Origin of the sequence: Aequorivita sp. KMM 9714 (assembly GCF_011065475.1) — a bacterium.
GTDB classification, from domain to species: domain Bacteria; phylum Bacteroidota; class Bacteroidia; order Flavobacteriales; family Flavobacteriaceae; genus Aequorivita; species Aequorivita sinensis.
The window spans coordinates 519,044-576,714 of the sequence record NZ_JAAGRO010000001.1 but is presented as its reverse complement, the minus strand read 5'-3'; the positions used below and the strand labels follow the sequence as shown (position 1 = coordinate 576,714).

The 57,671-nt window shown below is 35.7% G+C and carries 43 protein-coding genes (2 of these 43 running past the window's edge); 24 read left to right on the top strand and 19 right to left on the bottom strand.

The annotated features are described in order from the left end of the window. A protein-coding gene (locus tag G3A46_RS02585) for a ribonucleoside-diphosphate reductase subunit alpha (RefSeq protein WP_165145838.1) crosses the window boundary here: on the top strand, positions 1 to 1,604 show its 3' portion. It extends 184 nt beyond the left edge of the window; 1,604 of the gene's 1,788 nt are visible here — the last part of the coding sequence; its start codon lies off the left edge, out of view; it ends in the stop codon at positions 1,602 to 1,604. 103 nt (positions 1,605 to 1,707) lie between these two features. Here G3A46_RS02585 and G3A46_RS02580 read toward each other — a convergent pair whose 3' ends face one another. Continuing rightward, positions 1,708 to 2,655 carry an NAD-dependent epimerase/dehydratase family protein gene (locus tag G3A46_RS02580; protein WP_165145836.1) on the bottom strand — a complete coding sequence of 316 codons (948 nt, stop codon included), beginning with the start codon at positions 2,653 to 2,655 and terminating at the stop codon, positions 1,708 to 1,710. A gap of 117 nt (positions 2,656 to 2,772) precedes the next feature. Between G3A46_RS02580 and G3A46_RS02575 the strand changes: the two genes are divergently transcribed. Both G3A46_RS02575 and G3A46_RS02570 read left to right on the top strand, forming a co-directional pair. Continuing rightward, complete coding sequence (locus tag G3A46_RS02575) at positions 2,773 to 3,354, top strand: hypothetical protein (protein ID WP_165145834.1); 582 nt, start codon at positions 2,773 to 2,775, stop codon at positions 3,352 to 3,354. Positions 3,355 to 3,505: 151 nt separating this feature from the next. Continuing rightward, complete coding sequence (locus G3A46_RS02570) at positions 3,506 to 5,572, top strand: M13 family metallopeptidase (protein WP_165145832.1); 2,067 nt, start codon at positions 3,506 to 3,508, stop codon at positions 5,570 to 5,572. A 72-nt stretch (positions 5,573 to 5,644) separates the two neighbouring features. Here the strand turns inward: G3A46_RS02570 and G3A46_RS02565 are convergent, their stop codons facing one another. Together G3A46_RS02565 and G3A46_RS02560 are read right to left on the bottom strand one after the other, a co-directional pair. Continuing rightward, entirely contained in the window at positions 5,645 to 6,451 is an 807-nt protein-coding gene (locus G3A46_RS02565) for an NAD(P)H-binding protein (RefSeq protein WP_165145830.1), read from the bottom strand. Next, positions 6,444 to 8,813, bottom strand: a complete 2,370-nt coding sequence (locus G3A46_RS02560; protein WP_165145828.1) for a M20/M25/M40 family metallo-hydrolase — start codon at positions 8,811 to 8,813, stop codon at positions 6,444 to 6,446. The genes G3A46_RS02565 and G3A46_RS02560 overlap by 8 nt, the downstream gene beginning before the upstream one ends. A 117-nt stretch (positions 8,814 to 8,930) precedes the next feature. Here G3A46_RS02560 and G3A46_RS02555 point away from each other — a divergent pair, with 117 nt between their 5' ends. After that, positions 8,931 to 9,389 carry a CBS domain-containing protein gene (locus G3A46_RS02555; RefSeq protein ID WP_165145826.1) on the top strand — a complete coding sequence of 153 codons (459 nt, stop codon included), beginning with the start codon at positions 8,931 to 8,933 and terminating at the stop codon, positions 9,387 to 9,389. Between the two features lie 75 nt (positions 9,390 to 9,464). Here the strand turns inward: G3A46_RS02555 and G3A46_RS02550 are convergent, their stop codons facing one another. Next, positions 9,465 to 11,129 carry a T9SS type A sorting domain-containing protein gene (locus tag G3A46_RS02550; protein ID WP_165145823.1) on the bottom strand — a complete coding sequence of 555 codons (1,665 nt, stop codon included), beginning with the start codon at positions 11,127 to 11,129 and terminating at the stop codon, positions 9,465 to 9,467. Positions 11,130 to 11,571: 442 nt separating this feature from the next. On the opposite strand from G3A46_RS02550, the gene ssb reads away from it, so the two are divergent. The 3 genes from ssb to recQ all read left to right on the top strand — a co-directional run bounded on the left by ssb (position 11,572) and on the right by recQ (position 14,572). After that, entirely contained in the window at positions 11,572 to 11,904 is a 333-nt protein-coding gene (gene ssb, locus G3A46_RS02545; protein WP_139854325.1) for a single-stranded DNA-binding protein, read from the top strand. 100 nt (positions 11,905 to 12,004) lie between these two features. Next, on the top strand, positions 12,005 to 12,349 hold the full coding sequence (locus G3A46_RS02540) for a GIY-YIG nuclease family protein (protein ID WP_206735943.1): 345 nt from the start codon (positions 12,005 to 12,007) through the stop codon (positions 12,347 to 12,349). Positions 12,350 to 12,484: 135 nt separating this feature from the next. Then, positions 12,485 to 14,572, top strand: a complete 2,088-nt coding sequence (gene recQ, locus G3A46_RS02535) for a DNA helicase RecQ (protein ID WP_165145820.1) — start codon at positions 12,485 to 12,487, stop codon at positions 14,570 to 14,572. A gap of 10 nt (positions 14,573 to 14,582) precedes the next feature. On the opposite strand, the gene G3A46_RS02530 is transcribed toward recQ, so the two are convergent. From G3A46_RS02530 to metG, 4 genes are all read right to left on the bottom strand, one after another. Beyond that, entirely contained in the window at positions 14,583 to 15,485 is a 903-nt protein-coding gene (locus G3A46_RS02530) for a histone deacetylase (RefSeq protein WP_165145817.1), read from the bottom strand. 28 nt (positions 15,486 to 15,513) lie between these two features. Continuing rightward, positions 15,514 to 16,407 carry a DMT family transporter gene (locus tag G3A46_RS02525; protein ID WP_165145814.1) on the bottom strand — a complete coding sequence of 298 codons (894 nt, stop codon included), beginning with the start codon at positions 16,405 to 16,407 and terminating at the stop codon, positions 15,514 to 15,516. A gap of 104 nt (positions 16,408 to 16,511) precedes the next feature. Next, positions 16,512 to 18,650: a Tex family protein gene (locus G3A46_RS02520; protein WP_165145811.1), complete on the bottom strand. Its 2,139-nt coding sequence runs from the start codon at positions 18,648 to 18,650 to the stop codon at positions 16,512 to 16,514. A 76-nt stretch (positions 18,651 to 18,726) separates the two neighbouring features. Beyond that, positions 18,727 to 20,823 (bottom strand): methionine--tRNA ligase, encoded by a 2,097-nt coding sequence (gene metG / locus G3A46_RS02515; RefSeq protein WP_165145808.1) that lies wholly within the window; start codon positions 20,821 to 20,823, stop codon positions 18,727 to 18,729. 62 nt (positions 20,824 to 20,885) lie between these two features. Here metG and G3A46_RS02510 point away from each other — a divergent pair, with 62 nt between their 5' ends. From G3A46_RS02510 to G3A46_RS02500, 3 genes are all read left to right on the top strand, one after another. Further along, complete coding sequence (locus tag G3A46_RS02510) at positions 20,886 to 21,800, top strand: LD-carboxypeptidase (protein WP_165145805.1); 915 nt, start codon at positions 20,886 to 20,888, stop codon at positions 21,798 to 21,800. Between the two features lie 407 nt (positions 21,801 to 22,207). Beyond that, on the top strand, positions 22,208 to 22,837 hold the full coding sequence (locus G3A46_RS02505; protein WP_165145802.1) for a hypothetical protein: 630 nt from the start codon (positions 22,208 to 22,210) through the stop codon (positions 22,835 to 22,837). Between the two features lie 123 nt (positions 22,838 to 22,960). After that, positions 22,961 to 23,323 carry a YraN family protein gene (locus G3A46_RS02500; RefSeq protein WP_165145799.1) on the top strand — a complete coding sequence of 121 codons (363 nt, stop codon included), beginning with the start codon at positions 22,961 to 22,963 and terminating at the stop codon, positions 23,321 to 23,323. A gap of 57 nt (positions 23,324 to 23,380) precedes the next feature. On the opposite strand, the gene G3A46_RS02495 is transcribed toward G3A46_RS02500, so the two are convergent. Next, positions 23,381 to 24,709: a TlpA disulfide reductase family protein gene (locus tag G3A46_RS02495; protein ID WP_165145796.1), complete on the bottom strand. Its 1,329-nt coding sequence runs from the start codon at positions 24,707 to 24,709 to the stop codon at positions 23,381 to 23,383. A gap of 143 nt (positions 24,710 to 24,852) precedes the next feature. Between G3A46_RS02495 and epsC the strand changes: the two genes are divergently transcribed. Beyond that, positions 24,853 to 25,641 (top strand): serine O-acetyltransferase EpsC, encoded by a 789-nt coding sequence (epsC, locus tag G3A46_RS02490; RefSeq protein WP_139854302.1) that lies wholly within the window; start codon positions 24,853 to 24,855, stop codon positions 25,639 to 25,641. Further along, positions 25,634 to 26,518, top strand: coding sequence for a cysteine synthase CysM (cysM, locus tag G3A46_RS02485; protein ID WP_165145793.1), 885 nt, complete (start codon positions 25,634 to 25,636; stop codon positions 26,516 to 26,518). The genes epsC and cysM overlap by 8 nt, the downstream gene beginning before the upstream one ends. A 55-nt stretch (positions 26,519 to 26,573) precedes the next feature. Here the strand turns inward: cysM and mfd are convergent, their stop codons facing one another. Further along, positions 26,574 to 29,951 (bottom strand): transcription-repair coupling factor, encoded by a 3,378-nt coding sequence (gene mfd / locus G3A46_RS02480; protein WP_165145790.1) that lies wholly within the window; start codon positions 29,949 to 29,951, stop codon positions 26,574 to 26,576. A 168-nt stretch (positions 29,952 to 30,119) separates the two neighbouring features. Here mfd and G3A46_RS02475 point away from each other — a divergent pair, with 168 nt between their 5' ends. From G3A46_RS02475 to tsf, 7 genes are all read left to right on the top strand, one after another. Beyond that, entirely contained in the window at positions 30,120 to 31,472 is a 1,353-nt protein-coding gene (locus G3A46_RS02475; RefSeq protein ID WP_165145787.1) for an NAD(P)/FAD-dependent oxidoreductase, read from the top strand. A 114-nt stretch (positions 31,473 to 31,586) separates the two neighbouring features. Continuing rightward, entirely contained in the window at positions 31,587 to 32,681 is a 1,095-nt protein-coding gene (locus G3A46_RS02470) for a hypothetical protein (RefSeq protein ID WP_165145784.1), read from the top strand. 150 nt (positions 32,682 to 32,831) lie between these two features. Beyond that, positions 32,832 to 36,284, top strand: a complete 3,453-nt coding sequence (locus tag G3A46_RS02465) for a pyruvate carboxylase (protein ID WP_165145781.1) — start codon at positions 32,832 to 32,834, stop codon at positions 36,282 to 36,284. 478 nt (positions 36,285 to 36,762) lie between these two features. Further along, on the top strand, positions 36,763 to 37,218 hold the full coding sequence (gene rplM / locus G3A46_RS02460; RefSeq protein WP_139854295.1) for a 50S ribosomal protein L13: 456 nt from the start codon (positions 36,763 to 36,765) through the stop codon (positions 37,216 to 37,218). Then, entirely contained in the window at positions 37,218 to 37,604 is a 387-nt protein-coding gene (rpsI, locus tag G3A46_RS02455) for a 30S ribosomal protein S9 (RefSeq protein ID WP_139854294.1), read from the top strand. Before rplM ends, rpsI begins: the two co-directional genes overlap by 1 nt. A gap of 251 nt (positions 37,605 to 37,855) precedes the next feature. After that, complete coding sequence (rpsB, locus tag G3A46_RS02450; protein ID WP_165145778.1) at positions 37,856 to 38,731, top strand: 30S ribosomal protein S2; 876 nt, start codon at positions 37,856 to 37,858, stop codon at positions 38,729 to 38,731. Positions 38,732 to 38,828: 97 nt separating this feature from the next. Continuing rightward, positions 38,829 to 39,794, top strand: coding sequence for a translation elongation factor Ts (gene tsf / locus G3A46_RS02445; RefSeq protein WP_139854292.1), 966 nt, complete (start codon positions 38,829 to 38,831; stop codon positions 39,792 to 39,794). A gap of 234 nt (positions 39,795 to 40,028) precedes the next feature. On the opposite strand, the gene G3A46_RS02440 is transcribed toward tsf, so the two are convergent. After that, positions 40,029 to 40,742 (bottom strand): T9SS type A sorting domain-containing protein, encoded by a 714-nt coding sequence (locus tag G3A46_RS02440; protein WP_165145775.1) that lies wholly within the window; start codon positions 40,740 to 40,742, stop codon positions 40,029 to 40,031. A gap of 281 nt (positions 40,743 to 41,023) precedes the next feature. Between G3A46_RS02440 and polA the strand changes: the two genes are divergently transcribed. After that, entirely contained in the window at positions 41,024 to 43,903 is a 2,880-nt protein-coding gene (gene polA, locus G3A46_RS02435) for a DNA polymerase I (RefSeq protein WP_241836852.1), read from the top strand. Positions 43,904 to 43,997: 94 nt separating this feature from the next. On the opposite strand, the gene G3A46_RS02430 is transcribed toward polA, so the two are convergent. Beyond that, positions 43,998 to 44,465 (bottom strand): lipocalin family protein, encoded by a 468-nt coding sequence (locus tag G3A46_RS02430; RefSeq protein WP_165145772.1) that lies wholly within the window; start codon positions 44,463 to 44,465, stop codon positions 43,998 to 44,000. A gap of 131 nt (positions 44,466 to 44,596) precedes the next feature. Here G3A46_RS02430 and G3A46_RS02425 point away from each other — a divergent pair, with 131 nt between their 5' ends. After that, complete coding sequence (locus G3A46_RS02425; RefSeq protein WP_165145769.1) at positions 44,597 to 46,285, top strand: ABC transporter ATP-binding protein; 1,689 nt, start codon at positions 44,597 to 44,599, stop codon at positions 46,283 to 46,285. Positions 46,286 to 46,353: 68 nt separating this feature from the next. On the opposite strand, the gene G3A46_RS02420 is transcribed toward G3A46_RS02425, so the two are convergent. The 6 genes from G3A46_RS02420 to G3A46_RS02395 all read right to left on the bottom strand — a co-directional run bounded on the left by G3A46_RS02420 (position 46,354) and on the right by G3A46_RS02395 (position 53,458). Then, positions 46,354 to 47,007, bottom strand: coding sequence for a CoA transferase subunit B (locus tag G3A46_RS02420; protein ID WP_165147569.1), 654 nt, complete (start codon positions 47,005 to 47,007; stop codon positions 46,354 to 46,356). A 150-nt stretch (positions 47,008 to 47,157) separates the two neighbouring features. Beyond that, on the bottom strand, positions 47,158 to 47,856 hold the full coding sequence (locus G3A46_RS02415) for a CoA transferase subunit A (protein WP_139854286.1): 699 nt from the start codon (positions 47,854 to 47,856) through the stop codon (positions 47,158 to 47,160). 158 nt (positions 47,857 to 48,014) lie between these two features. After that, positions 48,015 to 50,324, bottom strand: a complete 2,310-nt coding sequence (locus G3A46_RS02410) for a PBP1A family penicillin-binding protein (protein ID WP_165145766.1) — start codon at positions 50,322 to 50,324, stop codon at positions 48,015 to 48,017. Positions 50,325 to 50,334: 10 nt separating this feature from the next. Beyond that, on the bottom strand, positions 50,335 to 50,814 hold the full coding sequence (locus G3A46_RS02405) for a gliding motility lipoprotein GldH (RefSeq protein WP_165145763.1): 480 nt from the start codon (positions 50,812 to 50,814) through the stop codon (positions 50,335 to 50,337). After that, complete coding sequence (gene ricT, locus G3A46_RS02400) at positions 50,807 to 52,165, bottom strand: regulatory iron-sulfur-containing complex subunit RicT (RefSeq protein WP_165145760.1); 1,359 nt, start codon at positions 52,163 to 52,165, stop codon at positions 50,807 to 50,809. Before ricT ends, G3A46_RS02405 begins: the two co-directional genes overlap by 8 nt. Before the next feature lie 261 nt (positions 52,166 to 52,426). Next, positions 52,427 to 53,458 (bottom strand): rhodanese-related sulfurtransferase, encoded by a 1,032-nt coding sequence (locus G3A46_RS02395; protein WP_165145757.1) that lies wholly within the window; start codon positions 53,456 to 53,458, stop codon positions 52,427 to 52,429. Between the two features lie 442 nt (positions 53,459 to 53,900). Between G3A46_RS02395 and recA the strand changes: the two genes are divergently transcribed. From recA to G3A46_RS02380, 3 genes are all read left to right on the top strand, one after another. After that, complete coding sequence (recA, locus tag G3A46_RS02390) at positions 53,901 to 54,908, top strand: recombinase RecA (RefSeq protein WP_139854281.1); 1,008 nt, start codon at positions 53,901 to 53,903, stop codon at positions 54,906 to 54,908. 130 nt (positions 54,909 to 55,038) lie between these two features. Beyond that, the gene (locus G3A46_RS02385; RefSeq protein ID WP_165145754.1) at positions 55,039 to 55,578 is read left to right on the top strand and encodes a sigma-70 family RNA polymerase sigma factor; all 540 of its coding nucleotides are present in this window, start codon (positions 55,039 to 55,041) and stop codon (positions 55,576 to 55,578) included. A 111-nt stretch (positions 55,579 to 55,689) separates the two neighbouring features. Then, the gene (locus G3A46_RS02380; RefSeq protein WP_165145751.1) at positions 55,690 to 57,261 is read left to right on the top strand and encodes an outer membrane beta-barrel protein; all 1,572 of its coding nucleotides are present in this window, start codon (positions 55,690 to 55,692) and stop codon (positions 57,259 to 57,261) included. 97 nt (positions 57,262 to 57,358) lie between these two features. On the opposite strand, the gene G3A46_RS02375 is transcribed toward G3A46_RS02380, so the two are convergent. After that, on the bottom strand, positions 57,359 to 57,671 hold the end of the coding sequence (locus tag G3A46_RS02375; RefSeq protein WP_165145748.1) for a 1-acyl-sn-glycerol-3-phosphate acyltransferase. It continues 428 nt past the right edge of the window; the window shows 313 of its 741 coding nt (coding positions 429-741); the start codon falls outside the window, past its right edge; it ends in the stop codon at positions 57,359 to 57,361.

Below are 57,671 nucleotides of genomic sequence, written 5' to 3'. Positions count from 1 at the left end.
CAGAAGAAAGGATTAGAGAAATTGCAGATAGAGCTGAACAAATTCTAGACATCCCAGGTTATGCCGATAAATTTTATCACTATATGTCTGAAGGGTTTTTCTCTTTAGCATCACCGGTTTGGTCTAACTTTGGAAAAGAACGAGGACTTCCAATCAGCTGTTTTGGATCGCACATTAGCGATGATATGGGGAATATACTTTACACCCAATCTGAAGTTGGTATGATGTCTAAACTTGGAGGTGGAACTTCAGGGTATTTTGGGAAAATTCGTCATCGTGGAGCTGAAGTAAAAAATAATGGCCAGGCTTCTGGTGCTGTACATATTATGCAGCTTTTTGAATCTATGGTTGATGTTGTAAGCCAAGGTTCGGTTAGAAGAGGACGTTTTTCGCCATACCTACCAGTTGAGCATCCAGACATTATGGAGTTCTTAGAAATTGGTACTGAAGGGAATCCTATACAAGAATTAACGCACGGTGTTACTGTAACCAACCAATGGATGCAGGAAATGATTGATGGAGACGAAGCTAAGCGTACTATTTGGGCAAAAGTATTACAAAGAAGAGGTGAAATGGGCTACCCTTATATCTTCTTTAAAGACAACGCAAACAATTCGGCTGCAGATGTTTATAAAGATAAGAACCTACCTATTTACGCTAGTAATTTATGTACTGAAATAATGCTACCATCTAACGATAATTGGTCGTTTGTATGTGTACTATCTTCAGTAAACTTATTACACTACGACAAGTGGAAAGATACCGATGCTGTTGAAACTATGGTATATTTCTTAGATGCTGTAATTACTGAATTCATTGAAAAACTAGAAGTTTATCGTGACTCTGATAGCCGTGAGGACAAACAAACCTTCCTATTTATGGAGCGCGCTTATAACTTCGCTAAGGATAACCGCTCTTTAGGACTTGGAGTTTTAGGTTGGCACTCGTTATTACAATCTAAAATGCTTCCTTTAAATAGCCAAGAAGCTTATAACTTAAACAGTGAGATATTTAGAGTTATTAAAGAGAAGTCGTACAAAGCTTCAGAAGAATTAGCTGAAAAATTTGGGGAACCAGAAGTACTTAAAGGTTACGGAAGACGTAATGCTACTTTAAATGCTATTGCACCAACAACTTCATCTGCCTTTATTTTAGGACAAGTGTCACAAGGTATCGAACCTATTTGGTCTAATATTTATGTGAAAGATATCGCCAAGATAAAAACTACAATTAAAAATCCATTCTTAGAAAAATTACTTGAAGAGAAAGGTATGAATACTCTTGAAGTTTGGAGAAATATTCGCGATTACGACGGTTCTGTACAACACTTAGACTTTTTAACCGATGAAGAAAAAGATGTATTCAAAACTTATTCTGAAATCGATCAAATGGATTTAATTTATCAAGCTGCTAACCGTCAAAACCACATTGACCAAGGTCAGTCTGTAAACATTATTATTCATCCAGAAATGCCAGTTAAGGAGATAAACAAAATTCACGTAACTGCTTGGAAACTTGGTTTGAAATCACTGTACTACCAACACAGTATGAATGCTGCACAAAAGTTTGCTCAGAAAAAAGATTGCGCAAGTTGTGAAGCGTAAACTTCTTGATTAGCCAACTATTTTATATAAAAAAACAGGTTCAATTAATTTTGAACCTGTTTTTGTTTTTATTGATAATTTCAGCAAATGCCGATTAAAGGCATTAGTACTTATCCTTCAAATTTGTAAGCATAATCTCTGTCATTTCATCCAATGAAATTTTGCTTTCCCAACCCCAATCTTTTCTAGCTTCGCTATCGTCTATACTCTGTGGCCAACTATCGGCTATATCTTGTCTAAAATCTGGCTCGTAAGAGATTTCGAATTCTGGAATGTGTTTTTTGATACTTGCAGTAACATCTTCAGGATCAAAACTCATCCCAGCAAGATTATACGAACTTCTAATTTTAATATCTTCCTTATCGGCTTCCATAATGTTCACTGTTGCGCGAATAGCGTCATCCATAAACATCATTGGTAAAGTTGTTTCAGCATTTAAAAAGCAAACATACTGTTTGTGCTTAAGTGCCTTGTGGTAAATATCTACTGCATAATCGGTAGTACCACCACCAGGTAAGGTTTTGTAGCTAATTAAACCAGGGTAACGGATACTTCTTACATCTACCCCATAACGCTTATGGTAATATTCGCACCAGCGTTCGCCAGTTTGTTTACTAATTCCATAAACCGTACTTGGCTCCATAATTGTGTGCTGTGGGGTATCATTTTTTGGAGTTGTAGGTCCAAAAACAGCAATACTAGATGGCCAAAATACTTTTTCTACTTTTTTATCTTTAGCTAAGTTTAAAACGTGAAAAAGTGAATCCATATTTAAGTTCCAGCCACGCATAGGGAACTTCTCTGCAGTAGCCGAAAGCATAGCTGCCATTAAATAAACTTCAGTTATTTCGTAACGAATTACAACCTCTTGTATAGCTTCATAATTGGTAGCGTCCAATATTTCGAAAGGACCACTACTCATAAGTTCTTCATCACCTTCACGGATATCACTTGCAATTACTTTATGTGACCCAAATTTCTGTCTTAAATACATTGTTAGCTCTGTTCCTATTTGTCCACAGGCCCCAATAATCAGAATCCTCTTTTTCATCAATTTTCTTTTTATCAAAATGAGGTGCAAATATACGGATAATCAACTCTTTCCCTTTAAAAAAATTAACGTGTCATTTCGTTAATAACCAGTATATTTGTGGTTCTTTAATTTTTTATGAAGTTTATAATTCCTATTTTAATAGCTATTAGTTTCTTTTTTTCCTGTGGAAATAATTCTGAAGAACAAAAAGCAGAATTGCCGAACACCAATATGTCTATAGTTTTTGGCGATACAACCTATATATATCCTCAACTTTCAGAACCTGCAAAAGAACAAGCTGTAAAATGGGGTGTTTTGGAAGATCTTATCCAAGAAGCAAAAAGCACTAACGGAAGTAACTACCGCGACTTACGTGAACACGCAGTACGGCTAAGAGAAATTTCAGATTCTCTATTCAAAAAAATTCCAGATACGCTTAATACAAATCCTATAAACAGCAGGTTGTTAGTTCTAAAAACTAGATCAGAATTATTATACCAAACATCACATCAAGACAATATAGACTCTTTAAATATCCAAGAATCTGTAAAAGAACTAAACATTGCAGTGGAGAATTTAATCACTCACTTAAATGAGAAGTTTTTAAAAGACAAAATTGATTATCAAAGAAAAGAAGACGAAGAGAATGAATTAAAAAAGCAAGAGCGTTTTCGAGATTCTATATTTGAACTAGAGTTACAAGATAAAAAAAACTAGAAGTGTAACAATAATTCCGAATGAGCAACTTATTGCTTAGAAAACATAAAATAGCCCAATACTAATAATTTCAATTGAAGATGAAAACAATGGGCAGTTCTTGCTTAACAAGCAAGTAAGCATCTTCCGCTAAAAACAAAAATCAATATAAATGAAAACAAAATTTTTAAAACCCGTTGTAGCTTTCGCGGTAATCGCAGCTGCTACAACCGCTTGTAAAGAAAAAACCGAAGTGGCGGTAACTGATACTGAGCCACACGGAATCATCTTGGCAAACATGGACACTACCGTGAACCCAAAAGATGATTTTTACAACTACGTGAACGGAAACTGGATGAAGAACAACGAAATTCCAGACGATGAAACTAGTTGGGCTGGATTTACGATTCTTCGTAAAAAGACAAGTAAAGACATGCTTAACATCTTGGAAAAGGCAAGAAAGAGCGGGAAATATGCTCCAGAAACCGACCAAGCAAAAGCCTTGATGATTTACGAGACAAAGCTTGACACTGTAGCAAGAGACAAAGCTGGAATTGAACCATTAAAACCGGCACTTGAAAAAATTGCTGCTATAAATACTATTGAAGACTTTCAAAGAGTAATGAGTGAAAATGCTGTTGAAGTTTCACAGCCATTTTTAGGACTTGCTGCTTTTTCAAATCCAAGTAACAGTTCGATGAACTCAGCATATATCACTCCAGGTAGTTTAGGACTTCCAGATCGTGATTTCTATACCAATACCGATCCTGCTTCTGTAAAAATTAGAGAGCAGTATGTAGATCATATTACAAGAATGCTTCAGTTTTTAGGTGATTCGGAAGAATCTGCCCGTAAACAAGCCGAAACTATTCTTGCTTTTGAAACAAAACTTGCTACGCCAAGATTGGATAAAGTTGCAAGCCGTGATTTTAGAAATTTCAACAATCCACGTAGTATAGACGAACTTCAAAAAATGCTTCCGCAGCTTCAGTGGAAAGAAGCCTTTAAAGGAATGGGTATTACTAAGGATATGGATACTGTTATCGTAATGCAACCAAAGTATATGGAAACATTGAAACAAATGTTTGCTAAACCAGACTTTGATACTTGGAAAACGGTAATGCGTTGGTCTACTTTAAACAACGCTACAGGAATGTTAACCACAGAAATTGAAAAAGCTAACTTCGATTTCTATGCTACTACTTTAAACGGAACTAAAACACAAAAGCCAGCAGATGAACGTGCACTTTCAACTGTAAATGGAAGTGTTGGAGAAGCTTTAGGAAAGCTTTACGTAGATGAAATGTTTCCACCGGAAGCTAAAGAGAAAGCTGAAAAAATGATTGCAAATGTAATTGCAGCGTATAAAGATCGTATTAATGCTTTAATTTGGATGAGCGATAGCACTAAGGTAAAAGCAAACGAAAAGCTTGACAAATTCACTGTAAAAGTTGGATATCCAGACAAATGGAAGGATTATTCAGACATGCAAGTAAAAGAAGGCAATACCTATTACGACAATATGATTGCTGTACAAGCTTGGGGATTAAAAGATAATCTTTCTAAAATTGACGAGCCTGTAGATCGCACCGAATGGGGAATGAGCCCACAAACTGTAAATGCGTATTTCAATCCATTTAACAACGAAATCGTTTTCCCAGCTGCAATCCTTCAGCCACCTTTCTACGATTACAAGGCAGACGAAGCTGTTAATTACGGTGGAATTGGTGCCGTAATTGGTCACGAAATTTCGCACGCTTTTGACGATAGCGGATCGCGATTTGATGCTAATGGAAACTTAGCAAACTGGTGGACAGAAACAGATCTTAAAAACTTTACCGAGCGCGGCGATAAACTTGCTGAGCAGTACAGTAAAATTGAAGTTCTAGACAGTGTTTACATCAACGGAAAATTTACTTTAGGCGAGAACATTGGGGATCTAGGTGGTGTGTTAGGTGCTTACGACGGATTACAGCGTTTCTTAAAAGAAAATGGACGTCCTGATAATATCGACGGATTTACTCCAGAACAACGTTTCTTTATGAGTTGGGCTACTGTTTGGCGCACCATGTCTCGAGACGAGGCGCTACGCAACCAAGTAAAAACAGATCCACACTCTCCAGGAATGGTAAGAGCTACACAACCTTTATTAAATATCGATGCTTTTTACGAAGCCTTTGATATTAAAGAAGGAGATGGCATGTACCTTGCGCCAGAAGATAGAGTGCGTATTTGGTAGGTAATCAACTGTCTCATTGAGCGCAGTCGAAATGTTTTGAATTGAAAAAAGGAGCCTTAATGGCTCCTTTTTTTATATGGAAGTTTTAAAAACATAATCCAAAACCTTTTTCAAATTCTCAGAATCAACCTGTTTAAATTTTTCATCCACATTGCTTTCGGCAAATGTAGGTGGCTCCAAACTTAGCTCTTTTGCTTTCTGTATATAATATTCAGATTTTTTGGGATGGTATGGATTTACAGCGTTAAAAACAGTTCCAAAAGCGTCTTGCTTAATAATATTAACTAAGATATTAATACAGTCGTCACGATGAATTAAATTAACCGGAGCATCTCCATCATTCAAATCTTTACGACCTGCCAGATATTTTGCGGGCTGTCTACTACCACCTATCAAACCACCAAAACGAACAATAGTAGTTTTTAGTCCCTTAGAATTTGCAAATAATTGCTCCACCTGTCTTAATTGCTTGCCCGATATAGTTTCTGGTTGTGGCTCGTCCTTTTCAGTTACTTTTCCTTGACTATCATCATAAACCGAAGTACTACTCACCAAGATTAATTTTTCAACCTCAGCTTGTTTTATCTCTTCTAGAAAATGCACCATTTTAAGCACATAGTCGGCGCCAGTGTTGCGTCTTAATCCAGGAGGTATCATAATTATTAAATAATCGGAACTCTTCAGTAATGCTTTAACTGACCCCTGCACTCCTCTATCTGTAATTTCAACAGGATAGGCTTCTACTCCATTTTTCTGTAACAAAGTAGCTTTTTCCATAGTTGTAACAGAGCCTTTCACCTTATAGCCTAATAAGTTTAAACGATAAGCTAAAGGCTGACCTAACCAACCAAGACCCGCTATGGCAATTGTTTTACTCATTATTTAAAATAATTTCAGGATTTACAAAAAGCGAATCTACAGTTTTCTTTTTTAATGAATCTACATTAAAAGTTCGCTTTACCACAACCGCATCTGTAATCACGAAGGGTTTAGGCATAGCATAATCAGGACGTTTAGTTATGTCGAATTCTGGGTTATCCATTAAATCGAATGAATATTCCATTACTTTAAAACCAACAGAAACATCTTTTTCAACAGAAAATTCAACTTTCAATGAATCGTTTGGAGAAACATAGTAATTGATAAGGGCAGGGTTTTTAGTTCCTCTATAGTCTTTTGATAAACTAGATACAGGCATTTCTTTTCCATTAAATTTTAGTGAATTAAATGATGTATATTCTTCACTATACAAATCTATTTTATTCACATTTCGTTTAGGGACAATTACGAGCGTAACATTTCTAAGATTATTTATTAAAGTGTCATTTTCTAAAACAATCTCAAAATCTGCAATATTTTTCTTTGGAGCTTCAGCTGCGTAACTGTAATTAAAACCATATTTACTATAGGGAACCTCAGCTAAATTTAAAGTATTTTTACTAGGATTTTTACCAAGATATTGTTCAGTCCATTCGTCAATTTCTTTGTCGTAAGTAAGCCAGAAAGTTTTTTCATTATCTGCATCCTTATAGTAAACGAGACTGGTTGGCTTTCTCCTTTCTTCAGTAAAATCACTTTTTGAATGCGCAACGATAAAGAAAGAAATAGCTAGTATAAAGCACAGTGCCGATACTATGTTCTTCCATTTGTAATACGCAAAAACAGGAAGCATCAACCCGAAGAGTAATACAGTGAACACACAACTAATAACAAGCATTTTTAAGCCTAAACCAACTGGAAAAAATTGTATAAGGGGTGCGAAAATAAAGATAGCAGGCACCGCTAGAAATGCCATTGCTAAAAGATTTGGTCGTTCTTGACGTATCATTACAAAAAACGAAAGAAGTCCGAAAAAAACAGGAATAATAAAAAATGCGGCTCCCTTTAAAATGATAAAAACCGCCAAATTAATCAAAAGCCAGAAAAATAAAGGGGCTACATAAATGGAAGGTTCGTTGAACTTAGTAATATACTTTTTATAGACTGAAAATACGATTGCCAATGACAGCAATACAAAAAATGCAATATACCAATGCCCGTTATATGTAAATCCTTGTTGAATTTCGGCATATTGTGGATAGAGCGCTAGTATTAATTTCCATCCAAAAAACCCAATGAGGCCGCAACTAATTAATGATACCAAAAAGGGAACAAATCCTTTGGCAATTGCTCTTCCTGAAATTCTTCCCCTTTTAACACCATAAAAATTTAAGAATACAAATATCAAAGAAGCTAAAATTAGCATCGGTAATATCCAAGAAAATGGATAACTAATCATTTTTCCCAAAGGGAAATTTAAGTAAACATCATCCGTTTCAGACTTTATATTTGAAAGATCGGCATCGGCGAAATAATGGATTAACGGCAGTAAATAACTACCTTGATGCATCAAACTATTCCAATCTAGGTGATACATATTATCGTTTGCGGTGTGATAGTTAAAGTGGCTATCTATAAAAGCAAAAAAGAAACTATCAATATCCCCATCTTCCCTAAAAATGGTAGAGTCGGTATCATTTGGCAACATTTTATAAACGCTATACATCAAGGAAGAGGCAACAGGAAACTCTGGATTTGCTTTGATGAATTCTTTCACGAGTTGTGAATTTCCTCCATTTGTTTCTAAAATCATATTACTCGGGCCACTAGTTCCACGAGCTTCAAAATTCAATATTAAACCTACATTTTTAGCCCAGGGATGTTCGTTTACAAAGAGTTTGGCACCGTCCAAACCAATTTCTTCAGCATCTGTAAAAAGAATAATTATATCATTTTTTGGTTTTTTTCCAGAAGCAAGGTAAGCGCGTACGCTCTCTAAGATAGCAACTACACCCGTACCAGCATCGCTAGCGCCAAATGAGGGCACAAGAGCGCTGTCGTAATGCGAAAGCAGCAAAAGTGCCTTGCCGTTTTCAGCACCTTTAATACGTGCAGCAATATTAGTAGGCTTATTAAGCGTTTTTGATTGTGGATTTAAACTAAATCCTTCTTGAATATGAGGTTCCAACCCCAACTTACGTAATTCAGACAATAAAAACTTTCGAACGTCTGCGTGACCTTGTGAACCTAAATAATGAGGGGTTTTAGCAATTTTTTCAAGAGGTATCAGCGCTCTATCTACTGAAAATTCGGTAGCCGATTTTACTTCATCTTCATCATACTTCGGCATTAATCCATAAAAACTGTAAAAAACCAATGCTGTGATAAGAAGCAAGGATAAAAAAGCATTGAAATGTTTCATAGAAATTTTATTTGAAGTGTTAAAAATACAATTTTAATCCGAAGGAATTTTTCCGATAATTCATCCTGCTAAAAACATAATTTTCACTATATTACAAAGTCGCAAAAAATTGATACTATGGGAATTAAAAGTTTTACAGGGAAAAGAGCAAAGCCTCAGAGCTCTTCGGAAAAAATTAAAGTGTCCGATTATATGACACGAAACCTGATAACATTCAAACCTGAGCAATCGATAATAGAAGTAATTGAAGTACTTGTAAAGAAAGGAATTTCAGGTGGTCCTGTTATTAACAACAACAATGAGTTGGTAGGAATTATATCTGAAGGTGACTGTTTAAAAGAACTTAGTGACGCTAGATATCACAACCATCCTATGGAAGATGTAAAGGTAGAACTGCATATGATTAAAAATGTAGAAACTATTGATGGCGAAATGAATGTACTTGATGCCGCCAATAAGTTTTTGGAATCAAAACACCGCAGATTTCCAATTTTAGAAAATGGAAAGCTAGCTGGGCAAATAAGTCAAAGTGATATTTTAAGAGCTGCACTGGAACTCAAAGGGCAAACTTGGTAAACTCTTTATAGCAAATTAAATAGGAAAGCCATTCTCGATTGAGAATGGCTTTCTTTTTAACATTAAACAATCGATTTACTGCTTAATAATCTTTTGTGTATTCACTTGTCCTTCAATAGTGGTTTGTAGGATATAAGTTCCAACTTGAAGATTTGATATATTTAATTCTGCAGAAGTATTGTTTATTTCTTTAGACAATAACTTTTGCCCTAATAGATTAAACAAGGTAACAGATTCAATATTCTGAGCAGATTCTAAGTTTAGAATATTATTGGCAGGGTTTGGATAAACACTAAATTGAGTAAACTCATTGTCATCAACACCTAAAACAGGGCTACAGTCACCATACCAAGTGTAAAGTCCATCGTAATCATTGTTCCAAATACCCCAAACCCCATTATCATTTTGAGCTGCTGGATTACCAACTGAATTACCTGAAGTTACACCCCAATAAACTTGGGTATTACTTGAACTTTTTGCGGATAACCCAATCCAATATTTTTTTGAATTATTTAAATCACCAGTAAATTCAAATGCATCAACTGTCATATCAACTTTATAAACATTGTGAATAGATATATGAGAAGATCCTACTGCGTTAACATGGTTAAGAGTTATTGCGTTTTCTGATCCAATTACATTACCTGGAAAACCATTATTGTCTTCATAATAAGTTACATCTACTTCACTAATTGGCCACTCTGAAAACATATAAGCGGTTAAATGCCTAAGTGTAAAACTTTCGTTTGCTTCTAAGGTTAAGTCATTGGCTACAGTGTAGGCACCACCTGAAGTCATGTTTAAAGCCTCTTCAAACAACCAATCGTATGGTGGGTTAAGCTCCGCACAACTCCCTTGAAGATTTATCGTACCATAAATCTGAACTGGCAGTCCTTGTGGTTCATTTACCCCAGAATCAATAACCGCTTGCCACGAACCAGATATATTTTGAAGTGCATTTCCCGTAATTGTTTCTCCTAACACGGAAATTGGAGGTGCCCATGGCCCAGAACTACCTGATCCTTTCAAACTGTATTCAACCCAGTACGTGCCAGCCGCTAGCGTCAAACCGTTAGTATTAGCAGTTGCCTTTGAAATCTTTCTATCAGTATTCGCTTGATCATCTTCTAAAACTCTATATACGCCAGAATCTACGACAGTCTCTAAAACATTTGTAGATAAATCTCCCCAAACTACTGAACCTCCACCACTTGGATCTCCATCCCAAATTTGAACATACATTGCCGTTATAGAAGGAGGTAAGGTTCCTGTTTGATATGCATAAACATCAATTTTAGAAATATCAAAACCATCGTGTAACACAAAACTTTCCGCTAAACTTTGGCTGTTGTTATAATTAACCCCAAATCCAAATAAATCCATGCCATTAGTTACATTCTCCAAAATACTTAAGTCTGGAGCATCATTTATAAATGGACCACTAGTGTAGATAAGGTTTTCACCAAATTCCTCAGTTCCATCAGGTCTAGCGGCTGGACCGTAAGAACCAAAATTGGCGATTTTGGTGTTTTGTAAATCAATAGAAATACTAGAATTTTCAACTCCTCTTGGGGATTCACCGATTGGAGAAGTAGAAGTTTCATAATAAGCAGCGGGTAACACTGCAGACTGCTGTGATTGATTCGTCTTTAGGGACGAACTTTTTAAATTACTTTGTGCATTCATAATGCCGAAACTGGCAATGAAACACATCGTTAATGGTAAAATAATTTTTCTCATAATTGTTAATTTTGGTTTAATTAAGGCCGAAAAGTATAGGTTAAATCACTAGAAATCAATGTTAAATGAGTATACTGTTGTTCTCAATGAGTATTCTGTAAATTGAAACTAGCAGTAATTATGAAATCTTTTTTGTTAAAGACATTAAATCCAAATTTTAAAAATCCTTTGTAATCAAACTTACTTCTAGTAAGACTCTTCCATTGTAAACACTTGTTACACAAGGATTCTCATCATTTCTTCACACAAAAACAAAAACATTTTAAATATCAAATACCCATTTACAAATACTTGTAAGCAACTATAAACGATAGTAAGTGTGTAAATACCGACTAGCATTTGAATGTCGATATATGTTTGTACTGTCGAATTAGATGATGTTCGATAGTATCAATTGTTTAACTCGCCTGTAATTTACCTCAGGCAAAAAAAATTAGAAATCATGAACGCACTTAGAAACAAAGTACAGTTGATTGGAAGATTGGGGCAAGACCCAGAAATTGTAACATTTGCCGATGGCAATAAAATGGCTAAATTTTCAATGGCCACAGATGACAGTTACAAAGACAAAGATGGTAACAAGGTGGAACGCGCTTACTGGCATAACATCGTTGTAAGAGGAGGACTCGTTAACGTAGTTGAGAACTATGTAACAAAAGGCCAAGAAATCGCTATAGAAGGTAAACTTACCAACCGATCTTGGGAAGACAAAGAAGGAAACAAACACTACATTACAGAAGTTATGTGTAATGAGTTGCTGATGTTGAGTAAGTAATAAGTAAATCCTCCGCTCCACTCGGACACCAGAATATATTCACTGTCGACGAGCGGAGCAGAGGATTGTTTTATTTTATAATTTCAAATTATTTATAATCATGGCAATTGGATATATGTATATACTGAAATGTAGTGATGATACCTACTACACAGGAAGCACAGTCAATTTGAAGAAAAGAATTTTAGAGCATCAAGCCGATCTTGGAGCTAATTATACCCTTAAAAGACTACCAATAGAATTACATTATTTTGAAAAGTTTACTAGAATTGATTTGGCATTTCAACGAGAGAAACAAATACAAAATTGGAGTCGTAAGAAGAAAGAAACTCTCTTAATGAAAAATTATGAGAAGCTGCATAGATTAGCTATTTGTCAAAATAATTCTCACCATTCTTTCCTCAAAAATCGGTCCCCCAGCGGAGCGGAGGGGAAAGATGGTTAAATTTAGTGTTTTCTTCTCAAAACTAATTCCAAAAAAGAGGTCCCTGAGTGGTCCCGATAAATTGCTTTTAAGCATTTTATCGGGATTGTATCGAAGGGCCGGGATTAACGCAAAATTATTATTAGTTTTACCATCATGCATTCCACTACAGATTCCCAGCAAACCCATATACTATCCTTATTAAAATCTCATTTTGGATACGATGAATTTCTTCCCAATCAGGAGAAAATCATCAATAGTGTTTTAAACCAAAACGATACTATTGCTATTATGCCTACTGGGGGAGGTAAATCACTATGTTATCAACTTCCAGCTTTAGCAATTGAAGGAACTGCAATTGTAATTTCACCTTTAATCGCTTTAATGAAAGATCAGGTTGATTCTCTAAGAGCGAATGGGATTTCGGCCAATGTCTTTAATAGCTCTCAGCCTCAGGAAGAGCAGCAAGAGGTTTTAAAAGATTTACAAAACGGAGCATTAAAGCTGTTATACGTAGCACCAGAAAGTTTACCCTTACTCAACTATATATTAAGTTCAATAAAAATTAGCCTTTTTGCTGTAGACGAAGCGCATTGTATTTCAAGTTGGGGTCACGATTTCCGACCTGCGTATACCCGGCTCAAAAGTTTAAAACAACAGTTTCCGGAGGTTCCTCTAATTGCATTAACTGCAACAGCCGATAGACCTACACAAGTAGATATTGCAACACAACTCGCTATTCCTAATGCCAATAAATTTATCGCGTCTTTTGACAGACCTAACCTTTACATTGACGTACGTCCAGGGCAAAACAGAAATAAACAGATTTTTAATTTTCTTGCCAAAAGAGGTAAGCAGAGTGGTATAATTTATTGTTTAAGTAGAAAAAGTACAGAAAAACTAGCTGCAACGCTTAAAGCAAAGGGTTATAAAGCTGAAGCTTACCATGCAGGGCTCAGTACGGAAGAACGCAACAGCGTTCAAGACAACTTTTTAAATGATCGCTCCCCTATAATTGTTGCAACTATTGCTTTTGGGATGGGAATAGACAAAAGTAATGTACGTTGGGTTATTCACTATAATATGCCTAAAAACATTGAAGGCTATTACCAGGAGATAGGACGAAGTGGTCGCGACGGATTAGCAGCACACACCCTACTTTTTTACAGTTTTGCCGATGTTATTATGCTTCGAAAATTTGCTGAAGGCACCGAAACCGAAGCTTATCAACTAGCAAAATTAGAACGAATGCAGCAATTTGCTGAAGCTTTAAGTTGCAGAAGAAAAGCACTTTTAGGGTATTTTGGAGAGCATATCATTGAAGATTGTGGAAATTGCGATATCTGTAAAACCCCACCAAAGTACTTTGACGGGACCTTAATTGCACAAAAAATATGCTCTGCAGTAGCACGTTTAAAAGAACAAGAAGCTATGGGGATGGTTCTAGATGTACTGCGTGGCGCACAAAATGCTCAAGTTTATGATAAAGGGTATCAAAACATCAAAACCTTTGGTGTGGCAAAAGATATCGCGTGGAGAGACTTGCAGCAATATACCATACAACTATTAAATCAAGGAATACTTCAAATTCACTTTCACGAAAACGGCAGACTGTTGCTAACTCCGCTTGCTAAGCAAGTTCTTTTTGAAGGGAAACAGGTACGATTAGCAAATGTTGTTAAAGAAGTAGAAAAAGTAAAAGCAGAAAAAACAACAAGGATAAGAGCCGATCTTTTTGAGAAACTGAAAACACTTCGTTCTAAATTGGCACAAGAAGCAAAGATGCCTGCATATATAATTTTTAGCGATGCCAGTTTAGAAGATATGGAGCATAAGAAACCGAGAAATCGAGAAGAATTTGCCGAAGTATCAGGTGTTGGAGAAGCTAAACTTGAGAAATATGCAGATGAATTTCTTAAAGTTATTAATCGGCATTTAGATAGTTTAGAAAGTAAATTACCAACTCACGAACGCAGCTATAAAATGTTTGTAGAAGCGAATCTTTCTCCTTCAGAAATCGCGAGTAGACGCGGACTTTCTGAAGATTCTGTTTATGGTCACTTTATCAAATCACACGAATCTGGTGCAGACATTGACCTTTCTCAATTCATTTCTTCAGAAGAAATCCAGAAAATTAAAAAAGCAAAAGATGAACTTGAAAATCCTGATGCTTTAAAACCTTATTTCGAATACTTTGAAGAGAAAATACCTTATTGGAAAATAAAAATGGGATTGTATTTATAATGTTTTCACATTAGATATAAATCTCTTGTGCTAATCTAAAAGTATTTGCGTGAGCCTCAATTATCGTTTTTATATCAGGAGAATATCCACCTCCCATACTTACTTGTAAAGGTATTTTTAAATCTTTACATATCTGTAAAACATAACGATCTCTTTCTTTACAGCCGTTAATAGTGCAATTTAACCTTCCTAATTTATCCGATTCTAAAATATCTACACCACTTAAATAAAAAATAAAATCAGGACGCTGTTCATCAATCAATCTTGGTAAAGTGTTTTTCAAAATTCCAAGATAAACCTCATCACCACTTCCATCAGCCACGGCGATATCTAAATCACTTTTTTCCTTTTTAAATGGATAATTTCCAGCTCCGTGCATAGAAAAAGTAAATACCGAATCATCATTCTGAAAAATTTCAGCAGTACCATTTCCTTGATGTACATCCAAATCTACAATCAATATTTTTTTTGCTAATCCTTTTTTCTGAAGATATCTAGCTGCAATAGCTTGATCGTGCAGCATACAAAACCCTTCCCCGTGATCGGTATATGCGTGATGGGTTCCGCCAGCAATACTTAATGAAATTCCGTATTTTAAAGCGTATTCACTGCCGTCAATAGTTCCTTGTGCTATTAGTTGCTCTCGTTTAATAAAATCTTCAGATAAAGGGAAACCTATTTTTCTAGCAGCCCTTCTGTCGAGGGATAGGTTTATCAAGCTATTATAATATTCTTCAGTATGAACGGCTAGTATATCCTCTTTAGAAGGCATTGATGGCTCAAAAAAGTCTTCAGCTTTACAAGTTCCTTCGTGAAGTAATTGTTTCGGCAGAAGCTCATATTTTTCCATCGGAAATCGATGCCCCTTTGGCAAGGGATAGCTAAATAAGGGATGAAATGCAATTTTCATCATTGAATAATATTTTGTCTAAAACGCTATTTTAGATAGTTTCAGGGTTTTTTATTTCTTTACCAATGATAGGAATCTTCTTAGTATAGAATGTTATACGTATTCCGAAAAGAAGAATTATTCCACCAATAATCATTTGAAAAGTAATTTCTTCATTAATAAACATCCACGCAAAAAGTGTCGTTAATACAGCCTGACCTAATAAACTTACAGATACTCTTGTAGCACGCATGTGTTTGGTGGCATAGCCTAAAAGTAGCCACGCTGCTAATTGACAAATTAAACCTTGAGCCAAAAGCGATAGCCATCCCATTTCGGTAAATCCGGTAAAAGGTTCATTCATTATAAAGCTTAGTATTCCTAGAAACACAGCAGAACTAAGTGTGCTTATGGTAATAAATGGAACAACTTCTACTTCATAAAGTACAAATTTGCTCACCAACATATATACGGCATAAAATACACCTGAAAGTATGGCAAACACAAAAGCAAGATCGAAGTCTAAATTCACAAAAAAGTGAAATCCTACTAAGGTTATCATACCCAAAATGGCAATTAAAGTGCCTATCCAGAAATTACGAGTCGGCTTATTCTTCAAAAAGAAAAACGCACCTATCCCTACCCAAACTGGGGAGAGATTTGTAAGCAACGTTGCTTGTGTAGCTGTAGATTGCTGTATCGCGATATTCCAAACAGTAACGTCAAGTGCAAATATAAATCCGCAAAGCATGGTTAATAGCACCATTTTCACCGAAGAAACTTTTAACTTCCCTGAAAATATTGCAAATGGGACTAATACAGATGCTGCAATTGCCATTCTATAAAAAGCAGAGATTATAGGAGGCGACAATTTAAGCTTCACCAAAATTGGGAAAATAGAAATACAAATGATTCCTATGACAAGGGCAATCCTAGGCTTTGTCATAAAAGTAAAGTTGAAGGTATTAATAAAGCCGGCAAAATTAGTCTATATAAACCGATAAAAGTCTGTTTATAAGTTGAAGAATTTAAAATTTAACGTAAAATTAATTACTTGTGAAGTTTAAGCTGAATTCGCTTTCTTTCTACATCTACATCAAGCACTTTTACAATAATTTGTTGATGTAAATGAACATACTCACTAACGTCGGAAACAAATGTATCTGCCAGGTTTGAAACGTGAATTAAACCACTTTCTTTGATTCCTATATCTACAAAGCAACCGAAATTTGTAATATTATTTACGATTCCCGGCAACAACTGCCCTTCTTGTAAATCGGTGATGGACTTTATATTTTGATTAAAAGTAAACACTTTCGCTTCTTCGCGAATGTCTAATCCCGGTTTTTCTAATTCTTTAATAATATCTTTTAAAGTAGGAAGACCAACTTTATCGGTGACGTATTTTTCTAGTTTTATTTTCTGAAGAAGGGATTTATTTCCTATCAAATCTGAAATATTTATTCCTTCATCCTTAGCCATTTTTGAAACTACCGAATAACTTTCAGGATGCACAGAAGAATCGTCTAATGGATTATCACCATTTTTAATTCGAAGAAATCCCGCTGCTTGTTCAAAAGCTTTTCCTCCTAACCGAGGGACTTTCATTATATCTTTACGAGATGTAAAAGCACCGTTTTCTTCGCGATAATTCACAACATTCTCAGCCAATTTCGGACCGATTCCTGAAACGTAGCTCAACAAAGGAACACTAGCAGTATTTATATTGACACCTACCGCATTTACACATAATTCCACAGTAGTATCTAATGAGCTTTTCAGTTTCGTTTGATCTACATCGTGCTGATACTGACCTACTCCGATAGATTTTGCATCAATTTTTACAAGTTCAGCAAGTGGATCTTGCAAGCGTCGCCCGATAGAAACCGCACCACGAACGGTTACGTCGTAATTAGGAAATTCATCACGAGCTATTTTGGAAGCTGAATAGATAGAAGCTCCTGCTTCACTCACTACAAAAACCTGCATTGGATTTTTAAACTGAATGCGCTTAATAAATTGCTCTGTCTCTCGCGAAGCTGTTCCGTTTCCAATTGCAATTGCTTCAACTTTATGAGCATCGGCAAGGGAACTAATTTTTTTCATTGCTCCTTTTATGTCGTTTTTTGGAGCGTGTGGATAAATGGTTTCATTGTGCTGTAATCCACCTTGTGCGTCGAGGCATACAACTTTACAACCCGTTCTAAATCCAGGGTCAATAGCTAAAACACGTTTTTCACCTAAAGGCGAACCAAGTAATAATTGCTTTAAATTTTTAGCGAAAACGTTGATTGCAGTTTCATCAGCTTTTTCTTTTGCGGCAGATAATGCTTCATTAGAAAGCGCTGGAAACAATAGGCGTTTATAACTATCTTCAATCGCCAATTTTATTTGTTTTGAAGCCGCGTCATTCGATTTTACTATTCGACTTTCAATTTTTGAAAGAGCAATTTCATCGTCGATTTCAACCTTATTTCGAATAAATCCTTCCGAAGTTGCGCGTAGAATTGCTAGTAATCTATGCGATGGAATTCGATTTAAAGGTTCGTTCCAATCAAAATAATCGCGGAATTTCTGCGCCTTTTCATCATCTTCAAACTTTTTCACAACTTTTGTTGAAATCGCCGCGTAGCGCTCCAATTGATTACGAAGCATATTCCGGATATCGGTACGCTCGTTAATCCATTCAGCAATAATATGGCGCGCGCCTTCCAAAGCGTCATCTTCAGAATTTACTTCGCCTTTTACATATTTTGAAGCAAGCGAAGAAATTTCTGAGCTTGATATACTTCGAGTTTGCGCCATTATAATTTTTGCCAATGGTTCTAAGCCATTTTCGCGAGCTGTATCTGCCTTGGTTTTGCGCTTCTTTTTGTACGGCAAATACAAATCTTCTAAAGCAATTAAATCTGTAGCCTCTTCGATTTTTTTCTGAAGTTCAGCCGTAAGAACGTCCTGCTCTTCCAAAGTTTTTAGGATAGCAGATTTTCGTTTTTCAAGGGCCTCAAATTGTTCTTTAAACCTTACAATATCACCAATCTGAACCTCATCAAGATTACCCGTCAATTCTTTTCGGTAACGCGAAATGAAGGGAATAGTACAGTCTTCATTCAAAAGCTTGATGGTGTTCTCTACGCTCTTACGAGGAAGTTGGGTTTGGGAGGTAATGAAATTTAAAATTGTTGCCATTTCAGAAAAAATTAAATCCTCCGAGAGACTAAATATTCCAGTTTCATCGAAGGATTTATTATAGTATAAAAATAAATTAGTTTATCGTCGCCCCATTTTCAACTCCATCAGTATCAGGATTCATAAAAACTAACTTTCCATCGGCGTCTTCTGTCATCAAAATCATTCCTTGACTTTCCACTCCGCGAAGTTTTCTTGGTGCTAGATTTACTAAAACAGTAACTTTTTTACCAATAATCTCTTCCGCATTAAAGCTTTGAGCAATACCTGAAACAATTGTGCGAACATCAATTCCTGTATCAACTTTTAAAACCAAAAGTTTATCTGCTTTCGGCATTTTTTCAGCTTCGATGATTGTACCCACTCGCATATCGAGTTTCATAAAATCTTCAAATTGAATTGTTTCCTTTTGCGGTTCTACTTTTTTGATTTCTGTATCTTTTTCTGAAATTGTCGATTCATTCATCTTTTTACTGGCTTGTAATTTGTCTAATTGTTGCTGAATTTGTTCGTCTTCAATTTTGCTGAATAGCAATTCGGCCTTATTTATTTTATGACCAGGTTTTATAAGTTCTGATTTTGTTGAAACGTCGTTCCATTTAATAGACCCTTCGACTGCGCTTAGGGTGACATTCAACATGTTTTTCAATTTATCTGAGGTAAACGGCAAAAACGGCTCACTTAAAACAGCCAAAGCAGAAGCTATCTGCAATGCAACATACATTACTGTTTTGGTGCGATCTTCATCAGTTTTGAACGTCTTCCAAGGTTCTTCGTCGGCTAAATACTTATTTCCTAAGCGAGCTAAATTCATCATCTCCGCTTGAGCTTCACGGAAACGGTAACGCTCCAACGAACTTGCAATTACAGCAGGATATGCTTTTAATTCATTTAACGTCTGCTCATCAATCTCAGAAAAAGTTGATGGTTCTGGAACTATTCCTCCGTAATATTTATCGGTTAAAACCACTACTCGGTTAATGAAGTTTCCGAAAATGGCAACCAATTCACTGTTATTACGAGTTTGGAAATCTGCCCAAGTAAAATCGTTATCTTTTGTCTCAGGTGCGTTTGCTGTTAAAGTGTAACGCAAAACGTCTTGCTGATTTGGAAAATCTTCTAAATACTCGTGTAACCAAACTGCCCAGTTTTTACTAGTTGAAATTTTATTTCCTTCAAGGTTTAAAAATTCGTTTGCTGGAACATTCTCAGGAAGAATGTAACTTCCTTCCGCTTTTAACATCGCTGGAAAAATAATACAGTGGAAAACGATATTGTCCTTCCCGATAAAGTGAAGCATTTTGGTTTTATCGTCCTTCCAATAATCTTCCCAATTTTTGTTTTCGCGTGCTGCCCATTCTTTGGTTGCTGAAATATAGCCGATAGGCGCATCAAACCAAACGTAAAGTACTTTTCCGTCTGCTCCTTCTACTGGCACAGGAATTCCCCAATCCAAATCACGAGTAACCGCGCGAGGACGTAAGCCATCGTCTATCCAACTTTTACACTGTCCGTAAACGTTAGTTTTCCAATCTTTTTTATGGTCTACTAGAATCCACTGTTTCAAGAAATCTTCGTATTCATTCAACGGTAAAAACCAGTGCTTTGTCTCTTTTAATACAGGCACATTTCCTGAAATTGCACTTTTCGGATTGATTAAATCTGTAGCGTTTAAACTAGAGCCACATTTTTCACATTGATCGCCATAGGCTTCCTCATTCCCACATTTAGGGCAAGTTCCTGTAATATATCTGTCTGCAAGAAACTGATTAGCTTCTTCATCGTATAATTGCTCGGTAACTTCTTCGGTGAATTTGCCGTCTTCATATAGTTTTTTGAAAAAATCTGAAGCGGTTTTATGGTGAATTTCAGCAGAAGTACGCGAATAGTTATCAAAGGAAATCCCGAATTCCTCAAAGCTTTTTTTGATGATTCCGTGGTATTTATCCACTACTTGTTGAGGCGTAATTCCTTCTTTTTTTGCTTTTATTGTAATTGGCACTCCGTGTTCATCACTACCACAAATAAATGCGACGTCTTTGTTTTGAAGTCTTTGGTAGCGTGCATAAATATCAGCTGGCACATAAACACCTGCTAAATGGCCGATATGAACGGGACCGTTTGTGTATGGTAAGGCTGCGGTAATTGTATACCTATTTGGGTTTTGTTCCATAATTTTTTTTGAAAGTACAAAAGTACATATAAATGTAGTAATTTGTGGTTTTAAATCGATTCATGATAACACCAAATACACTTCAAAAAGGTGATACAATTGCGATAGTATCTACCGCTCGAAAACTTAAAAAAGAAGAATTACAACCAGCACTTAAAATTTTAGAAAGCTGGGGATTAAAAGCTGTTTTAGGAAAAACTATTGGAGCCGAAGAAAATCAATTTGCTGGGAATGAAGAATTAAGAGCCGAAGATTTTCAGCAAATGCTCGACAATCCAAACATCAAAGCTATTTGGTGTGCCAGAGGTGGTTATGGTACTGTTAAAATGATTGATATGTTAGATTTTTCTGCATTTCAAAAAAATCCAAAATGGATTATTGGCTATAGTGATGTTACCGTATTACACTCGCACATTCACAATTTAGGAATTGAAACCTTACACGCACAAATGTGCTTAGATATCGAAAATAAAACTGAGGAAACAAGAGAATCAATTCGGAAGGTTTTATTTGGGCAAGAGTATTCAATCGCTTTTAATGATAATACTTACAATAAAACATTTCAACAAAAACAGCAGCTAAGCTCGATTCAAGGCAAAATAGTTGGCGGAAATCTTTCTGTGCTTTATTCGCTCTGCGGAAGTAGTTCTGAAATAAATACTGATGGCAAAATTCTTTTTATTGAAGACTTAGATGAATACCTATATCACATTGATAGAATGATGATGAATTTGAAAAGAAATGGAGTATTTAAAAATTTGAAAGCATTGATTGTTGGCGGAATGACAGATATGCACGATAACACAATTCCTTTCGGAAAAAATGCTGAAGAGATAATATTAGAAGCAGTGAAGGACTATACATATCCTGTATTTTTCAACTTTCCCGCTGGGCATATTAAGGATAACCAAGCGTTGATTTTTGGGAGGAAAGTAAAATTGATCTCTGAAAACGACCAGGTGATTTTGAACTTTTAAAAAATTCAAGTCAGTTGTCAGGTTGAGCGCAGTCGAAACCTTTTTATAATCAAGATTTTCAAGTTCTCGACTGCCCTCGAACGGACATCACTATTTATTACTCAAAATTTCAATGCTTTAATGTTTAATAAAAATGAGATACTTGAGTTTATAAATATTAATTTAAAGACACATAGACTATGTTAATTGGTATTCAAATTCAATTGCAAATTTTCTAATTTGGCCAGATTCTAACTCAAAAGCGTCTTACACTCATCAAAACCCACCAAACTCCATAAACCTCTGACATTCCGCTAAATAGTTTTGTAATTTTAAAACAACTTAAAAATCCATAGTATTTTATATGCCATGAAAATATTCTTTTAAGTGTTTGATTTAAAAATTACTAACCAATATAGGAAACAGTTATGAAAACTAAATTATTATTTCTAGCTACGCTATTATGTTTACTTGTGGCTACACCACTTTATTCGCAAATAACCAAGAGATCAAAAACAAAAGATGCTACAAACCAGAAAATTGCCGCTCCTTCCAATAAAAAATTATTAGACACTAATAAAATTATGGTAATTGATCCTGATAACACAAAACTAGTTCCAGTACGGAAACAAGTGGTACGCGGTCGCATCGATCCTATTACCGGGGAACAGATTCCTCCAACTAAAAGTGGCCCACCAAGTAAAAAGTTGGCTATTACCTTTCCTCATATCTCACAACAATATCCACATTCCAATTTTTATGTTTTAGGAGAGAGTGTATCGGGAAACACTGAAGGACATATTCCCGAAGTGCAACTTCACGGCGAAGGTCCAGCAGGACGTACAGTAGAAGTAAAGATGTTTAGGGTTGATCAAAACAATAAATTGATTCAAGATTGGACTGCCATTCCCGAAAAAATAAGTCCAGATGGGTTTTGGGGAGGGGGAATACCTTGGGGTACACATGAGGATGAAGGAAAAAGCGTGAAACTCAAATTATTAGTTCGGGATGCCGCAAATAAATCAGATATAATAACATTGTTTGTAGGTAGGGAATAATTGTGGGTTGATCTGTGGGATAAAAACCAATAGCTGAGGTTAAAAAAATCATCTTTTAATTTGCTAAATGAGATTTTAAAAGTTGAATCTTGAATTTTGATTTTTCTGTAATTTTAGAGTATTATGGCTAATCACAATGAACTCGGAAAAATAGGGGAAGAAATAGCTGCACAATACTTAATGAAAAACGGCTACAAAATTCTACGTCGTAATTTCTTTTTTGATAAAGCAGAAATTGACATTATCGCCCAAAAAGAAGAAGATACCGTTGTAATTGTTGAGGTTAAAACTAGAAATAGCGACTTTTTTGGCGACCCTCAGAGTTTTGTTACTCCGGGGAAGATTAAAAACCTTGTGAAAGCTGCAAACGAATATATAATTTCAAATGAATTGGACGTTGAAGTTCGTTTCGATATTATTGCCATTTTAAAAAACAAAAAGACCGAAAGTTTAGAGCACTTCGAAAATGCTTTCTATCATTTTTAATGCCTACAAAACTTGCCTACTTTCAAGTTGTAAAAACTATGAAACTCATAGATTACCTTACTGTTTTTTGTAGGCTTCTAAAGTATCAATGATACCAAATAAAGTATTTTGACCTTGAGGCTTTCCGATGATCTTTTTATCCTTATCCAAAACGAAATAAGTAGGAGTTCCTGTTACATTATAATCTAAAGTAATAGCTGCGCGGTCCTCATCCTTTCTCAATACGTGAATAAAATTATTAAGCTGCTCTGTCGTTTGCTTCCAAGGTTCATCCTCCATTTCTAATCCAACAGCTATTACTTTAATTTTATTACTATTTATAGTATTCATCTTTTCATTCAAAATAGGCATTTGTTCCATACAATGAGGGCAGTCTGAGCTCCAGAAAGCCAGGACATAATATTCAGCCACGTCTGTGGAATAGAGTGTGTTTTCGTTATCGTTTTCATCCTTCCAAGTAAAGTTTGGGACTTTAGCTCCAACGGATAGGTTTTTAAATAAGTCCAATTTTTTAATTAGAACAGTATCATCATGTGAGGTGGCAAGGTCTGTCAAATAATTATCGGCTAAATAATTGGCTGCGTTGTTTTTGTTTTTATCAACTAAAGATTGCCAAAACTCCGCTAACACTGTTTTTTGAAATTCAGAATCGCTGTTTTTAAGTTCGAAATATATGTCATTTATAAGAGAGCGATAAAATGTAGAACCTTGAACTAAAGTGAATTCTTCGTAATATTTTTCAATAATTTTTAAAGGAAAAGAGGAGCTCTGTAGTTGCATATCCTCAAAGTCAAAATTGTTAAAGAAATTATTTTTCTTCTCTCCGTAGTATAAGCTTCTATTTTTAAAATCATTTGGGATATACGGCTTATTAGCCTTGACGAATAATGAAGCAAAAGAATTTTTTGATTCATTCTCAGCCCTATTTTGAATATCTATTTGTTTTCTAAGAAGCGTTTTAATCTCTGTGGTATTTGGACTTTCAGAAGTCAATTCCGAATTCAATGCTTTTTCAACAGCCTTCATTTCGTTTAAATACTCATTAAGGATTCTATTTTGAGAATCTGTAAATACTACACCAGTGGTTTCAGAAAAAGTAAATGACACTTCTTCATTTCCATCATATATAAAATCAAAATAGTTGTTTTCTTCTGGTAAATTATAAACCAATCGGTAACTTCCTTTTGAAAGTGAATCGAAATTCAATTTCAACTTTCCATCATTTCCAATTTTGGTGTCTTGTGCATAAGTTTTACCTGTTGGCGTTAAGCGGTATAAAATGGCAAAATCAAAGTCTTCCTTTGGAGAAAATTCTCCTGTCGTAGAATCTTGACAATAAAGAAAGAATGGACTTAAAAGAACTAGAAGTAATATTTTTTTGATCATGATAGTTAATTAATTTACAAAGCTATCAATCTTTTGATTGGAAAAATAATCTTTGCAAGTTAGTAGGTGGGGATTACTTTTTTTATTTCTGTAACTTTAGAAGATTAAACCCACTTTTTTAATTTCAACATTAAAAATACAATATGAACGACGATATAATTCAAGCTATAGAAAAGCAAAAGGAAAATCCGAATTTAAAGTATCGATTAAAAGTTCGCACAGAAGTATTTACAGATCTTTTATTCTTAACACTCTTCGATTCAGAAACATCAGTTTCTAAAAACCTACAAATCTTGGAAGCAATGTTTGAGGAATTGTCTGACATTGCCTGTTGGAAGCCTGAAAAGCCTTGTAGAAAAATGTGGAGAAACTATGTTGAAAAGCTTCCTGAAATTTTAAAGAAATTAAACAAAGATGCTGAAGCATTTTTAAAAAATGATCCTGCGGCCAATTCTATTGAGGAAATTTATTTGTCGTACCCTGGATTTTACGCCATTGTAATACACAGGTTAAGCCACGAGTTTTATAAATTGAGAATGCCATTGATCCCAAGATTAATGAGCGAATATGCGCATCATATTACAGGAGCAGATATCAACCCTGGGGCTCAAATAGGTGAATCGTTTTATCTAGATCACGCTACTGGGACTGTAATTGGAGAAACAACGATAATTAAAAATAATGTAAAAATTTACCAAGGCGTAACTTTGGGAGCGCTATCGGTAGCAAGAGACTTACGCAACATAAAACGTCATCCTACAGTTGAAGATAACGTAGTAATCTATGCTAACGCAACAATTTTAGGTGGTGAAACTGTAATTGGAGCCAATAGTATAATTGGAGGTAATGCTTGGGTAACCAAGTCTATTGCACCAAATTCATTAGTATCAAACATAAGTCAAGTAAGAGTTAAAACAGCAGAAAATGTATAAAAACATCATAGATTTTATAGGAAACACTCCACTGATAAAAGCAACCCATTTGGTAAACAATCCAAACGTCACCCTGCTTTTAAAATTAGAAGGACAAAATCCTGGTGGTAGCGTAAAAGATCGTGCAGCTTACAATATGATTAAGTCGGCATTAGATAGAGGTGAAATTGATAAAAACTCTAAACTAATTGAAGCTACTAGTGGTAATACAGGAATTGCTTTAGCGATGATTGCTGGGATATTTAAGTTGAGTATTGAACTTGTTATGCCTGAAAATTCTACCAAAGAGCGAGTTCAAACTATGCGTGCCTATGGAGCTAAAGTTACATTAACCTCAGCCGATATTGGAATTGAAGGCGCAAGAGATTATGCAGAAAGGAAGGTAACAGAAGAAGGTTATTATTCTTTCAATCAATTTGCAAATGATGATAATTGGAAAGCCCATTATAAAACCACCGGTCCAGAGATTTGGAATGATACTGACGGTAATATAACGCATTTTGTTTCGGCAATGGGAACAACAGGTACAATTATGGGAGTTTCAACATTTTTAAAAGAAAAGAATAAAGACATTCAAATTATAGGTGCACAACCTACCGATGGAGCTAAAATCCCTGGAATTAGAAAGTGGCCAGAAGCTTATCTACCAAAAATATTTAATCCAAAAAAAGTTGATCAAGTTATTGAAGTTAGTGAAGAAGAAGCTACAAAAATGACGAAACGCTTAGCCGAAGAAGAAGGCGTTTTTGCCGGAATGAGTAGCGGCGGAAGTGTTGCAGCTGCCTTAAAACTAATTGAAACTATAGACAGCGGAGTTGTGGTAGCGATAATTTGCGACCGTGGAGATCGATATTTATCCTCTCCACTGTTTGATTAAACCTCAATTTAATTTCAAAACTAACTGGTTTTAAAAACCTGTTAGGTTTGAAATACTAATCTTTAAATAACTCCATTGCCTGAAGTGCTTTATTAACAGAAGTAATATTTTCAAAAGTTAAAAGCAATCGCAAGCCATTGCGAGTTTGTTTCTCTTTCATAGTCACTTTTCGAGGATGGCTCTGAACGTATTGAAGCACTTTTGTAAAAGTTGGGCTTTGATAAAAAGCACTTTGTTGGTCTGCGATAAAATACCCAACCATTTTATTGTTTTTAATAACCAATCGCTCTAAGCCCATAGAAATAGCTAGCCATTTCAACCTCACACTGTTTAACAAGTCTTCAGCCTGTATTGGCAGCTCTCCAAAACGATCAAGCAACTCCTTTTCAAATTTTTGAAGCTCATTCTCGTCTTTGAGCTCGTTTAACTTGGTATAAAGATTTAGTCGTTCAGTAATATTATTTACATAATCATCCGGGAAAAGCAATTCAAAATCCGAATCGATTGTAATTTCCTTTACAAATTTCTTACTACTCAACGGAGCTGAAGAATCTTCGTAGAGATCTTTAAATTCTTTTTCTTTTAGTTCTTCAATGGCTTCAGATAGAATCTTTTGATACGTATCAAAACCAATTTCATTAATAAATCCACTTTGTTCACCTCCTAGTAAATCACCCGCACCGCGAATTTCTAAGTCCTTCATCGCGATGTTTATTCCGCTTCCCAATTCTGAAAATTGCTCTAATGCGGTAATTCGCTTTCGTGCATCGTCAGTCATCGCAGAATAGTCTGGAGTGATAAAGTAACAGAATGCCTTTTTATTGCTTCTACCCACTCGCCCACGCATTTGGTGTAGATCTGAAAGACCAAAATTATTAGCGTTGTTAATGAATATAGTGTTCGCATTAGGCACGTCCAATCCACTTTCTATTATTGTGGTAGAAACCAATACATCAAATTCATTATTCATAAATCGAAGCATTAGGTCTTCTAGTTTCTTACCATCCATTTGCCCGTGACCAATACCTATTTTAGCATCCGGCACCAACCTTTGTATCATTCCAGCAACTTCTTTAATGTTTTCTATTCTGTTGTGAACAAAGAAAACTTGTCCGCCACGCGAAATTTCATATTGAACAGCATCGCGAATATTCTCCTCACTAAAACGAATAACGTGCGTCTCTACTGGATAACGGTTTGGCGGCGGAGTAGTGATTACCGAAAGATCACGTGCAGCCATTAAACTAAACTGCAACGTACGCGGAATTGGCGTAGCAGTTAATGTCAATGTATCTACATTTTCCTTTATAGTTTTTAGTTTATCTTTTACTGCAACTCCGAATTTCTGCTCTTCATCTATAATTAGCAATCCCAAATCTTTAAATTCGACCGATTTATTTACTAACTGGTGTGTTCCAATTACGATATCTAAGCGGCCATCTTTTAATCCTTCCAAAACTGCTTTCCTTTCTTTCGCAGTTCTAAATCTATTTAGGTAATCGACTTTCACTGGCATTTCGGAAAGTCTTTCAGAAAAAGTCTTAAAATGTTGAAAAGCCAAAATAGTTGTAGGCACTAAAACAGCAACTTGTTTTCCGTTATCTACCGCTTTAAATGCAGCTCGAATAGCTACTTCTGTTTTTCCGAAACCAACGTCACCACAAACCAATCGGTCCATCGGGCGTTCGTTTTCCATATCTTTTTTCACGTCTTCGGTAGCAGAACTCTGATCTGGAGTATCCTCATAAATAAATGAAGATTCCAACTCTGCTTGTAAGTAACTATCAGGATCATACGCAAACCCTTTAAGAGTGCGTCTTTTTGCGTAAAGCTCAATTAAATTAAAGGCAATTTCCTTAACTCGGGTTTTGGTTTTTTGCTTTAGCTTTTTCCAAGCATCGCTACCCAATTTGTAAATTTTGGGCTCTTTACCATCTTTCCCGTTATATTTTGAAATCTTGTGAAGACTATGAATACTCAAGTATAGAATATCGCGTTCGCCGTAAAAAAGCTTGATGGCTTCCTGCATTTTCCCTTCTACTTCAATCTTCTGTAAACCTCCAAATTTCCCTATCCCGTGATCGATATGAGTAACATAATCCCCCACTTCAAGGTTGTTTATTTCCTTTAACGTTATCGCTTGCTTCTTGGCGTAGCCATTCTTAAGTTGAAACTTATGATAACGTTCAAAAATTTGATGGTCGGTGTAGCAAACTATTTTCAAATCATCATCAATAAACCCTTGAAACAAAGGAAAAACAACTGTTTCAAATTGATTTACATTTTGTTCGGCATCCTCAAAAATGTCGTGAAAACGTTTTGCTTGCTGTTCGCTACTGCAAAAAATGTAGTTTTTATAACCGTTATCTGTGTTTTCATTTAAATTTTCAATTAGCAAATTGAATTGCTTATTAAATGAAGGCTGTGGCTTGGTTGAAAATATTACCGAAGACACTTTTTCTAGTCGATTGGCATCTTCTTTTAAATTTCTTCTTCCCTTTACATTTAATGTAACAGTTGTAAACTCTGTAAGTTGCCCTTTCAGCAATGTAGAATCGCAAAATAACTCTGAAGGCTTTGCTCGTTTTATTTCAGAATCGATTGCGTTAAAAGCTTCGGTTGCTTTTTTGAAAAGATTATCTATTGCACTGCTAAAAAGTTCTTCGTTTTTTAGAAAAACCACTGTTTTAGAAGCGATATATTTTAGAAAAGACTCTCGGTTTTCATCGATTATCTTGTTTTCAATATTTGGAATTATTGAAACTTTTTTTATTTGTTCTAATGAAAGCTGTGTTTCCACATCGAAGGTTCGAATACTATCTACATCATCACCAAAAAACTCAATTCGATATGGTTCATCATTACTAAAACTGAAAACGTCTAAAATTCCTCCGCGAACCGAAAACTCACCTGGTTCTGTAACAAAATCAGTGCGTTTAAAACGATATTCAAACAAGATTTCGTTTACAAAATCAATTGAAAGCTGATCGTTTACCGCTATTTTTAGGGTGTTTTGTTCTAATTCCTTTCTAGTAACAACTTTTTCAAAAAGTGCCTCGGGATAAGTGACGATAAATGCGGGTTTTTTTCGAGAATTAATTCGGTTTAAAACCTCACTTCTCAATAAAACATTAGCGTTATCCGTCTCTTCTATTTGATATGGCCGGCGATAACTTCCAGGATAAAAAAGCACATTTTTATCACCCAAAAGGTTTTCCAAATCGTTAAGGTGATAAGCAGCTTCCTCTTTATCATTCAAAATAAAAAGAAAAGGCAAATCGGTATTTTTAAAGGCTTGGGCCAAAACCATCGAAATGGAAGAGCCAACAAGGCCTGATACTGAAATTGCTTGTTGCTTTTGGGATATAGCTTCTCCTAGTTTTTGCGTTTGCAAAGACTGAGAATACAGTGAAGTAGCGAATGTTTTGCTCATTGAGCGGCAAATTTAATCCAAACCTATCAGGTTTTCAAAAGCTGACAGGTTTTAATTTCAACTTTATCATTTTAATAACACACATCCCTGAAATGAATCTGTATTTTTAGAATTAACTGAAACTACATCCCATAGGTTTAAATCCTTAGGTGTTTAAAAATTTAAGTAATGGCGTTTAAAGAATACGATGTTTTTGTAATAGGAACTGGCACGGCGGGTAAAACTGTAGCATACGATTGTGCTGCCGAAGGAATGAAAGTTGCAATCGCCGACAACCGTGAATTTGGCGGAACTTGCTCTCAAAGAGGATGCGACCCTAAAAAAGTTTTAGTTGGATTTACCGAAGCCATACAACTTTCAGAAAACTTGAAGGGTAATGGTATCACTTCTATTCCTAAAATTGATTGGATAGATATACAAAAATTTAAATCGAAATTTACTGATGCTGTTCCATCCGTAACTGAAAAAGAGTTAAAAAAAGCAGGAATTTCCATGTATCATCAATCGCCAAAATTTTTAGATGAAAACACACTATCGGTAGAAGGGAAAACTGTAAAGGCTAAGAAAATAGTTATCGCAACAGGGCAAAAACCAATGGAACTAAAAATTCCCGGAAGAGATTATTTAAAAATTAGTGACGATTTTTTTGAGCTAGAGGAACTACCAGAAAACATAGTTTTTGTAGGCGCGGGATATATAGGGATGGAATTTGCGCACATTGCTGCTCGCTGTGGAGTAAAAGTTACCGTAATTGAATTTTCAGATAGGCCTTTAGGTCCTTTTGAAGCCGATATTGTTGAACACCTCACAAAAGCTTCAGAAGAAATTGGAATTAAATTTATTTTTAATGCCATGGTTACCGAAGTAGAGAAGCTTCAGAAAAACTATAGAGTTTCATTTGAGGTAAATGGTAAAACTGAATCGGTCGATACTCGAATGGTCTTTAATACCGCCGGTCGCGTTCCTTCTATAGACGAATTAGATTTAGAAAAAGGAAATGTAGCATTTGAAAAGGGAGGAGTTTCAGTAAATGAATTTCTTCAAAACACAACTAATAAATCTGTTTATGCTTGCGGTGATGTTTCAGCAAGTGGGTCACTGCCGTTAACCCCAACATCTTCTCAGGAAGCTCGAGTTGTTTCTTTAAATATTAGAAATGGGAATAAGACTAAAATGGATTTCCCGCCAGTGCCTTCTGTGGTTTTTACAATTCCTCAGGTTGCAAGCATTGGAATGACCGAAGAAGAAGCAAAAGATAGAGGTTATAATTATGTGATTGAATACAAAAGTGTTCCTAAATGGTTTAATGCAAAACGTGTAAACGATAAAATCTACGCCTATAAAACCATTGTCGATAAAGACCGAGACATTGTTCTTGGTGCACACATCATAGCTTCTGGAGCTGGTGAAATGATCAATCTTTTTGTGCTAGCAATGTGTGGAAAACTTACCACTAAAAATATAAAAGCAATGATTTTTGCCTATCCAACTTGGGGGAATGATATAAAAGGGATGGTTTAAGGGAATAGAAATTTGAAGATGAAGATGAAATGAAGTAAAGGAATTGATCAGAATTCTACATTCATACTCCATAATTCTGAAAACCCTTATATTTAAAGAATATTTACCGCAATTATGCCAAGTCAAAATAAACTCATTTCAAAAAAGAAACCCACTTACCCTATTACTGATAGGTTTTTAAAGTATTTAACCCGTCACGGGAGAACCATTAAAATTCCTATTTACTACGACGATTTATTGCGATTTCAGGGGTCTGTTTCCGTATATGATAAAAATGGAAAAGACACACTTTGGGTGAGAGTTTACTATTCTGAATTTGAAACAGAAGAAATAAATGAGAGCTTAAAAAAAGTATATTCCATTTTACATTCTGATGGAAACGAAACTATTTTACCTTTCTTAAATATTGATAGTGTAGACTACTGCACCTTCGGAAACTCTAAACCATTTCGTATTAAAGTTCGTAATATTCTTAACGATAATTACCTCTATATCTACATTAAAAAAGCAGATGCTTCCCGAATTTACGGTTTAGAACTTGAGGATTTACTTTCGCCAAACCACATTAACTTTTTGGTGAGAAAAAATACTTTAATAGAAGAGCATATCTCAGGAATTCCTGGTGACGAATTTATTAACAACCATTTAGATGATTTGTCTAAAAGGGATAAGCTAGAGATAGCTAAAGAATTTGTAAAATTCAACGAACGCTGTTTTATACGTCTTCTTGGGGATATGCGATCTTACAACTATGTAATGGTACTTACTCACGATTTTGACCGTATTCAATATAGAATTCGCGCCATAGATTTTGACCAACAGTCTTATGAAGGGAATGCAAAGGTTTACAAACCTCAATTCCTAAAAGAAAACAACAAGTTAGTTGAAATGACAATGGAACTTCTACAACAAAAATCTATCGACCAATATATTAGTGAAGAAAGGTCTTTGTTGGCAAAGCGAGCTACAAATGAGAAAAAAAGGTTGAAAGCTTTAATAAATTGTATGAAAGAAGATTCTATTTCACCTCCCGAAAAGATTGAAGAGTTAAAAATGGATCTTTTTGAACTCACAGGTGATGTGAACTTTAAAAAAGCAATTAATATGGGGCAGGTATTGGAAAGCGCATTAGCCTTTGTAATTCGTAATTACAAAAATGTAAATCCATATATCATAAGAAGAAAAAGACAGCAGCGCCCTCAGCCTTAGAACAAAACACAGTATTTCTAGCTCATTTTAACACTAATTCATCCTATTTAAGGCTTTGAATTATTGATAATTCTTTTGTTTTATTTTCATATTAAAGCATAGCCTTGTTTATCTTTATAGCCTTACATATATCCTTATAAAATACAATCCATGAAGATAAAGAAAGTTTTGGTGGCTAACCGTGGTGAAATAGCCATTCGAGTATTGCGAGCCTGTTCAGAAATTAATTTGCAAACAGTTTCTATCTATACTTTTGAAGACCGCTATTCACAACATCGCTATAAGGCTGATGAATCTTATCAAATAGGTGAAAACGACCAGCCTTTAAAACCCTATTTAGACGGAAATGCAATTATTGAACTTGCAAAGTCTAAGAATGTAGATGCCATTCACCCCGGATATGGATTTTTATCTGAAAACTCTGAATTTGCTCGAAACTGTGCCAAAAACGGAATTATCTTCATAGGTCCAGATCCAAAAGCTATGGACGCTTTAGGAGATAAAATTACTGCCAAAAAAATTGCAGAAAAATGTGGAGTACCTATTATTAAAAGTAATGAAAAGGAATTATCTTCTTTAAAAATTGCCATTTCCGAAGCAAAAAAAGTAGGTTATCCTATTATGTTGAAAGCTGCCTCTGGTGGTGGTGGACGCGGAATGAGAATCATTCGCACTGAAGACGATTTAAAAAACAATTTCGATTCTGCAAAAAGCGAATCGCTTAATGCCTTTGGCGACGACACTATGTTTCTCGAGAAATACGTTGAAGACCCTAAGCATTTAGAAGTTCAAATAGTAGCCGATAACCACGGAAATATTCGCCATTTATACGAGCGAGACTGCTCGGTACAAAGGCGTCACCAAAAAGTTGTTGAAGTTGCTCCCTCTTTTAACGTTTCCCAGAGCGTAAAGGATGCACTTTATAAATACGCAATTAAAATTGCAGAGGAAGTAAATTACAATAACGTAGGTACAGTTGAATTTTTGGTTGATAAAGATGACAACGTTTTCTTTATTGAAGTGAATCCACGAATTCAAGTAGAGCACACAGTTACCGAAATGGTAACAGGAATAGACCTTATAAAAACTCAAATTTTTATTGCGGGAGGCTATAAATTAAGTGATAAACAAATTAAAATTTACGGGCAAGATTCACTTGCAACATATGGTTTTGCTATGCAGTGCCGTATTACAACCGAAGATCCCGAAAATAATTTCACCCCCGATTACGGAACTATTACTACCTATCGCAGTGCGGGCGGAATGGGAATCCGTCTAGATGCTGGTAGTATCTATCAATCCTATAGTGTAAGTCCTTTTTTCGACTCTATGCTTGTAAAGGTCTCTGCCCACGGACGAACATTGGACGGTGCAGTGCGTAAAATGTCACGCGCACTTAGAGAGTTTAGAATACGCGGTGTAAAAACCAATATTCATTTTCTTCAAAATGTAATACACAACGATACTTTTAAAGAAGGTAGAGCTACGGTGAATTTTATTGCCAACACCCCTTCTCTATTCGAAATAAAACTTCCACAAGATCGTACTTCTAAAATTGTAAATTATTTAGGAGAAGTAATTGTAAACGGAAACCCAGATGTAAAGACCATCGATAAAAACAAGGTTTTTAGAACACCTAAAGTTCCAAAATTTGATAGAAGCCAAGAATTTCCAAAAGGCACAAAAGATATGCTCACGGAAATGGGACCCGAAAAATTCTGTGCTTGGCTAAAAGATGAAAAGAAGATTCATTATACAGACACAACAATTCGCGACGCGCATCAATCATTACTCGCTACCAGGATGCGTAGTTACGACATGCTGAAAGTAGCTGAAAGTTTTGCCAAAAATCACTCAAATACATTTAGTATTGAGATGTGGGGAGGTGCAACTTTTGATGTTTGTCTTAGATTTTTACATGAAAGCCCTTGGACGAGATTACGCGAACTTCGCAAGTTGATGCCAAACATACTTTTCCAAATGCTACTTCGAGGCTCTAATGGAGTTGGTTACAAAGCATATCCTGATAATTTAATTGAAAAATTTATTGAAACCTCTTGGGAAAACGGAATTGATATTTTTAGAATTTTCGACTCATTAAACTGGGTGAAAGCAATGGAGCCAAGTATTAACTATGTTCGAAACAAAACTGGCGGAATTGCCCAAGCAGCAATTAGCTATACAGGTGATATTCTTAACCCAAATGAAACCAAATACACCCTAAAATATTATACGCAACTTGCAAAAGACTTAGAAAATGCCGGGGCGCATATGATTGCGATTAAAGATATGGCCGGTCTTTTAAAACCTTATGCCGCTGCAGAACTGGTGGCTGCTTTGAAAGACACGGTTAAAATTCCATTGCACTTGCACACTCACGATACTTCATCAATACAATCTGCTACCTACCTAAAAGCTATTGAAGCGGGAGTTGATGTTGTAGATGTTGCTTTAGGCGGACTTTCGGGGCTTACCTCTCAGCCAAACTTCAACTCTATTGTTGAGATGATGCGCAATCAACCTCGAGAAAACAAATTTGACATCACCAAACTGAACGAGTTTTCTAATTATTGGGAAGACGTTCGCGAAATGTATTATCCTTTCGAATCTGGTTTAAAAGCAGGAACAGCGGAGGTTTACCAACACGAAATTCCAGGAGGACAGTATTCAAATTTACGTCCGCAGTCGGAAGCACTTGGCTTAGGCGATCGTTTTGATGAAGTGAAAAAGATGTACGAGCAGGTAAATGGTATGTTTGGAAATTTAGTAAAAGTAACGCCAAGCTCAAAAGTAGTTGGAGATATGGCTATTTTTATGGTTACAAACAACCTTACCCCAGAAGATGTTATGCAGCGTGGAGAAGACATTTCCTTCCCAGAATCTGTAATCAACTTCTTTAAAGGGGATCTTGGACAGCCAATTGGAGGTTTCCCAAAAGAACTTCAGAAGATAATTTTGAAAAACAACGTGGCTTATACCGACAGACCCAACGCACATCTAGAGCCAATAGATTTTGATGCAGAATTCAAGATTTTCCGTAAGAAATTTCAACAAGGCTTTACAAGACAAATTGAGTTTGAAGATTTCTTATCCTATAGTTTATACCCACGTGTTTTTGAGGACGCACACGAAAAGTATAAGCAATATGGCAATGTTGCTATTCTTGCTACTGAAAATTTCTTCTACGGAATGAAACTTCGCGAAGAGGCTATTATTGAATTAGAGCCAGGGAAGTCTATTATCGTTAAATTGCTTTCGGTAGGAATACCTAACGAAGACGGAATACGTATTGTTTTCTTTTCGGTAAATGGGGAAAACAGATTTATTCAAATTAGAGATAAATCTATTAAGGTAGAAAAAGAAGTTCACGTAAAAGCCGACACTCAAGATCCAAATCAGTATGGAGCACCTTTACAAGGAAGCCTATATAAGGTATTGGTAAAAAAGGGGCAGAAAGTGAAGAAAAACGATCACCTCTTTATTATTGAAGCAATGAAAATGGAATCTACAATCACAGCAAATAAAGACGGAAAAGTGAAATCTATCACCCTTAAGCCTGGAACTATGGTAATGAAGGACGATTTAATTATAACACTTGAATAAGGGGAAATTGAAATCGAAATTGAAATCGAAACTGAAACTGAAATCGAAACTGAAATTGAAGTTGAAGTTGAAGTTGAACTGATATAAGAATAAAGAGCAATGAAATTTTAATTGGTGAGGTCTGCTAGGCTTTGTGCTGAGAGAAGCATGAGCGATCCTTGTAGGGCTCAACGAAATTGAAATCGAAATCGAAACTGAAATCGAAGTTGAAGTTGAAGTTGAAATAAGAATAACGAGCAATGAAATTTTAATTGGTAAGATTTATATGGTGAAGGCGGATCCTTGCAGGTTTAATTTTCAATTGAAAATTACCTAAATAATTATCGCTTTAAATTAAACTTATCTTTTCCGAAGAAAAATTAATCGCCACCCCATTGCTTTTCAAATAAATAACACTACATTTGCACCCCTCTTAGGCAAAATACGTTTTGTTTTAAGATGAGGAAACAATGAATTATTAACGATTGACAAAAAACTAATGGATACATTAAGTTACAAAACAGTATCTGCTAACAAGAATACCGTTGTAAAAGAATGGTTGCTAGTAGATGCGGACGGGCAAACATTGGGTCGTCTTGCAAGCGAAGTTGCTAAATTACTTCGCGGTAAGCACAAACCAAGTTTCACCCCTCACGTAGATTGCGGTGACAACGTAATTATTATTAACGCTAGTAACATAAACCTTACTGGTAACAAATGGGCCGACAAGACCTACATTCGCCACACAGGCTATCCTGGTGGACAACGTAGCTTAACTGCTGCCGAAATGTACAAAAAAGACCCTACAAGGCTTGTTGAAAAAGCTGTAAAAGGAATGCTTCCAAAAAATAAATTGGGCGCAGATTTGTTCAGAAACCTTAAAGTGTATGCAGATGCAAATCACGGACAGGATGCACAAAAACCTCGAACTATTAACTTTAACGACAACAAGTAATGGAGACAATTCACAAAATAGGCAGAAGAAAAACCGCTGTTGCACGTGTGTACCTTAAAGAAGGAAAAGGAAACATTACTATCAACAAGCGTGAGTTGGATAAATACTTTACTACTGGAACGCTTCAGTATAAAGTTAAACAACCTTTAGTACTTACAGACAACGAAAACACTTTCGATATCAACGTAAATGTATTTGGTGGTGGAATTACAGGACAAGCAGAAGCTATTCGTCTTGCTATTTCTCGCGCAATGTGTACGTTAAACGACGAAAACCGTGGAATCTTAAAACCAGAAGGTTTATTAACAAGAGACCCAAGAATGGTAGAGCGTAAGAAATTCGGACAGAAGAAAGCTCGTAAGAAATTCCAATTCTCGAAACGTTAATATTTCGACAAAGCTTGTACTGAGTGTTGCCGAAGTACTCAGCAACCTTAGTTTTGAGCGTATGTTGACAAAATTATTACTCAACTCGATTGGGTATCTCAAATGGGATACCCAATTAAAGTTGAAAAGTTCATAATCATTATTAATTATTAAAGCTGTTAACCCGAAAACCGGGTGTTAGTTTAGCATCTAAACCAAATTCATATTTAGAAGAGGTTGCTATCCTTTCACAGAACGTAAACTAAAACAAAATGGCAAAAAAAGTAGAAGTAAAAGACTTACTTGAAGCTGGTGTACACTTTGGACACCTTACCCGCAAATGGAACCCAAACATGGCGCCGTATATCTATATGGAACGCAACGGGATTCACATCATCAACCTTTACAAAACCGCTGCAAAAATTGAAGAAGCTAGTGAAGCTCTTAAAAAAATCGCAGCTAGTGGTCGCAAAATCCTTTTTGTAGCTACTAAAAAACAAGCAAAAGACATCGTTGCTGAAAAAGCAAAAGCGGCAAACATGCCTTACATCACAGAAAGATGGCCAGGTGGTATGCTTACAAACTTTGTAACTATCCGTAAGGCTGTTAAAAAAATGTCTTCTATCGACAGAATGAAGCAAGATGGTACTTTCAACACACTTTCTAAGAAAGAGCGTTTGGCAGTAGATCGTCTTCGTGCTAAATTAGAGAAAAACTTAGGTTCTATTTCTGATATGAGCCGTCTTCCTGCAGCACTTTTTGTTGTAGATACAACTCGTGAACACATTGCAGTTGCTGAAGCTTTAAAATTAAACATTCCTATTTTCGCAATGGTGGATACTAACAGTGACCCTCGCGTTATTGATTACGTAATCCCATCTAACGATGATGCTTCAAAATCTATTGAAAGCATTATGAGTTTTGTTTCTGAAGCTATCATTGAAGGACTTTCTGAAAGAAAATCTGGAAAAGAAGATGACGAAGAAGGAATGGCTAAAAAAGCAAAATCTTCTAAAGATTCTAAACCTGCTAAAAAAGCAAAAGTTGAAGTTCCTTCAACAGACGAAGAAGACGTAAAAGCTATGAAAGAGGCTAAGCAGCCTGTACGTCAGAAATCGAAAAAAGAAGTTCTAAACGAAGAAGAATAATAACAATATTTTAAAATTTAAAAGTCGTTTGGTTCTTTTCTTTGTTGAAAATTAATTGAACGACTTTTTTAATATTAAACCTAAAAAATTTAAGAAAATGGCAAAAATCACAGCCGCTGAAGTAAATAAGCTAAGACAAACAACTGGAGCCGGAATGATGGACTGTAAAAAGGCATTAGTTGAGGCAGAAGGAAATATGGAAGAAGCAATTTCTATCCTTAGAAAAAAAGGACAGAAAATTGCTGAAAAAAGAGCAGATCGCGATTCAAGCGAAGGTGTGGCAACCGTAAAAGTAAACAGCGACAACACAAAAGGTGTTGCCATTTCATTAAACTGTGAAACCGACTTTGTTGCTAAAAACGATTCATTCGTAGAAATGGCAAACAAAATGGCTGAAGTTGCATTAAACACTTCTTCTAAAGAGGAGTTTTTAGCTGCAGATTTTGAAGGTATCACAATTGCTGAAAAATTAACTGAGCAAACTGGTGTTATTGGTGAGAAAATAGAAATCGGTGGTTTCGAAATTCTTGAAGCGCCATTCGTAGGTTCTTATGTACACGTAAACAAAATCGCTGCTCTAACAGGTCTTTCAAAAGCTGTTGACAACGCAGAAGAGCTAGCAAAAGATGTTTCTATGCAGGTAGCATCTATGGGTGCAACTACGCTTTCTTACAAAGATTTTGATCCAGAATTCATCGCATCAGAAACTGAAGCTAGAATTGCTGTTATCGAAAAAGATAATATCGAATTAGGCCGTCTAGGTAAGCCACAAAAAAATGTGCCTAAATACATCTCTAGAGCACAATTAACTCCAGAAGTTTTAGCACAAGCTGAAGAAGATGCAAAAGCAGAATTAAAAGCTGAAGGTAAACCAGAACAAATCTGGGACAGAATACTTCCTGGAAAACTAGAGCGTTTTATTAGTGATAATACTACGTTAGACCATGAAAAAGCATTGCTTGACCAAAACTTTATTAAAGACGAAAAGAAAAGCGTTGCAGATTACGTAAAAACGTATGGCGATGTTGAAGTTGTAGGCTTTAAAAGAGTTTCATTAGCATAAGCTTTTAGAAATATTTTATACAGAAAGAGGCTGAATTAATTCAGCCTCTTTTTTTTATGGATACTGTCAAGGGTAACTCAGGCAATAGCTGTCTGAAGACCTATTTATTGTTTTATAAATTTCTTTACAACTACCCATTAGTTGAATTATTTTATAATAACTCAAATTTTCCAAATACTTCTTTTATTTTTGAAGAAACAGAAAAATGTCCGTTCGAGCGCAGTCGAGAACTATTTATTGTTTTACAAACTTTTTCACCTCTACTCTCCCGCTTTCATCTTCAATATTCAAAAAATAAATACCGCTGGAAAGATTGGAAACATTAATTGTTGTTTGCTTATTAAAATCTATATGCTGCGTGTTTAAAATTTTTCCTTCTGTTGAATAAATTTGGGTTTTAAGATTGCTTATGTTTTTTGTGCCATTTAAAACCAAAACTTCATTAACCGGGTTTGGATATATAGAAAACATAGCGTTTTCAAAAGCTTGAACTCCTAAGGGTCCACTGTTATAAATAGCTTGTTTTCCTTCTGGGTTGGTAATAATTAGCGTTTTAGAATCCCCGAGAAAAACTATATAATAATCTAATGGATTCTTCGCAATAAGATTATTATCTACGTAGACAGAATAATGCTTACTTATAAATTGTAAAACATCTGGATCTTCACAAGTTTCAACTAAAGCTATAACTTCACTTAAATTAAACTGATTTGAACCAGTATAAATAACATTTCCAGAAATGCCAGATTCACAATAACTATGACCTAAAGAAATAAAGTCTGCCTGAAAATTCATTTCGCCATCAAAGGTTGAATTTATTGGGTAATTGTTTTCTCCGTCAATAATTACATTTTCTAAATACCAGGTATTTTCAAAAAGATGGGGATCTTGAGCGTTTGATGAAACATAAACTAGGCTCGTAAAAAGAAAAACTATAATTGTTTTCATAATTTATTGTTTTAAAAGGTTTTTGGAACCTAAACAACTCCATTAGCGCCAATGTCTCACTATAGTTGTAAATTCTAAAATTAAAAATAGCTAAAAAAATTAAAGCATCTATTTTATCAGATTCTTGGAACATCTTTATTTTACCCTAATACAAGCTAATTTCCAAATACTTCTTTTATTTTTGAAGAAACAGAAAAATGTCTGTTCGAGCGCAGTCGAGAACGATAAGGACATCAACTTCATAAATCTTTCGGCTGCGCTCAGGAAGACAATAAATTATAATGATGCAAGAACCAAAAAAACGCCTTTTCCTTGTTGATGCCTACGCTCTTATTTTTAGAGGGTATTTCGCATTTATAAAAAATCCACAAATTAATAGCAAAGGTCAAAACACTTCGGCTATTATGGGATTTATGAATTCACTAATAGACGTAGTAAAAAGAGAACGTCCAGACCATCTTGCGGTTTGCTTTGATAAAGGCGGCAGCGAAGCTCGAAACGAAATGTTTCCGGAATACAAAGCGAATAGAGACGAAACTCCAGATGCAATACGTTTTGCAATTCCATATATCTATAGCATACTTGAGGCCATGAAAATCCCAGTAATGGTAAAAGAAGGCTTTGAAGCAGATGATGTAATTGGGACCTTGGCTAAAAAAGCTGAAAAAGAGGGTTATACCACCTATATGGTAACTCCAGATAAGGATTTTGCACAATTGGTTTCCGAAAATATATTTATGTACCGCCCTGTTTTTGGTGGAGGTTATGAAACTTGGGGAATTCCAGAAGTTCAAAAAAAGTTTGAAGTAGAAGATCCGCTTCAGGTTATAGACTTCTTAGGAATGATGGGGGACAGTAGCGATAACATCCCGGGACTTCCAGGCGTAGGTGAAAAAACAGCGAAAAAATTCATAAAGGAATTTGGCTCAATGGAAGCCCTACTAGACAATACCGATAAGCTTAAAGGTAAAATGAAGGAGAAGGTAGAAGCTAATCGCGAAATTGGTTTACTCAGTAAACAACTGGCAACTATTATGCTGGATGTTCCTGTAGAATTTAATGAAGAAGATTTTGAAGTTTGTCCTCCTGATACAGAAAAGGTATTAGAAATATTTGACGAATTAGAGTTCAGAAGACTTAAAGATAATTTCCTAAAATCTTTCTCTGTAGAAGCTATGGCTTCTAATGGCACAAGCCGTGAACCAAAAGATGCAGAAAACAACGCTCCTACTACAAAGCAAAAAACATCAAAAGTAGCTGAACGCAGCCAAAGTGCTGGTCAAGGCCAATTTTCACTTTTTGGAGGCGATGGAGAGGCAGCAGCAAATGCAAAAGATTTTAATACACGGGCAACTATTGAAAATACCGAACACTTCTACCAAACCGTTCAACCTGGTATGGGCGCAAAGTTGTTTTTTCAAAATTTAATGAAGCAGAAAAGTGTGTGTTTTGACACAGAAACTACAAGTTTAAATCCGCTCGAAGCAGAACTCGTTGGTATTGCTTTCTCTTGGGAAAAAGGAAAAGGTTTTTACATTCCGTTCCCAGAAAACCGCGAAGAAACACAACAGATCCTAGAAGGTTTACGTCCCTTCTTTGAAGATGAATCAATTGAGAAAATAGGACAAAACTTAAAATACGATATTAAGGTTTTAGCTAAATACGATATAGCTGTAAAAGGGAAACTATTTGATACCATGCTTGCGCATTATCTTATCAATCCAGATATGCGCCATAATATGGACGTATTGAGCGAAACCTACCTCAACTATACTCCTGTTTCCATAACCGAATTAATCGGTAAAAAAGGTAAGAATCAACGCAGTATGCGCGATGTTGATATTGTTCAACAAACCGAATATGCAGTAGAAGATGCCGATATTACCTTACAACTTAAAGAGCATTTTGAAAAAGAATTAGGCGAAGCAAACACTCAAAAACTTTTTGATGAAATTGAGGTGCCTCTATTACGTGTATTGGCCGCGATGGAATTGGAAGGTATTAATCTCGATAAAGACTTTTTAAACAGTTTATCAGAGGCTTTAGATAGCGATATACTTCAATTAGAAAAGAATATTTACGAAGAAGCTGGAGAAACATTCAACATTGCTTCTCCAAAGCAGTTGGGAGAGATTCTTTTTGGAAAAATGAAGCTTATCGACAAACCGAAAAAAACCAAGACCGGTCAATATTCTACTTCAGAAGATGTGCTTTCATACTTAGCAAAAGACCATAAAATCATCCGAGATGTGTTAGAATATCGCGGCTTAGCTAAGTTAAAAAGCACCTATGTTGATGCTTTACCTGCGCAGATAGAACCAACCACAGGTCGTGTACATACCGATTATATGCAAACCGTCGCAGCAACTGGGCGATTGAGTAGTAATAATCCAAACCTTCAAAACATTCCTATTAGAACAGAGCGCGGACGTCAAGTTCGAAAAGCATTTGTCCCAAAAAATAAAGACTATGTTTTAATGGCTGCGGATTATTCGCAAATTGAACTTCGCGTTATCGCTGCTTTAAGCGAAGAAGATAACATGATAGATGCTTTTAAAAACGGAGAAGACATTCACGCTTCTACGGCTGCAAAAGTCTTTAATGTGCCTTTAGAAGAAGTTACCCGTGAACAGCGAAGCAATGCTAAAACTGTAAACTTCGGGATTATCTACGGGGTTTCGGCTTTTGGATTAAGCAACCAAACCGATCTCTCTAGAACTGAAGCCAAAGAACTAATAGACACCTACTACAAAACCTACCCAAAACTTAGAAATTACATCAGTTCTCAAATAGACTTCGCACGGGAGCACGGATATGTGCAAACCGTTTTAGGCCGTAGACGCTATTTAAAGGATATTAATGGCAGTAACCAAGTAGTAAGAGGTGCGGCTGAAAGAAACGCTGTAAACGCTCCAATTCAAGGTAGTGCAGCAGATATCATCAAGCTTGCCATGATTAATATTTACAACAAGCTTGAAGAAGAGAATTATCAAAGCAAAATGCTACTTCAGGTTCATGATGAATTGGTTTTTGATGTTTATAAACCTGAGTTAGAAAAGTTAAAGGCAATGGTAAAACACGAGATGGAAAACGCTTACAAGCTTACCGTTCCTTTAGATGTGGATTTGGGAGTAGGAGAAAATTGGCTAGAAGCGCATTAAACACCTAAAGGCTAAAATGCAAAAAAAATTAAATACTGAAGTAAAACAAAGGGCGTTTCTTAAGAAATGCCCTTTGAATTTTCATCAGTTTATGTCAATCTCTTTGCGAAATCATTTCTAAAGTGCCATAATCGTCTGTTGGCATTATGATTTTTAGCGTATTGTCATTTAGCGTATAGTCAAAAGTTTCTGTTATTGGCTCTGGGCCTTCTATGGTAAACTTAATTTGGTCTCCCACAATTTCATAAGTGCCTTCATTTCTTTCGGTGCCTTGGCATCCAAAAACAATTTCTCCGTTTATTTCCTCTTGTGTTATCACACTAAACGATTGTGAGAAATCATTATTAGCAGAAAAGTTACTCGTTCCCGCTATACATGGAATTTCGTTAATTAGATTTCGATTAAAAGATCCGTCGTTGTTTAAGTCTACAGGAATCGCCACATTCATTTCAGTTAGGGACCAAGAACCTACTATCGACGTTTCTGCTGAATTACTATCATCATCAGAAGAGCAAGACGTAAATAAAACAACTGCAAATAAGGCTATAAATATTTTTTTCATGTCGTTTGATTTTCTTTAGAGATTCTCAAAATAAAGCAATTATTTTCTTTTTCCGCTTGTCTCATCATCTTTTTAAATTTTTGAATTAAAACTACCCAGTCAATTTTAACTTAAGTTCTATCTTTGATACTATGGAAAACACCCCATTAATATCGATTAAAGATCTTGTTCTTTCCTTTGGGGGCAAGAAAAAGAAAACTGAGGTTTTACATACTATATCTTTTGATGTATTTGAAAACGAAATTTTAGGGATTGTAGGCGAATCTGGTTCTGGTAAATCGGTTACATCTTTAGCACTTATGGGGTTATTGCCAAAAAAGCAAGCCAACTTATCGGGAGAAATCCTTTTCCAAGGAAACGATTTATTGAAGTACGAAGAAAAGAAATTTAGAAAAATCCGCGGTAGCGAAATCGCAATGATTTTTCAAGAGCCTATGAGTGCGCTTAACCCTTCATTGAAATGCGGTTTTCAAGTTTCTGAAATACTCATGCTTCACTTAAATATGAATGCTTCTGAAGCCAAAAAAGAAACCATTTCTCTTTTTGAAAAAGTGAAACTGCCACGTCCCAACGAAATTTACAACAGTTATCCGCATCAAATAAGCGGTGGACAAATGCAGCGAGTTATGATTGCCATGGCTATTGCTTGTAAACCTAAATTACTCATAGCAGACGAGCCAACAACAGCACTTGATGTTACGGTACAGAAAGAAATTATTTCGCTTCTAAAATCAATTCAGAAAGAAACTAAAATGGCTATGCTATTTATTTCGCACGATTTAAGTTTGGTTTCAGAAATTGCAGATAGAGTTTTGGTAATGTATAAGGGGAATATCGTTGAGAGTGCCACTACCGAAGAGATTTTTAAAAATCCTCAAAACGAATATACCAAAGCATTATTGGCGTCGCGACCATCATTAAATATGCGTTTAGCAGAATTGCCAACCATTGCTTCTATTGCTGATAAAAGTTTTAAGCCTAGAGAAATAAAAGCGACCGAACGCGCTAAAAAACATAAGCAGATATACACTCAGTCCCCTATTTTAGAAATCGTAAACCTTGAAAAATACTATTTCAGCAATGTGGGGCTTTTTGCCAAAACAGAAGTTGTAAAAGCAGTAGATAACGTTAGTTTTTCGGTTTTTGAAGGAGAAACTTTAGGGCTTGTAGGCGAATCGGGTTGTGGAAAATCTACTTTGGGAAAAACAATTCTTCAGCTTGAAAAAGCAACGGCTGGAAGTATAAAATATCGCGGAAAGGAACTTACAACGCTTTCAAAAACTGATATTAGAAATCTGAGAAAAGAAATTCAAATCATTTTTCAGGATCCATTTTCCTCTTTAAACCCTCGTTTAATGATAGGCGAAGCTTTGATGGAGCCCATGGAAGTTCACGGTTTAGGGAAAAATAAAAAAGAAAGAAGAGAGCGCGTTATATCGCTACTAGATAGAGTAGGTTTGGATGAGACATACTTTTACCGTTATCCGCACGAGCTATCAGGGGGGCAACGACAACGTGTTGGAATTGCTCGAACAGTAATAGTTGAGCCAAAACTTGTTATTTGCGACGAATCGGTTTCTGCTCTAGATATATCTGTGCAGGCACAAGTTCTTAATCTCTTGAACGAACTGAAGAACGATTATGGCTTCACATATATTTTTATATCGCACGATTTGGCGGTGGTAAAATACATGTCGGATCAACTTTTAGTGATGAATAAAGGAAAAATAGAAGAACTAGGAGATGCCGACGAAATTTACGAAAACCCGCAGACCGAATATTCAAAAAAGCTTATTCAAGCGATTCCTAAAGGGATTTAGCTATATATTTAAAAACCCCATTCTAATTAAAGAATAGGGTTTTTATATAGAAAAAGAGGAGAATTGTTTTAAAATTTCATTTCAGGAATGTCACCTTCAACTACTAAATCACCTTCCGTTGCTTGTTGAATTTCTTCAACAGAAACACCAGGTGCACGTTCTAAAAGGTGAAACTTACCATCCCTGATTTCCATTACTGCAAGATTACTCACAATCTTCTTTACACAAGCAACTCCAGTAAGCGGTAGAGTACATTCCTTTAGCAATTTCGATTCGCCAGCGCGATTCGTATGCATCATTGCTACAATAATATTTTCGGCTGAGGCAACTAAATCCATTGCGCCTCCCATTCCTTTTACCATTTTACCCGGAATTTTCCAGTTGGCAATATCACCGTTTTGAGATACTTCCATTGCTCCCAAAATAGTTAAATCTACGTGTTGGCCACGTATCATACCAAAACTCATTGCAGAGTCGAAGAAGGAAGCTCCGGGAAGGGCTGTAATAGTTTGTTTACCGGCATTAATTAAATCTGGGTCTTCTTCCCCTTCATAAGGGAATGGTCCCATTCCTAGAATTCCATTTTCACTTTGGAATTCTACACTAATATCGTCACGCACAAAATTCGCAACTAAAGTTGGAATTCCTATTCCTAAGTTAACGTAGTATCCGTCCTTAACTTCTTTTGCTATTCGTTGTGCTATTTGGTTTTTATCTAACATCTCAATATTGTTAATTTGAAGTAGGTTTCCACCTTGGTTTATCCTGAGCGATGCCGAAGGGCTCAACCTGACATAATTATTTTTCCTCTGCGTTCTCTGATTCTTTATGGTCTAATATTTCATCTCTGAAAACGCTAAGATTCCAATTACTTATTTTTTACGCACTGTAAGTTGCTCAATGCGTTTTTCATATTTCTCACCTTGAAAAATTCGCTGAACAAAAATTCCAGGAATATGAACTTGATTCGGGTCTAATTCACCAGCAGGAACAAGTTCTTCTACTTCAGCTACTGTAATTTTTCCAGCACCACACATGGCAGGGTTAAAGTTTCTTGCTGTACCTTTAAAAATAAGATTTCCAGCTTCATCGCCTTTCCAAGCCTTTACAAATGAGAAATCAGCTTCAAAAGCTCTCTCCATTATGTGCATTTTTCCGTTAAATTCACGGGTTTCTTTACCTTCAGCCACTTCGGTTCCGTAACCTGCAGGAGTAAAAAAGGCTGGAATACCAGTTCGAGCAGCTTCACATCTTTGTGCTAGCGTTCCTTGAGGAACAAGCTCTACCTCCATTTCACCACTTAGCATTTGGCGTTCAAACTCGGCGTTTTCTCCTACATAAGAAGAAATCATTTTCTTTATTTGGTGCTTTTTAAGCAAAAGACCTAGACCAAAATCATCTACACCTGCATTATTTGAAATACAAGTAACACCTTGAATGTTTCGTCTAACCAATTCGTTGATTATGTTTTCAGGAATACCACAAAGACCAAAGCCTCCGAGCATAAAAGTCATTCCGTCTTCAATGCCTTCACAAGCTTCTCGAACGTTTGCTACTGTCTTATTTATCATTTTTAAAATTTTTCTGAAAATTACAAAATTTGTCTGAGTATTCAGGACAATTCTACAAAGACCTAATAAACACCTAACTGCTAATTCAATAGAAAAACAGCTCTTTTGATATCAGTAAATAGTCTAAAATTTAGTTTTTATGATTATTAGATTTTTAATTAAAAATCAAACTCATCTGGAATTTCTTCCTTATCAGCATCTCTATCTCTCCACACTGCACAGTTAGTTTCAATAGAAAGATTACTTGGACGCTTAAAGTTTTCAGTAGACACATCTAAATCTTTATCGGCATAGCAACTCTTCATATACATTCCCCAAATTGGGAGTGCCATTGTTGCTCCTTGTCCGTATCTAGTGCTTCTGAAATGCGTAGCTCTATCATCTCCTCCTACCCAAACTCCTGTAACAAGATTTGGAACCATTCCCATAAACCAACCATCACTGTTGTTTTGTGTAGTTCCCGTTTTACCGGCAATAGGATTTTTAAAATCGTATGGATATCCTGTCATAACCTCTTTGTAAAAAGGTGAATTAACAGCCCAATTTCCTCTTAATCGAGTACCAGTTCCTGATTGCGTTACTCCTTCCATTAAACTAGTTGTAACATACGCAGTTTCGTCACTTATAACATCTCTCGTTTTTGGAACATTTTGATAAAGAACTGTTCCATTTTTATCCTCAATTCTTTGAATTAGAATAGGCTCTATATATACTCCTTCATTTGCAAATGTGCTGTAAGCTCCAACCATTTCATAAACCGATAAATCTGCTGTTCCTAAAGCAATTGATGGTACCGCAGGCATATTATCTGTATTTGCACCCATTTTTTTCACTAGATCGATAACTGGTTCTGGCCCAACTCTATCAATAAGTCTTGCTGTAATTGTGTTGATAGAATTTGCAAGAGCGTATTTAAGAGAAACCATTCCTCCGTAACTACCTCCAGAGTTTTTAGGTGTCCAAGATTTTATTAGGTTGTGTTTTCCAGCTGGGATTGTGTACATAGTATTTGGCAAAGTATCACATGGAGACATATGCATTTGATCTATAGCTGTTGCGTAAACAAATGGCTTAAAAGTAGAACCAATCTGTCGTCTTCCTTTTTTAACCATATCGTATTTGTAATGTTTGTAATCTATTCCTCCTACCCACGCTTTTACTTCACCAGTTTGTGGTGTCATAGACATCATAGCTGCTTGTAAAAATGATTTGTGATAGCGAATAGAATCTAATGGAGTCATAATTGTATCAATGTCTCCTTTCCAAGAGAAAACACGCATCGGGATTGCTTTTTTAAAGCTTGCTATAATTTCTTCCTCCTCTTTTCCTTGTCTTTTCATATCGCGCCAACGATCACTTTTACGCATAGCAGAATTTAAAATCCCTTCGGTTTCCTTTTCTGTAATATCTCTAAAAGGTGCAGTTTTGTTTCCCTTGTTTTGTTCATCAAAAACAGCTTGAAGGTTTGCCATATGCGTTTTAACAGCATTTTCGGCGTGAAGTTGCATTTTACTATCTATAGTAACATAAACCTTAAGTCCGTCTTGGTAAATATTGTATTTACTACCATCCGACTTTGGATGTTCTTTTATCCAATTTTCCATAAAATGACGTGCATATTCACGGAAATAAGTCGCACTTCCTTCATCGTGACCTTGCGGTGTAAATTCGATATTCAGTGGAAGAGCTTGTAGCGAATCTTTTACTTTTTCTGAAATATAATCGTATTTCTCCATTTGTGCTAACACCACATTTCTTCGGTTTTTAACACCTTCTGGATTTCGAATTGGATTATATAGGGAAGCATTTTTGAACATTCCTACAAGAGTAGCAGATTCAATAGTTGAAAGCTGAGATGGCGGTTTGTCAAAATAAATATTAGCTGCAGACTCTATACCAACAGCCTGATTCACAAAGTCGTATTCGTTAAAATACATTGTAATAATTTCCTCTTTTGTGTAACGGCGTTCCAAACGAGTTGCAATTATCCATTCTTTAACTTTTTGCAGTCCTCTTTGGAATTTATTGCGAGATACCTGTTCGGTAAAAAACAGTTTTGCTAGCTGTTGACTAATTGTACTTGCTCCACCTCTAGAGCCTAAAAATGCAATTGCTCTTAACGTTCCGCGACCATCAATCCCGGAGTGATCGTAAAAACGGACGTCTTCAGTTGCAATTAATGCGTTAATTAAGTGGTCTGGTAAAGAATCGTAAGGTACTGGAGTACGGTTTTCTTTGTAGAATTTTCCAATGGTTTTTCCGTCGGATGAAATAATTTCAGTTGCGAGGTTTTTCTCTGGATTTTCTAGGCTTGTTTCATCTGGAAGACTTCCAAAAACGCCCCAAGAAGCCATTAAAAACATTAAGACTATTAGTAGTATAAACCCTGCGAAAATCTTCCAAAAGGTTCTAATGTGACGCCCTAAACTGCGTTTTTTATCTTTTGCGGATGCCTTTTTTGTTGCCATATTTTATTTACTATTTGGAAGCTTCTATACTAAACCCAACATCTGATATACCTTCAAGTTTGCTAACGCCTTCAATAGAACCGTTATTGCGCATTGCATGCCCTATGTTAACTTTGTAAGACCCTTCTTCAACAAACTGTACGTTTTCTTTATACCACAATTTATTTTCTTTTAAATTTCCTATACCGTGACCCATCCACGAACCATCGGGATTAGCCATACGGTACTCTAAAGTGTCGGTAATTGTTTTACCATGTGGAAACTCCATCGAAACTATTAAAAATAGGTTGTTGTACTTATATTCGTTAGTGTTTCTGATGTTTAAAAATAAATTATATTTTGTTAACGAATCTAATTCTGGCAATGTAAACGCTACAGTTTCAGCAGCACCCCAATGCCCATCCATTGCTTTTGTATCACTAAATACCGTATTAGAATCGCAAGAAACGAAACATACAGCAGCCACAAAAATCATTACTAATTTATTCATTTTTTGACGACTTTCTATTTCTATTTTGATTCGTTGGCTTATTAGGTGCTTTATTACTTGACTTATTTGTAGGTTTATTAGTATTAGCAGGTTTATTTGCCGGCTTACTACCTGGCTTATTACTAGGCTTTTTTCTAGGTTTAGTATTAGCCTTTTTTGGAGCGTTTTTGTTTTCTCCAGCTGCAGGTTTACTGGTCGAATCAGCATTTGCACGAGGCTTAGATTTAATCTTTTTTCTGCGCTTTTTAGGCTTCTGTTTTGGTTTGTCAAAACGCGTTAAACTGTCTTGACCTACAACATTACTATACGGTTCTTTTTCGGCTACTGGAGCTTCAATAATGAATTCCTCTAATGCAAATGGTTTTTTACCAGCCTTATTTAGCTCGATAATTTCGTTAGCCTTTTCAGCAGTAAGCTCGTGCCAATTCATGAAATCCTTTTCGTAGGCATACCAAAGCAAGCCTTTAAAAATATCAATTTTTTGGCAAGTAGCAGTTCCTTTTTCAGTTTGTAACTTAGTATCAGTACTTGGAAAAGACTCTAATGCTTCTAAATAGGTGTCTAATTCGTAATTCAAACAACATTTAAGCTTTCCACATTGTCCTGCAAGTTTTTGAGGGTTTAAAGAAAGTTGCTGATAACGTGCTGCCGAAGTATTTACCGAACGGAAATCTGTAAGCCATGTAGAACAGCAAAGTTCACGACCACAACTACCAATACCCCCTAAACGCGCAGCCTCTTGGCGAAAACCAATTTGCTTCATTTCAATACGGGTATTGAAAGTTCGTGCAAATTCTTTAATTAATTCACGGAAATCTACTCTTTCTTCAGCGGTATAATAGAATATAACTTTTGATGCATCTCCTTGAAATTCTACATCGCTAATCTTCATTTGAAGTCCTAAACGAATAGCTATTTCTCGGGAACGTTTCTGAACATCTGCCTCCTTGTTGCGGACCTCTTGCCAGATATCTATATCTTTTTGAGTTGCCTTGCGATAAATTTTTGGAAGCGCCTCGATTTTGGTAGGTACTCGTTTCTTTTTCATTTGAACTCTAACAAGCTCGCCTGTTAAAGTTACCATTCCTATATCGTGACCTGGCGAAGCTTCTGTAGCTACAGTATCGCCAATGCTTAGTGTGAGGTTATCTGGATTTTGGTAGAAATCTTTTCTACCGTTTTTAAAGCGAACTTCTACCGCATTGAAGGGTTCCATATTAGCGGGAAGTTGCATATTTGAAAGCCAATCAAACACCGTTAGTTTGTTACAGCCATCGGTTCCGCAAGTACCATTGTTCTTGCATCCCTTTGGCTGTCCGTTGGCGCCGGTGGCACAGCTGGTACAGCCCATATTTTTTATATATAAAGCCCTGTTCTAAATGAAGAGGGACGAAAAATTAAACAAAATTGCTAATCGGTAAAGATACCAATAAAAAATCATGAATTCTTAATTCAGAATTATGATTTTTTATTGGTAAAGTCACGAGACAAGACGGATATGAAACAGGACTCTGTAAATAAACTAGTTTGAACTAAATGAAATTAGAACAAACCTTGAATTTACTTACATAATTTGTCAATCTACACTTGTCATCTAGCAACTAGTATCAATCTATTTTTTAAACTTCAACTTCTCCGAGCGTCCTTTCTTGAATATTTTATTGCTGTTCGGGATTCCTTGACGTCTTCTTTTTTGCTCTTCTTCTGGTAAATGAATAATCTCAATACAATCGTCTGAACAGCAATTTTCCATAGCTACAGCACACTTTTCACACTGTATAAACAGTAAGTGACAAGCCTGATTCGCACAGTTAGTATGCGTATCGCAAGGTTCTCCACATTGGTGACAGTGGCTTATAATATCATCGGTAATTCGTTCGCCACGACGGTGATCGAAAACGAAGTTTTTTCCTAAGAATTTATTTTCTAGTCCTAAGTTTTCTACTTGTCTAGCATATTCAATAATACCGCCTTCTAATTGAAAAACATTTTTAAAACCTTTGTGCTTGTAATATGCACTGGCTTTTTCACAACGAATACCTCCTGTGCAGTACATCACAAGTTTTTTATCTTCCTTGTGATCTCTTAAATCTTCTTCAATAATATCTAAAGAATCACGGAAAGTATCTACATCTGGAGTAATCGCATTTTTAAAATGCCCTATTTCACTTTCGTAATGGTTTCGCATATCGACCAAAACTACATCTGGATCTTCAATAAGTTCATTAAAAGTAACAGCGTCTACGTGAACCCCTTTGTTGGTAACATCAAAAGTTTCATCATTTAATCCGTCTGCCACAATTTTATCGCGAACTTTTACTTTCAGTTTTAAAAACGACTTTAAATCTTGTTCAATAGCAATATTTAACCGTACGTCTTTTAGAAAGTTTATTCCGTCTAAAAACTCTTTAAACTCGTTAAAACGTTTTGCCGGAACCGAAAGTTGCGCATTTATACCTTCGTGAGCTACATAAATTCGACCTAGAACATCTTGTTCATGCCAAGTAACAAAAAGGTGATTTCTGAAAAGATGAGGATTGCCAATTTTGGCGTATTTGTAAAATGAAAGGGTAAGCCGTTCTTCACCGGCTTCTTCTAATAGTGCTTCCCTTTCTTTAGCACTTAATTTATTGTACAGTTGCATGCTATACTAATTTTTAGGTGAAAAGAATTGATTTTTAAAGCTGCAAAGGTAATGGTTTTTGTAAAAAACGGAAGAAAGCTAAGAATTAATACTATCCACAACTACTTTAAAGATCTGATAAGGAGTGTTTTTTATTTTAAAATTGAAAACAGACTTGCTACTATAAAAAATTTCTAAAATTAATTCCGAATAAAATAAAGCAATCTATCAACCTCCTCTTTTACTCTTTTAAAAAGATTGCCAAATGTAAAATCGTTGTCATAAAAACTTAACTTACAATTGTTTAAAGATTTAAATTGATGCAAGCTCAGTTTTTAAAAGCCAAACTTCGAGCTTTCAAATTTGTTAACAAAAACCCCGACCTATTCCATATTATTTTTGCCCTTCGCCTGAAGAAATAGTATCTTAGCTAATTAAAATTCTATCATTAAACACATTGAAAATGAGCACTGAAAAAGACGCAAAACTTAAAGCTTTAAAGCTTACACTTGATAAACTTGACAAAACTTACGGTAAAGGTACCGTAATGAAAATGGGCGATAGTGCCGTAGAAGATGTAGACGTAATCCCAACAGGTTCCCTTGGTTTGGATGTGGCTTTAGGCGTTGGCGGCTATCCACGTGGAAGAGTTATTGAAATTTACGGACCAGAATCTTCTGGTAAAACTACTTTAACGCTTCACGCAATGGCAGAAGCTCAGAAAAAAGGAGGGATTGCAGCATTTATCGATGCAGAGCACGCTTTTGATCGTGTATATGCCGAAAAACTTGGGGTAGACATTGAAAACCTTATTATTTCTCAACCTGATAATGGGGAACAAGCATTAGAAATTGCCGATAATCTAATTAGAAGTGGGGCTATCGATATCGTGGTTATTGACTCGGTTGCAGCTTTGACGCCAAAAAGTGAAATTGAAGGCGAAATGGGAGACAGTAAAATGGGGCTTCACGCACGTTTAATGAGCCAAGCACTACGAAAACTTACAGGTTCTATCAGCAAGACAAAATGTACGGTAATATTCATTAACCAATTGCGTGAAAAGATTGGTGTAATGTTTGGAAACCCTGAAACTACAACAGGTGGTAACGCCTTAAAGTTCTATGCTTCTGTTCGATTAGACATTCGTCGCTCTACACAAATTAAGGATACCGATAGTAATGCTACCGGTAATAAAACCAGAGTTAAAGTTGTTAAAAACAAAGTAGCTCCACCATTCAAACAAGCTGAATTTGATATTATGTATGGAGAAGGAATTTCTAAAGTTGGGGAGATTATCGACCTTGGAGTTGACTTCGAAATCGTTAAAAAAGCAGGTTCTTGGTTTAGCTACGACGACACAAAACTTGGACAAGGCCGTGACGCAGTTAAAAGACTTTTATTAGACAACCCAGAGCTAATGGAAGAATTGGAAGTAAAAATTAAAGACGCCATTGCAGCATTAAATCAATAAATTTTTCAAAGAACCACGCAACCCTTTTGATACTGTGGCATCTACACAACGTAGGAACCTTGAATATTTACGGTTGCCCTCTAAAAATATAGAGGTATTTACAACTTAATGTTAATTCACGGTACCGCAATTGACTTTAGAAGAGCTCATACAACAATGCAAAAAGCAGAATGCAAAGGCACAAGGCGAATTGTACGAAAAGTACAACAGAATCCTATTTGCTATCTGTCTTCGCTATTCGCCTAATTACACAGAGGCGGAAGACAATTTGCAAGATGCATTTATAACCATTTTTAAAAAGGTTGAGCAATATAAAGGCAAAGGTTCTTTTGAAGGATGGATGAAACGGGTAACCGTAAATACTGTACTTCAAAAATACCGGAAACAGCGTAATTTTGACATTGTAGACGAAGGCCAGATTGAAGATGAGGCAGAAGTAGAAATTGATAGCGACGAAATCCCATTGGATTTTTTGCTGAAAATTGTACAAGAGTTGCCAGACAGATATAGATTGGTCTTTAGTATGTATGTTTTAGATGGCTATCAGCATAAAGAGATTGCCGAAATGTTAGGTATTAGCGACGGAACGTCTAAATCTAACCTAGCACGCGCTAGAATGATATTGAAAAATAAGATTGAAGAGTATAATGCTAAAAACTATAACACTTAATGCATTATTGAATTGTTTAGAGTAATAAATCCCCTGCTTTTATTGGGTAGGGGTTTATTAAAAAAACTGACAGTTAAGTTTTAAACTAAAAGCCGAAAGTCAGCGAAACTAATGAAAGAAAAGAAAAACATAGACAACATTTTTAAAGAAGGTTTCAATAATCTTGAAGCCACTCCTTCGCCGCGCGTTTGGGAAAACATTCAAGCGGAGCTCAATAAGGAGAAAAAAGAACGCAAAGTTATTCCGTTGTGGATAAAGCTTGGCGGTGTTGCTGCGTTACTTGCTCTACTTTTAACTGTTGGCAATTCACTTTACAATTCTCCTGATATAATAGATGGTGAGCAAATCACCAATGAAAACTTTGAGCAAAACAATAAAAATCTTCAGAACACTAAATCAGGATCAGATATCCAAAATGCTAAGGACACACAAGTAGCTACTGAACATATTACAACTCAAAATTCAAATTCTTCAGAAATAATTGATTCGAAGGATAAAAGTGAAACAAGGACTTCAAATAAAACAATTAAGGGAGTTTCAGAAAAAGCTACTAATATAGTAGTTGCTTCAAGCAATTCTGAAAAGGAAAAAGCAATTCAAAAGCAAACTAATTCAGAAAGTCACAGTTCTAAGAATATTTCAACAAAAGAGTTGAATGAAGGAATTGCCACTTCACAAAATCCATCAGAAAAAACCACATTAGACAAAACTGAAAAGAAAGCTGCTGATAAATTCATTAATTCCGAAAAGGATATCATTATTAAAAATAATGAAGGAGTCGTTGAGATTGACAAATCAAAAGATGTAAACTCGAAAGTAATTCCAACGGATACAGAAAACGGCTTAGTGAAGGCTGAAGCAGAGACTAAACAAGATTCGGTAGCTAAAAAATCAATATTCGATGCCATTGCTGAAAATGTTGAAGAAGATGAATCAGAAAAGAAAGAGAAACAAAAACCTGAACATCGTTGGAAGATAGCACCAAATGTTGCTCCAGTTTATTACAGCAGTTTAGGTAACGGATCCTCTATAGACCCAACATTTACAGACAATCCACAAAAAGGAGATGTAAACATGAGCTATGGCGTACAAGTTAGTTACGCTGTGAGCAACCGCTTAAGTGTTCGAACCGGACTTAACAATGTAGATTTAAGCTATAGCACTTCCGATATTTTGGTAGGTACCGGCCCTGTATCATCTGCACTAAGAACTGTAGACTATGGTGGAAAGCAAATTGTAACGACTGTAGTTTCAAAATCAACTTTTCATAGCTCTGCTCCATTAGGAGGTTTTGAAAACATCAATCTAAAATCTACTCAAGGAAACGCTAGAGTGATACAAAACATAAATTATTATGAAATTCCTGTTGAACTTAAATACTCACTATTAGACACTCGATTAGGAGTAAACCTGATAGGTGGATTGAGTACTTTAGTTTTAGGAAATAATGAAATTTCTGTAAAAGCAGATAACTTTAGCACTGTACTAGGAGAAGCTAATAATCTTTCAGATGTAAGCTTTTCAACTAATATTGGTTTAGGACTAGATTACAAATTATCTAAGAAATTTACTTTTAATATTGAGCCTATGTTTAAATACCAGCTCAATCCATATACCGATTCTTCTGTAAACTTTAAACCATATTATTTAGGAGTATACAGCGGAATAAGCTTCAAGTTTTAAGTTAGTTTTAAGTTGATTGCGTTTGATTAAAAATCAAACATTGAAAAAACCGTTCTTAGTCACAGGATGGTTTTTTTGAGTTATAAAAAAATTGAGTTTAAACTGTAGGCTTCAACAACTCATTCAAAATCACTTCTCGAGTTGCGTTTTTCAACTCCTTACGATCGGTCATTTCTAAGTTTTCGGTTTCGAATAGATTGTGAACTCTTACGCGCATTTTTCCAGGCCCTCCCTTGAAAAATGAGAATGGAAACCGCTGTTTATTATCATGAAACGTCATAGGGGCAATTGGGATTTTGTGTTCAATGGACAACCTAAAAGCCCCATCTTTAAACTCATCTAAAATAATAGACAAGTCGTCTGGCACTCCACCTTCAGGAAAAATACATACACTTAACCCTTCATTTAGT

Bases quoted from the DNA above. Each gene is read 5' to 3' on its own strand.
- G3A46_RS02520 (WP_165145811.1), bottom strand. From the start codon at position 18,650: ATGGCAACAATTTTAAATTTCATTACCTCCCAAACCCAACTTCCTCGT.
- G3A46_RS02470 (WP_165145784.1), top strand. From the start codon at position 31,587: ATGCCAAGTCAAAATAAACTCATTTCAAAAAAGAAACCCACTTACCCT.
- G3A46_RS02415 (WP_139854286.1), bottom strand. From the start codon at position 47,856: ATGATAAATAAGACAGTAGCAAACGTTCGAGAAGCTTGTGAAGGCATT.
- G3A46_RS02525 (WP_165145814.1), bottom strand. From the start codon at position 16,407: ATGACAAAGCCTAGGATTGCCCTTGTCATAGGAATCATTTGTATTTCT.
- G3A46_RS02550 (WP_165145823.1), bottom strand. From the start codon at position 11,129: ATGAGAAAAATTATTTTACCATTAACGATGTGTTTCATTGCCAGTTTC.
- G3A46_RS02380 (WP_165145751.1), top strand. From the start codon at position 55,690: ATGAAAGAAAAGAAAAACATAGACAACATTTTTAAAGAAGGTTTCAAT.
- mfd (WP_165145790.1), bottom strand. From the start codon at position 29,951: ATGAGCAAAACATTCGCTACTTCACTGTATTCTCAGTCTTTGCAAACG.
- rpsI (WP_139854294.1), top strand. From the start codon at position 37,218: ATGGAGACAATTCACAAAATAGGCAGAAGAAAAACCGCTGTTGCACGT.
- G3A46_RS02530 (WP_165145817.1), bottom strand. From the start codon at position 15,485: ATGATGAAAATTGCATTTCATCCCTTATTTAGCTATCCCTTGCCAAAG.
- cysM (WP_165145793.1), top strand. From the start codon at position 25,634: ATGTATAAAAACATCATAGATTTTATAGGAAACACTCCACTGATAAAA.
- epsC (WP_139854302.1), top strand. From the start codon at position 24,853: ATGAACGACGATATAATTCAAGCTATAGAAAAGCAAAAGGAAAATCCG.
- recA (WP_139854281.1), top strand. From the start codon at position 53,901: ATGAGCACTGAAAAAGACGCAAAACTTAAAGCTTTAAAGCTTACACTT.
- G3A46_RS02395 (WP_165145757.1), bottom strand. From the start codon at position 53,458: ATGCAACTGTACAATAAATTAAGTGCTAAAGAAAGGGAAGCACTATTA.
- G3A46_RS02560 (WP_165145828.1), bottom strand. From the start codon at position 8,813: ATGAAACATTTCAATGCTTTTTTATCCTTGCTTCTTATCACAGCATTG.
- G3A46_RS02405 (WP_165145763.1), bottom strand. From the start codon at position 50,814: ATGAATAAATTAGTAATGATTTTTGTGGCTGCTGTATGTTTCGTTTCT.
- G3A46_RS02465 (WP_165145781.1), top strand. From the start codon at position 32,832: ATGAAGATAAAGAAAGTTTTGGTGGCTAACCGTGGTGAAATAGCCATT.
- G3A46_RS02555 (WP_165145826.1), top strand. From the start codon at position 8,931: ATGGGAATTAAAAGTTTTACAGGGAAAAGAGCAAAGCCTCAGAGCTCT.
- ssb (WP_139854325.1), top strand. From the start codon at position 11,572: ATGAACGCACTTAGAAACAAAGTACAGTTGATTGGAAGATTGGGGCAA.
- G3A46_RS02420 (WP_165147569.1), bottom strand. From the start codon at position 47,007: ATGTTAGATAAAAACCAAATAGCACAACGAATAGCAAAAGAAGTTAAG.
- G3A46_RS02575 (WP_165145834.1), top strand. From the start codon at position 2,773: ATGAAGTTTATAATTCCTATTTTAATAGCTATTAGTTTCTTTTTTTCC.
- G3A46_RS02540 (WP_206735943.1), top strand. From the start codon at position 12,005: ATGGCAATTGGATATATGTATATACTGAAATGTAGTGATGATACCTAC.
- G3A46_RS02510 (WP_165145805.1), top strand. From the start codon at position 20,886: ATGATAACACCAAATACACTTCAAAAAGGTGATACAATTGCGATAGTA.
- metG (WP_165145808.1), bottom strand. From the start codon at position 20,823: ATGGAACAAAACCCAAATAGGTATACAATTACCGCAGCCTTACCATAC.
- G3A46_RS02505 (WP_165145802.1), top strand. From the start codon at position 22,208: ATGAAAACTAAATTATTATTTCTAGCTACGCTATTATGTTTACTTGTG.
- polA (WP_241836852.1), top strand. From the start codon at position 41,024: ATGATGCAAGAACCAAAAAAACGCCTTTTCCTTGTTGATGCCTACGCT.
- tsf (WP_139854292.1), top strand. From the start codon at position 38,829: ATGGCAAAAATCACAGCCGCTGAAGTAAATAAGCTAAGACAAACAACT.
- G3A46_RS02495 (WP_165145796.1), bottom strand. From the start codon at position 24,709: ATGATCAAAAAAATATTACTTCTAGTTCTTTTAAGTCCATTCTTTCTT.
- G3A46_RS02500 (WP_165145799.1), top strand. From the start codon at position 22,961: ATGGCTAATCACAATGAACTCGGAAAAATAGGGGAAGAAATAGCTGCA.
- G3A46_RS02580 (WP_165145836.1), bottom strand. From the start codon at position 2,655: ATGAAAAAGAGGATTCTGATTATTGGGGCCTGTGGACAAATAGGAACA.
- G3A46_RS02475 (WP_165145787.1), top strand. From the start codon at position 30,120: ATGGCGTTTAAAGAATACGATGTTTTTGTAATAGGAACTGGCACGGCG.
- ricT (WP_165145760.1), bottom strand. From the start codon at position 52,165: ATGGGCTGTACCAGCTGTGCCACCGGCGCCAACGGACAGCCAAAGGGA.
- G3A46_RS02440 (WP_165145775.1), bottom strand. From the start codon at position 40,742: ATGAAAACAATTATAGTTTTTCTTTTTACGAGCCTAGTTTATGTTTCA.
- G3A46_RS02565 (WP_165145830.1), bottom strand. From the start codon at position 6,451: ATGAGTAAAACAATTGCCATAGCGGGTCTTGGTTGGTTAGGTCAGCCT.
- rplM (WP_139854295.1), top strand. From the start codon at position 36,763: ATGGATACATTAAGTTACAAAACAGTATCTGCTAACAAGAATACCGTT.
- rpsB (WP_165145778.1), top strand. From the start codon at position 37,856: ATGGCAAAAAAAGTAGAAGTAAAAGACTTACTTGAAGCTGGTGTACAC.
- G3A46_RS02430 (WP_165145772.1), bottom strand. From the start codon at position 44,465: ATGAAAAAAATATTTATAGCCTTATTTGCAGTTGTTTTATTTACGTCT.
- recQ (WP_165145820.1), top strand. From the start codon at position 12,485: ATGCATTCCACTACAGATTCCCAGCAAACCCATATACTATCCTTATTA.
- G3A46_RS02570 (WP_165145832.1), top strand. From the start codon at position 3,506: ATGAAAACAAAATTTTTAAAACCCGTTGTAGCTTTCGCGGTAATCGCA.
- G3A46_RS02410 (WP_165145766.1), bottom strand. From the start codon at position 50,324: ATGGCAACAAAAAAGGCATCCGCAAAAGATAAAAAACGCAGTTTAGGG.
- G3A46_RS02425 (WP_165145769.1), top strand. From the start codon at position 44,597: ATGGAAAACACCCCATTAATATCGATTAAAGATCTTGTTCTTTCCTTT.